Below are 57161 nucleotides of genomic sequence, written 5' to 3' on the forward strand. Positions count from 1 at the left end.
AGAAGATGTTGAAGAATATATCCGGTATTACAACCATGAAAGGTTGCATACTACGCTTGGTGATTTAACGCCAATCGACTATGAAAAATTACAAAGTCAGGTGTCCTATTGGGCTTGACCAGAATAACGTTCAGCTTCGCTACACATTATAACCCACTATTTTAGTCCGCTTAATGCGGCGTTATGCTTATAAAAGGAGTTAGTGTTGATTTCAGGTTATACAATCAGTTCTGAAACAAAGGATATGGATGTTGCAGTTATTCATGGTTATATCTCTAGATCTTATTGGGCAAAAAACATTCCCTTACCTACTATGAAAAAAGCCATACGGAACTCATTGTGTTTTGGTGTATTTACTGATTCAGGAAATCAAATAGCTTTTGCCCGCATGGTTACTGACTCAGCAACATTTGCCTATTTAGCCGATGTATTTGTTTTAGAAGAGCATCGCGGGAAGGGTATCAGCAAGTGGATAATGAAAAATATTATAGATCATCCAAACTTGCAAGGTATTCGTCGAATGGCACTTGCGACAAGTGACGCACATGGTCTTTATAAGGAGTTTGGTTTCAAAGCATTAAACTCCCCTGAATCATTCATGGAACTACATCAACCAGATGTGTACAAATAAGCATAACAAATAAGGATAGGTGTCGCGCAGCCGACACCTTATCTGGGTGTTGAACAAGCCCGAAGCTGCTTATTATTGTAAATTGGTCGATATATTTTTAGGTAGGTATTGGATCTTGCTTTTCTTTAGGCGAGTTTAACCCTGACAATATTAAAATAGAATACTATCAGCTAGTTAGATCCTATTTATGGTTTCTTTCTTTGATTGACTCTCCATTATTCTTATATTTTAACCTTTCAGCTAACTCGTTCGACTGATCCCAACGTATGACATTTCATGCTGACAGCAAGGACAAAGCCGAAAGGCTTTGCTCCGTAAGACACTTGATTCGGGAAATGATGAAGCTAAATTAGGTATAAATAATAACTGGATTTTCCATCGTAATATTCGGGCATTACCTCGTAAAAAACCATAATCCCTCACGCGTTTAATCCTTTCGGATGTTCAATAAGGCTAATCACAAACGCCAGCAAGCAGGCTGGACTCGCTACGCTCGCCTGTGTTGGCGGCATGATATTTATAAAGCTTAAAAATTAAATCCGTACTATATCCGTACTATATCCGTACAAGTTGCGCTTTGGTTGTTTAAATCTTATACTCAGGATGATTACGGAATTACTCCGTACGATTGGAGGAATTATGGCTACTGCAAGACTTGATATCCGTTTGGATGAAGAAATTAAAGCTAAGGCTGAGAAAGCTTCAGCTTTACTTGGTTTAAAAAGCTTAACGGAATACGTTGTTCGTCTAATGGACGAAGATTCAAATAAGGTAATTTCTGAGCATGAAAGCATCACTGTTGAAGCTAATGTATTTGATCAATTCATGATTGCTTGTGACGAAGCTAAGGCTCCGAATAACGCACTACTTGAAGCCGCGGCATTTACTAAAAGTGGTGAGTTTAAGTGAGTTATTCCAAGACTTTCAAAGAATTGGATAAATCACAACACGACAGAGCATCATTTGACTGCGGTGAAAAAGAGTTAAATGATTTTATTCAAACTCAAGCCGCTAAACACATGCAAGCAGGTATTAGCCGCACAATGGTTTTGCCTACTTCTGTGCCTCTACCAAATCAAAAATACCCAATATGTTCATTTTATAGTATTGCACCAAGTTCAATTAGTCGTGCTACGTTGCCACAAGCGATGGCTAAAAAATTGCCACGTTATCCAATTCCTGTTTTTCTTTTAGCTCAACTGGCAGTTCATAAAGAATTTCATGGAAGTGGGCTAGGTAAGGTTAGCTTAGTCAAAGCTCTCGAGTATCTTTGGGAAATTAACTCTCATATGAGAGCCTATGCCATTGTTGTTGATTGTTTAACTGAGCAAGCAGAGTCATTCTACGCAAAATATGGTTTCGAGGCTCTTTGTGAAATCCATGGTCGTGTAAGAATGTTCATTCCGATGAAAACAGTAGGTCAGTTATTCACTTAGACGTAAGAGTGAATATAACAAATAAGGATAGTGTCGCGCAGCCGACAGCTGATCTGGGGGATGTCATCCATTAATGCCGAACTTTGAATGCAATAAAAAAACGCTGACAAGAGATGTCAGCGTTTTAAATTAACAAATAACAAGCGTGTGGTTATTTTTCTTTAGCAAAAATTTCCACGAAGTCACGCTTAAGAATAGGATCACGACGTGCTTTTTTAAGCTGCTTGATCATATCTTTTACGCAGTTCTGCAATACTTTATCTAGTAATGACGCGCGGTATTCTTCTCTACCTGCATCATCCATGTCGGCAGGCATTTTCATGGTTTCAAATTCTTGCATTAGATCGATTGCAGAGAAGGTTTGACCTACTGAAATCAAGGCATGAAATTGCTCAAAATTATCTAAGATGTTCTGTGCGCTGGCAGGAAGATCGTCCCATACATCACGTACGGCTTCTTCAGATACATCGTGAATTGAGGTCACCATAGGGATGGCTTGTTCTGGTACTTGTTCGAATTCGATTAAGTGACGTAATTCTGGCGAGTAAGTGCTTAAATCTACGTTGTCTTCTACCGACTCTTCGATCACTTGGTCTTGTTGTTCTGACATAATAAAACCCCAATATTTTGCTACACATGACTATCTATGTGCTAATACCTTATTAATTTAAATGCTATCTAAACCTTTAGTCGCTGAAGCGGAAACTTCAATGACTTCGGGTCGGTGATGGCATTCGTTCACCCTAATTAATTTAGGTATGCCTTATTATGTATAAGGGCGTTAAGAAGAGCAACTGATCTCAAGATCTTGTGCCCACGAAGGTGGTAAATTGGCGTAATGATCATACTTTGGTTGTTCTTTGTACGGGTTTTTAAGCAATTCCATTAGTATTTTGACTTCGCGGTAATCTCCATCTTCGGCTTTATCGATGGCAATTTGAGCAAGGTGATTGCGTAGGATGTATTTTGGATTCGCCAGTCGCATCGATTGGCAGCGTTGTTCGGTGCTTGCTGGCTCTTGCTCGGCTCGCGTCAGGTACTTATCTAACCAGTATTTTGCCGCGTTTCTATCAATAAATAAATCCAATACCTGCTGTTGAGCATTTTTACTTATTTTAGATTGTTGAGTAGATTGATCTGGTAGATCGAGCATCGACAGTTGGCGGAAGAAGCGAGTGTAATCGACTTTGTTTTCGGCCATTAAAGCAAACAGTTGATTAAACAGTTCACCATCCTCAGGCTGCTTGTTGTTTAGGCCAGTTTTGGCGCGCATCAATTGGCTGTATTCATGATTGAGTTCGGGTTCATACTGAGCTAATGCAGCATCAAGATCGGCACGTTCAATAAAAGGCGACAGTGCATGGGCGAGGGCGGTCAAATTCCACAAACCAATATTGGGTTGATTGGCAAAAGAGTATCGCCCTTGATAATCGGAGTGGTTACAAATGTAGTTGGGTTGATAAGCGTCTAAAAATCCGAACGGTCCGAAATCAAATGTTTGGCCGAGGATCGACATGTTATCGGTGTTTAATACCCCATGAGCAAACCCAAAGGCATTCCATTTTGCGATAAGTTGAGCGGTGGAAAGCACCACTTGTTCAAACATGGCGAGGTAGGGCTTTTGTTGATGTTGCTGTTCAGGAAAATAGTGCTGAATACAATAATCGAGTAACTGTTTAAGCTGTTCATGCTGGCCGGTATAAAAGAAGTGTTCAAAGTGACCAAAGCGAACATGACTTTGCGCCACTCGAATACAAATAGCGCCAGTTTCGGTCTTTTCACGATAAACCGGTGTACGGCTATTGATCAAGCCTAATGCTCGGCTGGTCGGTATTCCTAAATGATGCAAAGCTTCAGAGCATAAATATTCGCGGATGCTAGAGCGTAATACCGCGCGGCCATCACCTTGTCGTGAATAGGGCGTTAAACCTGCGCCTTTAATATGAAGATCATAAAAATGTTGGTCTTTGCCTTTTATCTCTGCCACTAGTAATCCTCGTCCATCGCCTAGATCTGGGTTGTAATGCCCAAATTGATGCCCTGCATATTTCATTGCAATCGGGCGAAATTCTTGAGGGATAGTTTGACCAGAAAACTCTGCTAATAACTGCGCATTTTCTTCTTGAGGCAGAGAAAGTAAATCGGCTAAATCCGCATTCCAATCGACCCATTCCGGTTTATTCAGCGCCATTGGGTTAACGGCATGATAAAAACCATCGGTAAGTTGATGGAATGAATATTGTAATGTGGCAGATGACCAAGCAGACATAAGAAACCTCGTATAATGAGCACCCAAATTATCATAGCTATTACGCTTTAAATACCGATTAAAATGAGGGGTATAGCGAAAAGAGGTTACTTAGGTCTAAATTTGTGTTTAAAGGTTAATGGATGACAGCTAAATATTTGCAAGCAGTGATAACTTGTATAACATCTATATCTGAGCGAGGACCAGTACACAGTGTTTAAGGATCATGGATGACGCATTTAACGACAATTATTGCCGTTATAGTAATTAATCTCACGTTTATTGCATTAGCAAAAGCGAGTGAACTGGTGCATTCTCGTGCCGAGCAGACTTTTTCGACCGCGGTTATTTTAACTAATAGTGATGTGATCACTTTTGGTATCCAAGATTTTAATCCCAATGCGATTACCCCTTTTCAAGATGATAATCTGGGTGACGACCAATCTCTTGATCTTCGTAGCCGTGTTGCAGTCACCACTTTTCCTTATAGTTGGGAACTTGATGGTGCAACAGAGCGTTTTCATCATCAATTTTATGTTCGTGCCTCTTACGTTTACTTTGAAAATGAAACCAAACTGAATCAACGTCCTGATATTAAAGCCGATTTAGATATTAATAAGGTCTACAGCGGTTATGTCGGCTATAAGCTCACCTTTAATATTACCGAGAATTGGCGGGTATTGTACGGTCTTGGTAATCATTTTATGTATTATAAGAATAAGCATTCATACAACAGCAGTGAAAGTGAAAGTTTGAAGCCGATCCTAGATGGCGCGGCTTACAATACCTCCAGCCGAGCTTATGTAGCTGAGCCTAGCCTTGTATTTGATTATAAATTTCAACGTAAGTGGGGTTATTGGCGCTATACCACGGAAATGAATTATTTTTATGGTAAATCTTGGGACAAAGAAAAGCGTTATGAGGCAGGTAACCCAAATGGCTGGTATTGGATGAATGGTGTTAAAGCGAATTACAACCTGAGTAATTGGGCGGGTTATATTCCGTCGATGTACACCAGTTTCAAACGGGTTGATCTAGGGGGCGATCCGATTGCCTCATTGGGTACAGATAATTATTATGAGTTCTCATTGGGTTGGTTACTCACCCCTCCAATTTTACGTGATTGGGTCGATAACGTTGGGATTGGGATCAACATGAACTATGGCAGTGCATTGAAGGGCGGCAGTATCGTATTGTTCTTTAACCAAGATTAAGTCTAGAGTGAGTCATTTTTATGGATGATTCTTTTGATAGGTTTTGCCTATTGGTATTATCGTTATAATCCGGTCATTTAATATTAAAAAACGTATTACTATGGCGAGATTGTTTGCTAAAGGAGAAACGAGTGGGTTTTTTATCAAAGTTGTTTGGTAGTAAAAAGGAAACGAAAGTCGTTGAGGTTGAACCGATCGAGTTTAATGGTTTTTTAATCTACGCCGAGTCAATTTCTGAGGGCAGTCAATATCGAGTGGCGGGACGGATTGTTAAACACATCGATGGCGAGGTTAAAACACACCGCTTCATTCGTTCCGATGTGCTGTCATCACAAGATGATGCAAATCAATTGATGCTGAAAAAGGCAAAACTTTTTATCGAACAATCTGGTTCGTCCATGTTTTAAGTTATGAATTCGCATTATGATTAATTAAGGAACGATAGGTGTTGTTTTTGTATCCACATGATTTTAATGCATATCAGGTATGACCTGTTTTCTTGTCTATCTTGTTGTTTTTTTACTTCATAAAGGTGAGAATCAAGCTAACTTAGCGTTATAAGTCATAAAATTTAGTTTTTTTATTACATGATGTTTACGATTACTATCTAATGTTCATATTTACACAAGTTAGATAACCACTAATTTTATTGCCAATGTCCAAGGAATTACTATGCAGATTGGTGTACCGAGAGAAATACTTGCGGGTGAAACGCGAGTCGCTGCCACGCCGAAAACGGTCGAGCAGCTATTAAAACTAGGATTTACTGTCGCGGTAGAATCGAATGCTGGCGCACTTGCCAGTTTTGATGATACTGCATTTGAAGCGGCTGGAGCGTCTGTGGTTTCTGCGCAAGATGTGTGGAAGTCAGAGATCATTCTTAAAGTGAATGCGCCTCAAATCAATGCTGATACCGGCGTTGATGAGTTTGAATTGCTTCAAGACGGCGCGAGTTTGGTCAGCTTTATTTGGCCTGCTCAAAATGAAGAGTTGTTAGCAAAACTAGCCACTAAAAATATTAACGTGATGGCGATGGATTCGGTTCCTCGTATTTCTCGTGCTCAAGCGTTAGATGCCCTTAGTTCAATGGCAAACATTGCGGGTTACCGCGCAGTGGTAGAAGCGGCGCATGAGTTTGGCCGTTTCTTTACAGGGCAAATTACTGCGGCAGGTAAAGTGCCGCCAGCGAAAGTACTGGTTGCCGGTGCTGGTGTTGCAGGTCTTGCGGCTATTGGCGCTGCGGGCAGTTTAGGTGCGATTGTTCGCGCATTTGATGTTCGTCCTGAAGTAAAAGAACAAGTTCAATCAATGGGCGCTGATTTCTTAGAAGTTGATTTCAAAGAAGACACCAGTGCTGGTGATGGTTACGCAAAAGAAATGTCGGACGCTTTTAACAAGAAAGCAGAAGAGCTGTATGCTGCGCAAGCCAAAGATGTCGATATCATTATTACCACCGCATTGATCCCTGGTCGTCCTGCGCCAAAGCTTATCACCAAAGAGATGGTCGATAGCATGAAAGCGGGCAGCGTGATCGTTGATCTTGCCGCCGCAAATGGTGGTAACTGTGCTTACACTGAAGCGGATAAAGTGGTTAAAACACCAAATGGTGTCACCGTGATCGGTTATACCGATATGGTTGGCCGTCTTCCGACTCAATCTTCTCAGCTTTACGGTACCAACTTAGTTAACTTGCTAAAACTGCTTTGCAAAGAGAAAGATGGCAACATCAATATTGACTTTGAAGATGTGGTTTTACGTGGGGTTACGGTCGTTAAAGAAGGCGAAGTCACCTGGCCTGCGCCGCCAATTCAAGTGTCTGCGCAACCACAAGCTGCGCCTAAAGTACAAGCCGCTCCGGTTAAGAAAGAAGAAAAGCCAGTCTCACCAACCAAAAAATTTGGCGCGATGGTGATCGCGGCAGGTTTATTCGGTTGGATCGGAACTGTAGCGCCACCGGAGTTTTTATCTCACTTTACCGTGTTTGTTTTAGCCTGTGTTGTGGGTTATTACGTGGTGTGGAATGTATCGCATTCTTTGCATACTCCGCTAATGTCGGTCACCAATGCGATTTCTGGCATTATCGTCGTCGGCGCATTGTTACAAGTGGGGCAAGGTAATGGCATTGTGTCGTTTTTGTCATTCATCGCGATTTTAATTGCAAGCATAAACATTTTTGGTGGCTTTACCGTAACCAAACGTATGCTTGAAATGTTCCGTAAGAAGTAGGAGTAACTTATGTCTGCAGGATTAGTACAAGCGGCATACGTTGTTGCTGCCGTTCTATTTATTATGAGCTTGGCGGGTCTTTCTAAGCAAGATTCGGCTCGTTTTGGTAACTATTACGGTATCGCAGGTATGGCCATCGCTTTGATCGCCACTATTTTCGGCCCTCACTCGGCTGGTATCACTTGGATCATTTTAGCGATGATCATTGGTGGTGCTATCGGTATCTACTTAGCTCGCAAAGTAGAAATGACTGAAATGCCTGAATTAGTTGCAATTCTCCACAGTTTTGTGGGTATGGCAGCGGTGTTGGTGGGTTATAACAGCTATATCGATCACGGTGTATTAACGGGCGCATTGCTGAATATTCATTTAGTTGAAGTGTTCTTAGGTGTGTTCATTGGTGCGGTCACCTTTAGTGGCTCGATTGTCGCATTTTGTAAATTACGCGGTTTAGTATCAACATCGGCGTTAAATATTCCCCATAAGCATAAATGGAATTTATTGGCGATTGTTGTTTCTGTATTGCTGATGATTTACTTCGTTAATAACAATGGCAGCATGTTTGCTTTACTTGTTATGACGGCTATCGCGCTCGTGTTTGGTTTCCATTTGGTGTCGTCAATCGGCGGCGCGGATATGCCTGTTGTAGTTTCTATGCTTAACTCATACTCAGGTTGGGCAGCAGCAGCAGCAGGTTTCATGCTCGCGAATGATTTGTTAATTGTAACCGGTGCCTTGGTGGGGTCTTCTGGTGCGATTCTTTCATACATTATGTGTAAAGCAATGAACCGTTCTTTCATCAGCGTGATTGCAGGCGGGTTTGGTAATGCACCAACAACGGCATCAACCGGTGATGAAGAGCAAGGTGAGCACCGTGAAACCACGGCGGAAGAAGTAGCAGAAATGCTGAAAGATTCTAAGTCAGTCATCATTACCCCAGGGTATGGTATGGCGGTTGCTCAAGCTCAATATCCAGTACATGAAATTACTGAAAAATTGCGCGCGCAAGGTGTTGACGTTCGATTTGGTATTCACCCAGTCGCAGGGCGGTTACCTGGTCACATGAACGTATTACTGGCCGAAGCCAAAGTTCCTTATGACATCGTATTAGAAATGGATGAAATCAACGACGATTTTACCACCACTGATACCGTTCTTGTTATTGGTGCTAATGATACGGTTAACCCAGCAGCTCTTGAAGATCCAAACAGCCCAATTGCAGGTATGCCTGTATTGGAAGTTTGGAATGCGAAAAATGTGATTGTTTTTAAACGTTCAATGAACACAGGTTATGCTGGTGTTCAAAACCCATTGTTCTTTAAAGAAAATACTCAAATGTTGTTTGGTGATGCTAAAGCCAGTGTCGATGCAATTTCAAAAGCTCTTTAATCAATAAACTCATTGGATAAAGTAAAAAACCAGCTTTCGAGCTGGTTTTTTTTGATTAAAAGGTGGAAGCGAGCGATCTGGGTTCGCTTTCTATAAACCCTTGGTGTGACTGAAATATGAACGCATTAATTTGTCACAGTGTAACTTACAGGGTGATGGGATGATTTATAGCTCTACTATGCAGTAATGGAGTGTTAGTTAGGTCAAACTTTATAGTGATAAAGGTTAATTAATTATAAAAATGTATGGAAGTGCACAGTGTTTATTATTTTTGATGTAGAATGACTATCAGTAACTCACTATATCAATTAGGTAGCTTTTTGAATTTACGAAATTTTTTACTATTGGGGCTTTCTTGTCTAGCGTGGTCAGCTCAAGCTAACACGTTACCGGAACGTATTACTCAATTTAAAAAATCGTTTAACGACAATAAAGCGGTGGCGGTTTACGATATTCGAGTGATCCAAACTGATTACCCAACCAATTTACTCTCACCAGAGAGCATACTTCCTCAGACTGCTCAATACCCACTTAAAGATTTACAACAAGTTTATAAAATTGCCACTACCTGTAAGGGGAAGTACCCGTTAAGTCCATCGGTAACTCAACCTTTAGTCTTTTCTCGGGCAATGTGTAAAGGCACCGCATTACCACTTAAATGGTTTATCCGCTCCAACCTGATCCACCCCGGTGGAGGCACTTATGCTGCTCGTTATGTGAAAAAACACCCTGATAAATATCAACAATTATTGCCGTTTATGCATATCCAAGAGCGTCCCAAAGCGGCTAAGAATACATTATTAGGTCGATTGCAGCTCATGCCATACGATGCTGTCGCCGCCTTGATTTCGGGTTCCGAGACTATTTTGTCACAAAATGAAATTTGGTTACGTCGCGGCACCGAGTATTATCTTTTTCCTGCTAAGATGTGGCAAGAGCACCTTGAGCAATCAGAATTGGTGGTAAAACCTTTTTCACAAACCGAACACTGTTATGTTCGCAGCGGAAATGTATGTTGGGATAATAAAAATAACTCAGATACGTTATTTTACAGTATATTAGCTTTAGCTATCGTCAATATTATCCTAATCTGTAGTTGGGGTTATTCACGATGGTTAAGCAAACGTAAAGATCTTCGCAGCCGAATGTTGGTTTTGCAAATTTTAACTCATGAATTAAGAACACCGATCGCAAGTCTGTCACTGACGGTAGAAGGTTTTCGACGTGAATTTGAACATTTACCGGATACTGTTTACGATGAATTTAGACGTTTATGTGAAGACACTCGTCGTTTAAGGCAATTGGCTGAAGCGAGTAAAGATTATCTACAGTCGGATAACCAAACCCTAGCAACAGAATGGATACCCTCTGTGGGGGAATGGTTACAGTATCGTTATGAGGGATCAGAATTTGATATCGCCATTGAGTTGAACCAAGATCTAGCAGTGAAAATTAATATTTATTGGCTAGGAACCTGTGTTGACAATTTAGTTAGAAATGCTTGTAAATATGGCGTAGCACCGGTGTTATTAAAAGCGACGACACATTCAAATAAATTGGTTCTTGAAGTTATTGATCAAGGGCTATTAACAAAAAAAGATTGGGCGAAACTTCGCAAACCCTTTGTTAGTAAAAGTGGTTTGGGTCTTGGTTTAACTATCGTAGAATCGATGGTTGCTCGTATGGATGGCAAAATGAGCCTAAGTGGACCACCGACAACATTTAAATTGGAGATTCCCTGTGAAACAGACATTGCTACTCGTTGAAGATGATCGCAACCTTGCAGATGGACTATTAGTCAGTTTAGAACAGGCGGGTTATGAATGCTTACATGTAGAGCGTGCTGAAGATGTGGCAGCGTTATGGGACAAAGCCGATCTTGTTATTTTGGATCGACAATTACCCGATGGTGATTTGGTCACCTTTTTAGCCGAGTGGAAACAAATTAAAGATATACCGGTTATTCTTTTAACCGCGTTAGTCTCTGTAAAAGATAAAGTGTCGGGATTAGATTCGGGAGCCAATGATTATTTAACCAAACCTTTTGCAGAAGCCGAGTTGTTTGCTCGTATTCGAGCACAGTTAAGATCGCCCGATTCAGAAGATGACGGAAGCAAAGTTACCGTTGGCAATATCTTTATGGATAAAACCACGAGAGAGGTAAAAGAGGGTGATGAAGTTATTATCATGACTCGGACCGAATTTGATTTACTGGTGTTTTTAGCCGTCAATTTAGGCCGCGTTTTCACTCGAGACGAATTACTCGATCATGTTTGGGGTTATAATCACTTCCCAACCACTCGTACCGTTGATACCCATATTTTACAACTTCGTCAAAAAATACCGAGCATTAAAATAGAAACTTTGCGCGGTGTTGGTTATAAAATGAAAGAATAAAATGTTGAAAATTAACCCAAGTCTTTTGATCTTATGTATTAGCTTATTACCTAACCAAAGTTGGGCGGATAATGAGTGGTTTACACAACAAGATTCGATTACCAATGCTCATAAAGCATTGTTATCAGGAGACTTAAAGAAAAGCTTCGATGCGATGGTCGAAGCTTGGCAAAATGAACCAGAAGCTCATGTAACCAATCATTTAAATGGTTTGCTATGGAAAGGGCTAGAAAGCGATTGTGGCCGAGGCTTTGATACTTCCGGTTACCCAAGTTGGTTGAATAATGTTGTAATTGAGCGACAAGTCATTCAAAGTCCGGGCCGTTTAAATTATCGTTTAAATTATCGTTTAAATATTAGAGCATCAACCAATTCAAACGTAAGTGAAATCAGCTTCGTTAAATGGCCAGATCAAGCATTGCTGTCTAATGCTAAGCTCAGTAAAGACAATAGCGCGAGCACCGGTAAGCTAAACTATAGTGTTCAAATTGATCGCAATACTCAAATTGGAAATGGTTTATATAAAATTCGGATTAAAACACAATCAGGTAATAGCTGGGAGGATTGGATAGTATTAGGGCAACCTGATAGCGCCCAATCGATTAGATGGGTATCTAAAGACAGTTGGGCGATTGACAAAACCGCCTTACTTAATCGCTTTTGTCCACTACCTATTCTTGATATTAGTCTATATGGAAATATTGAAGGGCATTATAAAAAGGTGTGGTCGCAAGCCTTTGAAACGAAATACCCTGAAACTCTGCCTCAATCCACATTACCGAATAATCGTTATTTGCTTGATGTTTCAATGACACATAAACGATGGCAAGGCTTAATTTCAATTGAATATAAGCAAATCATCAATAAAGCTTATGATTTATCTAACTAAAAGAGAACACTATGTTTGATGATATACCTACGTTAACCCACCAAGAACAACAAGAAGCAGTCGAAGAGATCCAAAAATTAATGCAACAAGGAATGAGTACAGGGGAGGCAATCAAAATGATCGCAGCTAGAATACGAGCAGAAAAGAAAGGGGAGTGATCCTTTTTCTTTTTATTCTTGCGCACTATAACTAAATTGTAGCAATAAATAAAAAGAGGGCATTGTGCCCTCTTGATTAATATCGCGTTTCTTCAAATTCATCAAACCTTTGAAAAAGTTTATCTCGATAGGCCTTTCGTCTAGATTTACTTTTTTCAACGACTTCACCATCAAAGTCATCAAAATCGCGTTTTAGTTTCTTTCCTAAAGTACGGCTATCATTACTAAGCCATTTGTCCCAGTTACTCATAATTCTATCCAAAACGATTATTATCAAAAACACAATTTATTTTGAAGCCACTCTCAGACTATGAAAATATAACCAAACAGTAAAACAAATAATTTTTCAGGTGATGATTAAAAATATTAATCGTCTGTGGTGGTTCTAAGTTCAAATGGGACCGCTAATAATTGCTGTATGAAATCAATTTTTTCATGCCTATCGTTCCAACACAAATACAAAGATTGTTCCATAACAGGGGCGTCATCGACAATAAATAATTTATTCGCATCAACGGTTTTAGAAATAACCGGTTCCGGTAGATATGCCATGCCGCTATTGGCTAACAAGTAATTTAGCACTATTCGGCTCGATGATGCCCGTAAGACTGGGATTTTTTGTAATTCACTGATCCGTGCATGTTCAATAGAAAAGCGAGTCCCCCAATCTAAATAAGCCAAAGGTTGGGTGTTTAAAGACTCAAATGTTAAGCCTGGTTCGGTTGCCACTAACTTAAATTCAAAACTAGCCACTTGTTTTAAGCTGAATCCTTCGACTTTTGGCGGATCGCCTAATAGGGCAATATCAATACTTTTTTCGAGTAATGCTCGCACAATACCTTGTCGACTGATCGATTCGAGCCGAAAAGCGGCTTCAGGTAAGTTTCCATGTAAATCATTGACCCAATCGGAAATTCCACCAAGCTCCCATACACTCGATGACGCGCCAATGGCAATTTGTTCCATATAACTTTCAGACAACACCACATCTTGACGTGCTCGTCCCCAAGTTTGCAGGATAGATTCCGCATACGGTAACAATCTTTCTCCTGCCGGGGTGAGATGCACATTCCCTCGCTGACGAGAAAACAATGCACTGCCTAATTGACTTTCAAGTTGTCGGATCCGAAAGCTGACCGCCGATTGAGTTAAATACAAGCTTTCTGCCGCGCGTCCGAAATGGCGGGTTTTTCCAACTTCTAAAAAGGTGCGTAAGAGTTCAGTATCCATTGATGCCTCAAAATTTCAAAAAGTGAAAATCTTGTCTATATTGAGTATAAGAATACCTTAATTTGATAAAAAATTTTTATGTAAATGAACAAAAAATTTTGTTGTACAGAATGAGTTTAAACGCCTATTTTCGCTATAACAAAAGTAACCGATAGAGTGATAAATCATGAGAAATCTTGGTAAGTATTTTGATAATAAACATTTCGCACGCGGCTTTAGTCGCTCTGGTGAATTCACTATTAAAGAAGCACAAATCCTTGAAGATTTTGGCCGTACCATGCAGGGGTTGTTCGAGGGCTCTATTGAAGCTCAAGATGCCGATGAAGAATTATTTGCTTCCGCATTTCAACAAGGAGGGGAGGTGATAGACAGCGCTTATTCAAGTTGCTGGAAAAAGTACCTTAATAAAACTCAGCGTAAACGCAGTTACACCTTGTGCAGTACGGTAAAAAATAATTCTGATGCCTCTTCTTATGATGATGACAACGGTGATAGCGATGACTTTTTGCTCGATAACTAAACACTCTCATTAGCAATTAGCACCAAGGGTAATGACATTTCAAGATCAAACTGAAATGATAAAGATAAGATAGACATAAGTAATATCATCGACAGCCTGCCATTTTGGTGGGCTTTTTTTCGTCTATAAAAAACAAAACACACTTACACAGTGTAACCAACTGGATATTTACACCCTTGAGAATAATACCATAAAATACAAATAGTTAAAGAATGACTATTGGTTTTTTTATAAGAATAGTATTCAATGCTAGTTATTATCCACAACTTATGCACAATATGAAATTAAATAACCAAACTGTCGCCGTGTGTTGTAATAGCATTCGTTATGAAATTACGCATTTATTTCACCATTTTGAAGTTAAAAAGTTTTTCGAATCGTTTTTTGTAGGCATTCGTTTGTTCTTTATAAAACACACAAAAGATACAGTGTCACTTTTATGCTGGATAATTGCTCAAGATTTGTATCATGCTGTTTGTGTCGAGCATGACTGCCACAGTAATTGAGGTGTTAGAAAAGGGAGCTGAACAAGAGATAAAAAAACGGAGCACTCCATGAGAGTCCTCCGTTATCAGTATTTTTCAGTACTGTCGTTAAATGTTTAATTTTCTATTTAGATAGGGTTTTTATCGCGTTACTCAAACCATTCACATCAGCACCGTTGATAACATACGTGTTTTCAGTCGTTGCACCATTTGTTGGCATCACAACCAATGCCGGTGTGCCTTTGAAGCCTAACTGGGAGAACAACTGAATATTTTTCTGATACGTTTCTGTGGGAGTAAATTTCGATAAATCCATTCCTGCCGCTTTTGCTTGTTTATCAACAACTGCTTTCGTTAATTTACCTTCATTAAGCCCAGTAGCGTATACGCCATTATGGTATTCGCCATAAGCTTTTGAACCTTGTTGAGCAAAGACTTCTAATCCCATTTGGGCAGCGTATTTTGAAGGCTCCCAACGGTTACCAAAAATAGGGGTCTCTTTATAAATGAACTTCACGTTTGGATATTGCTTTTGCATCTGCTCAATCGCGGTTGAGATCTTAAAGCAGTAAATACATTGGTAATCAAAAAACTCGACCACATTTACCTTAGCCGTTTTTGGACCCGTGAATGGTGTGGTTGGATCATTTAATAACGCATCTTTATGGGCTAAGACTGCCGCTTTTTGTCCATTGGCTTGTTGCTCAAGTTGTTGCTGTTGAAGTTTTTGACTCGCTTTAATTAAAAACTCAGGATGGTCAACGAGGTATTGCGCGGCAATCTCACCAATTTTTGCTTGTTGTTCTGGTGTGAAATCAGCGGTATTTGCAGCGAATGCAGAAGTTGCACAAAAAGTTAACGCCAAAGGTAAGATGATTTTTTTCATAAATGTACCGATCCAAAAAAAGAGAATGTAAAGCGAGTATCCAAAAACGGATATATACCCAAGCTAACGTTGACATTTGGGTATAAGTTAGTAAGAGCATAACAACAATGATTAGTTCCATGTGTCAGAGAATTAATTTCATTCAAGCCATGATAACATAAGCAATATTGCCTATGATTTATAACGTAAATACAGTGTATCATAATTAATGCATCTTAGTGCGTATTATGTGTATTATGTTAAATAACATTTAGTTCATGTTCACGCATTGTTCTTATCAGACAGAATTTAAAGCGCTAGAAAGATGAAACCGACAACAAGTTTGATCCCATCGCCGGTCTACGCATTTTACTAAAGCAAACACGTCGAAAGATCTTAAAAGTATCAGGCGATGGTGCTTACTATACAATTAAACCAGCAATCAATTGCTGGTTTTGGTATTAATGTCTGTTTTGTGTCGGCAAGATTACTTACAATCCGCAACGTCTTCTTTAGACATTAAGCTAACCACTTTGTATTCAGATTTTAAGTTACGATATACTACTGCAACATAAGCAGTATCATCTTCAGTTGTAAAGTTTATTTTATAATTCATACCTGCAACCACTTGCTCAGTTGCGCTTTGAATTTCTTTCAGGCTATGACTTCCATCAATACTTGCGACAGCTGTCGTTGCTGCTTCAGTGACTTGAGGCGTGATCGATACTTTTTGCCAGCCACCAGGTTTCGATGTCAACACTTCACATTTAGTGGCAGCTTGAGTGTCTTGTGGTGCTGGAGTTGAACTACAAGCCATAAGTGAAAGAGCTCCTACGCTAACAATCAATAGTTTTTTATACATAAATTTATCTCTCATTTATAATTCTAGATGATTAAAATAACTCTCTGATTATAGCGGTTATTTCATTACTTTTTATAGTGGTAATGTTAATTAAATGATTAAATTATCCGTTAGAGTCACAATATGCCGGTATCATTTGTTGCCAGATCGCAATTTTAATTAGATCGGAGAGTTAACATGACAGGTCAAGCGGTTTGTATCAACCACCTGAAATTTTTACTGTGTGACCTTTTTTCTCTAAATGGGCTTTGATTTTGTCGCGGTTATCACCTTGAATTTCAACCGTGCCCTCTTTGACACTGCCGCCACAACCACACACTTTTTTCAATTCTGCAGCAATAAGTTTTAATTCAGTATCGTTGAGATCAAGACCTGTCACAATACAAACCCCTTTTCCTTTACGTCCTTTGGTTTGACGTTGGATTCGAACCACACCATCACCTTTTGGTCTTTGTTCGACTTTTTCTTCGGGTTTGATACGACCAAGATCGGTGGAATAAACGAGTGACATAGTGAACCTTCTTATTTGAGTCTTGTAATACTAAAAATAGATTAGCTTAATCATAATAGTATTTGGGATTGGTTCAAGTCTTTGCTATGATTAATCAAGTTATAGTGCACTAAAGGCGGCTTTTATGAGAAAAAACATTCCTATTAGTAATAATGCCGAGCAATTAAAGCAGAGCCAACTTAACTTTGCTTTGCCGATAGATTATGAACAATTAGATGCCTTAACCCATAAGCAGTATTCGCATAACTCTTTGCTTTCTATGCTTAATGATTGGAATCGCTTTAGTCATTTTTGCCGCACAAAACATGTAAGTCCTCTGCCCGCCTCTATCACTGCGATTCGGTTATTTTTGGAAAAGGAAAGTCAGCAGAGAAAATACGCCACACTGCGTCGTTATAGCTTAACCATAGGTCTGATCCATAGGTTGCATGCCCTTAGTGATCCTACTAATCACCGTCAAATCCACTTTACTCTTGCCCAATTGCGACAGATAAAAAAAGGCGATGCGACTCAAGCAACTGCTTTTACTCGTCAACATTTATCGCAATTGACTCAGAAACTAGAACATTCTGATTCAATCAAAGATCTACGCGATCTCATTATTTATCATTTAATGTTTGAATGTGCTTTAAAACGTGGTCAATTACGTGCAGTGGAACTCGAACACTTAATAGTATCGGGCTATCCAACCATTCAATTAATGGTTAATGATCATCAATATTCATTAACTCCAGCGTTAACTCAGTTATTGCACAAATGGTTATCTTTTATCCCGAGCCACCACACTTATCTGTTGAGTCGTATTGATAAATATGAAAATTTAGGCGACACCCAACTCGATGATTCTTCTATTTACCGTGTATTTCGACGCGCTAGTGAACTATTGCGTTTACCCAAGCATTTGCAATTTTCAGGACAATCAAGCCGAATTGGTGCCACTAAAGACTTGTACGCCCAAGGCTATAACTTAAAACAAATCCAAGATTTTGGCCGATGGATGAGCCCTGTGATGCCGGCGCAATATTTAGAAAAGTATCAGCTCTCGGATAGCGAACAAATGAAATTTAGACAAATAAAAAGCTGGGATTAAAAGACTATGCCTTCAGTCCCAGCTTTTTTATAAATGAGCATAATCAAAGTCTAATGAGTATAATGCCCTCTGTAACTTAACGTTCCGATACAGCCGTATTACTTAATCGCACCACGAACCGCTTGCTCTAAGAATGCAGAAAAAACATGGCCGTTATGTTCCATTAACTTAGGAAACATTGAAATTGGCGTCATCCCCGGAAAAGTATTAACTTCATTTAGGTAAATTTCATCATCTTCGGTTAAGAAAAAATCAATCCGAGATAAATCTTTTAACTGCATGTGGGTAAACACTTTACGTGAATACTGATCGATATCGGCTAATTGCTTATCACTCAAGCCTTGTGCTTCAAGTGTGGTGGTTGAATGACTGCCAGCGCTGTATTTTTCATCATAGGTGTAGAACACACCGTCTGGTGCAATCACTTCACCCGGCTTAGTAATAATCAACTCACCTTGATATTGATAAGCGGCAACTTCAAGTTCACGAGGTTTAACCGATTTCTCTATCAATACTTGCTCGGAATATTGAAATGCATCTTGAATCGTTGAGGTGAGCTCATTACGATTTGTGACATTGTAACAACCAACAGATGATCCTTGTCTTGCGGCTTTTACAAATACATTCCCCCACAGATCAAAGGCTTGCTCAGCAATCATAATGGATTGTTGAGAATTCTCGGTTAAATATCGATAAGGCGTATTCGGCACCTTAAGCGCGTCATACCAAAGCTTTGAGGTGATTTTATTGAAACTGTTTGAGCTTGCTTCTGCACCACAACCTAGGTATGGGATGTTTGCTAGATCAAGCAAAGACTGAATATCACCCGTTTCTCCTGGAAAACCATGAATACAAGGGACAACATAATCGATCACAACAGAGGCGAAATCATCTCCTTTTAGCGCACCATGCATGATATCAAGTTCAACCAATAAGGTACTCGAACTTACCTCATCAAATAATTGCCAGCCGTTATTTTTAGTTAACTCAACTTTAATAACTCGAAAATCAGTGATTAACTTCAGCTGTTGCTCTAAATATTGAGCAGAGACCAGTGATACCTCATGTTCAGAAGAACCACCACCACATAAAAGTAGGATATTTTTCATTTTTAATACTGTTGTTAAAAGAGCCGAATTTCACTTTTTTTAGGTGAAAAAGTCGCCACTTTGTTTAATTATCGACACACAAAAAAGGAGCCCATATTGAACTCCTTGATTAACCTGCTTTATTTAACGATATAGGGTAATTTTTTGAGCTCAGGGTATTTTGATGTTTTGATTGCTTTTACGCTTTTAACAAATGGCTTTAGGTTTTGCATATCAATTGATAGTCGTAAAATAGCATCTTTTGCATCTTGCGCGGTTGCATAATTGCCCAACAATAATGTGTACCATTGTTTACCATTAACAGTTTTGCTATTTTCCCATTTAGGCTGATTTGACGGTAGGTTTCTCGCCACGGCAACCAAACTGTGCTCGCTACTTAATGCCGCGATTTGCACTAAGTAGTTATCTTCACCCGGTTGAGTCGCACTACTTAATAGATTATCTGGGTAGAAAACACGAACGGTAGATTCACTACTTTTTTTCTCTTCAGCTTTATTATCTATTACCTCTTTTGATTGTGGACTCAATTTTACCACTTTTTTGTTGGTGTCGGTGTTAGATTCTGTCGCTGACGCTGCCGATGTTTCTTTATCGGAAGCAGCAATTGCAGGTTCTATCATCGATGGTTCAGCATTGACATCCTGCTCCATTGGCGCGGCACTGCTTTCGGTAATAGGTTGTGCGACTTCGTCAGTTTTATAGGTTTCTTGATAAGATTCAGTTGAAACATCTGAATCATAATCGCTAGACGAACAAGCTGCTAATAACAGCGCAGAAAGGGAGATTATTACTACTTTCTTCATGAGAGGCCATATATCCATTAAAAACTTACTTTAATCATGCCCATAGATCTATTGAATATCAAGGTCTAAACCAACAGAAATCTAAAAATTATCAATATTCTGACGTTGCTAGAAATATCTTCCATCAAACCGGTTATAAAGCCAATTATTTGCATCAAATTAGTCTATTAATAGCGATAGATCACAGTCACGTATTTGTAGGTTAATGCTTGAGCTTATTTTGATTATGATGGTATTTAGAACCTTAGCACTACTTCTGTTTCTACCCTCAGAAATTAGTGTGGTAACGTCATGTTAATGGGTACATTTTATTGCTGTCATACGGTGGTTAATCATGTTGAACCTGAACAAATTACTAAAACCAACCTCTATCGCCGTTGTTGGCGCATCAATTCGCCCTTTTCGTGCCGGCTCTATTGTAATGAACAATTTATTACAAGGTGGGTTTCACGGCGCGATAATGCCGGTGACTCCTCGCTATAAGTCGGTTTGTGGTGTGTTAGCTTATTCAGATATCGATGACTTGCCTCTAACGCCCGATTTAGCCATTGTCTGTACCAACGCAAAGCATAATAAACATATTTTTCAGAAATTAGCCTACAAAGGTGTTGGCGCGGTGATTGTCATTTCCGCGGATATGTATCAGAACTTTGAGAGCGAACAAACATTAGATCAAGAATGTTTAACCATTGCCCATCAAGCCAATATGCGTATTTTAGGATCAAACAGCTTAGGCGTGATCTTGCCATGGTTAAACCTCAATGCGTCACTTTCTCCGGTTACTGCTTCTAAAGGCAGTATTGCGTTTATTTCTCAGTCAGCGGCTGTTTGCACCACCATTCTTGACTGGGCTAACGATAAAAACATTGGATTCTCTGCTTTTATCTCGCTGGGTAATGCCATTGATATTGATTATGCCGAGCTGTTAGATACTTTATCGGTCGACAGTAAAACATCCGCAATTTTGCTGTATGTCGATTCTATTAAAGATGCCCGCAGTTTTATGTCGGCTGCTCGAAGCGCCTCGCGTAATCGCCGTATTTTGGTCTTAAAAAGTGGTCGCAGTTATGCCGGACAACAGGCGGTGCTTGCCCATACTCGCGGTGAGCAAACTTTAGATATCATTTATGATTCTGCGATAAAACGTTCTGGGATGTTACGGGTAAACAATACCCATGAATTATTTGCGGCGTTAGAAACCTTAACCCACTCGGTTCCACTCAGAGGCGAACGATTAGCGATTGTCACTAATGGTGGTGGCCCTGCGATCATGGCGGTCGATGCATTGATTGACCGAGGCGGAAAACTGGCTCAGTTAACCGATCAAACCCTAGAAAAATTAACTGCATTGTTACCCACGAGTTGGTCTCATAGCAACCCGATCGATCTGGTCGGTGATGCCGATGCTCAACGTTATGTTGATACCATTACCTGCCTATTTGATAGTGATGAGATCGATGCCATCTTGATCATGCACAGCCCTTCGGCTATTTCACATCCGACTCAAACTGCCAATGCGGTGATTGATGCGATTAAAAACCACAAAAAGAGCAAACAATTTAATATCCTCACCAATTGGTCTGGCGAAGAAACCGCTAAAGAGGCGCGTAACTTATTCACCCAAGCAGGCATTCCTACCTATCGTACCCCAGAAGGTGCGGTGGGCGCTTATATGCATTTGGTCGAATACCGACGTAACCAAAAGCAATTGATGGAAACGCCACTGTCAGTAGAGTTACGAAAACCGACACAATTAGCTCAAGCAAAGCAATGGATTGCCCAGCAAGTTGAGCAACAGCATACGTATTTTGATTCCCATCATATAACGGCTTTAATGCACAACTACAGTATCAACGTGCTTCCCACATGGCTTGCCGCCGATCCAAGTGAAGCGGTACATATTAGTGAGAACTTAGGTTACCCTGTCACTGTTAAAGTGCGTTCACCAGATATAAAGCATAAATCTGAAATACAAGGGGTTATGCTGAATTTGCGTAATGCCACCGAAGTATCCAATGCAGCACAAGCGATTTTAGATCGCGCCAAACTGGCCTATCCGTCAGCATTAATTCAAGGTTTAACCATTCAATCTATGGTGAGTCATGCGGGCTCGCAAGAATTACGCATCAAAATTGATAGTGATCCTGTTTTCGGTCCGGTGATAAAATTAGGTCAAGGGGGCTCAGAATGGGATGAAACGCATGATGCTTCTGTCGCCTTACTGCCACTGAATATGGCGCTGGCCCGCTACCTCATTATTCGTGCGATGCGTGTCGGTAAACTGCGTCTTGAGCAACTTCCCAACCCTATAGATACGGTGGCCCTATGTCGTTTGCTAGTGCGTTTATCGCAAATGGTGATTGATTGCCCTGAGATCATCAGTTTAGATCTCCATCCATTACTCGCGGCTGGAGATGAGTTTACCGTGATTGATGCCAGATTAGAGCTCCAAGCTAAAGATGGCGCTGCTCGTCAACGTTTAGCGATTAAACCTTATCCGGTTGAGCATGAACAAACGTTAAGGTTAAAAAACAGTGAATCGTGTTTATTGCGCCCTATTTTGCCGGAAGATGAAGATCAATTGGCGCAGTTCATTACCCAAGTATCGCGTGAAGATCTGTATAAACGCTTTTTTTCCGATGTTGGAAAATTCAACCATGAAGCCTTAGCCAATCTGACTCAAATAGATTATGACCGTGAAATGGCTTTTGTCGCCACACAATATGATAGCAACGGCCAAGAGTTTATTATCGGGGTCGCCAGAGTGGTCGCAGACCCCCATAACTATGATGCTGAATTCTCAATTTTGGTTCGATCTGATCTAAAAGGCATTGGCCTTGGGCGGATATTACTTGAAAAGCTAATCAACTATAGTCGCAGCAAAGGCACGCATAGAATGGTGGGGATGACTATGCCTTCCAATAAAGGCATGATTGGGCTATCTCGTAAGCTGAATTTTCATACCACGATTCATTTTGAAGATAACGTGGTGGATATGCTACTCGAACTTCAACAAGGCCATTCCTAGCGGCTAATCCATTAATTAACTAGGGGTTCTTCGCCCTTGTAGACCTTGCGTACTTTTGAATTCAAATTTGAAATGCGCAAAGTCCTGCTTTTTTTATATATTCGAGCTCCATTTTTATATCTTCTGCCGCCATGATTTATTTAAAAAAAAGTCATTATGCCTCATATTCATTGTGATCTATCTCACAAATTTAAAACCTAAAAATATTAACAACACCGCTACCTCAACATAACTAATTGATAGCAATTCATTGATTTAATGAATCTAAATGGTTACTTTCATAGAGTAGACGCAAATAAAACGCACCATTAATGCAAATGCAAATGATAGTCACTATCATTCTTATTATATAGAATCCGTTCGAACTTATTTATTAACATAGTAACGGATAACTATATGTCTACCTTCAATTTTAAACCTAACCTATTGGCTACTGCGATTGCTTTCTCATTTTCCTCACCATTAATAGCGGCAGAAAAAAGTGCCTTAAACGAAGTTGTGGTGTCTGCCACCCGTACCGAGCAAAATATTAACGATGTTTCCGCTTCTGTCGAAACCGTTTCAAATAACGAGATCGATGACACTATGGCCAGCGATCCTAAACAAGCACTGCAATACACACCAGGTGTGGATGCACAAGGCAGTGGTCGCTTTGGGATCTCAGGTTATAACATCCGTGGTATGGAAGACAGTCGCGTCAAGGTTATGGTCGATGGTGTCCAACAACCCACCTCGTACAACCCAGGGTCTAATGAGCAACGTTTCTATCCCAATGATATCGAAATCGATACCTTATCGGCCATCGAAATTAACAAAGGTCCCTCTTCAACCTTATATGGTTCCGATGCCTTAGGTGGTGTAGTGCTATTTAAAACCAAAGACCCTTCTGATGTATTGATCAACGATGGCAACGAAAATCGATTTGGGATTAAATCGAGCTACACTTCAGCCGATGAAACCTTTAAAAACACTTTAACTTGGGCAATGCGTCAAGGTAAGTTCGAAACCTTATTGATGGTCACTTATGCCGATGGGTATGAAACAGAAACCTACGGTGATGGCGCCGATATTTCAGGACCTGATCGTGGCGCGGCCGATCCCGCCGATAAAAACATTGGTAATGTGTTAGGTAAAGCTTATTACCAAATTAATGATGCTCACCGAATTGGCTTAACGGTTGAATACTACCAACGTCAATATGATGAAGATGAATTGTCTTATGACGGCTACTCAATGACTATACCTAGCATGCCGATGCCATTGATCACTTATAATGATAGTTATAATCAAGATACCAGCGAACGTCTTCGGGTTGGACTCTCGCACGATTGGAGCATGAATACCCTACTAGCCGATCAACTGGCTTGGTCAATCAACTATCAAATGTCGGATTCCTTATCGAAAAATCACGATACCACCACAGGTATGATGGGGACTGGAAAGCGCATGCGTAAGCGTGATGCCAGTGATGATAGCATTCAATTTGATGCCCAATTTGATAAATTAATCGAAGCAAATCATGGGTTCCATCAGCTCACTTATGGTGCTAACTTTATGCACAATAAGTTTAAAATTGATAATAGCGACCATAAATATGATCTCGCCACCGTCGGCCCTGGCAACACTGGTATGCCGGATGCTACCTTAGTTAAATGGGGCGCGTTTATTCAAGACCAAGCCTTTTTACTCGATGAACGTGTCATTCTAACGGCAGGTTTGCGTTACGATTCTTTTAAAACCTCACCTAAGACTGACGACGGTTTTACCACTGAATATCCTGAAAATAAAAGTGACTCGTTTACCGGAAAAATAGGCACTGTTTATCATTTTAGTGATCACTTCAGTAGCTTTGCGCAAATTAGCCAAGGTTTTAAAGCACCGACGGTTTACGATCTTTATTACTTTTATAATCAAGGTGCTATCGTCGATGCCAATCCCGATCTTCAGCCCGAAAAAAGCTTATCTTATGAGCTAGGAGTCCGTGGACAAAATCAATCCGCGCGTTTTGAATTAGTTGGCTTCTACAATGATTACAGTGACTTCATCACTGACCAATATTTAGGTAAAGTCGGCAATAAAGATCATTACAGTAAAAGTAATATCGCCAATGCTGAAATCTATGGGGTCGAATTTTCATCGACTATTTTACTTGATCAAGCTTTTAACGCTCCGCAAGGTATCTACAGTAAATTTTCGGTGGCTTACGCCGAAGGTCGAGACAAAGACAGTGGCGATCACCTAGATTCTGTTGCCCCACTCACCGGTAATGTTGGCGTTGGCTATTACAGTGTCAATCATACTTTTGGTGGTTTAGTTAATATCACAATGGCGGCGAGTAAAAATGATTGGTCACAAGATGATAATTTTGTGGCGGCAGGTTATAGCTTAGTCGATTTAACCACCTATTATCGTCCTATCCAGGACTTAACCTTACGTGCAGGATTATTTAATGCTTTGGATAAAAAATATTGGTTATATTCTGATCTGAACGGTAAAAAATCGGGCGAAAATCAAGACTTTTATACTCAATCAGGTCGTAACTGGGGCGTTAGCTTAGATTATCAATTTTAGGCTCTTTTAATCAATCGATGATGAAGCCAATATTATTGCCAATGAAACTGCCACTTTTGGTATTTTCATTGGCTTTTATTGTATGAAGAGTGTTTTTTTACGCAATAAAAAAGCCAGCCTAGGCTGACTTTAAAAAGTAGAAATCTAAATTTTTTAATTAAAAAGGTATTGATTTCTATGCTAAATAACGAACTATCTTTATGATTTATCTTTCATTTCATGTCGAACCATTACAACACTAGCAAGAATAAACATGATAATAAGACCTAATGACATTAGGAACCCCCAAGTTAATAAAAAGTAATATAATTATTATAGTCAGTGCATTTTAATTCATCACCTCGTAATAACAAGTTACAGTTTGATTTTTGAGAGAAAGCTAACAGTTTGTGTTCAATAAAAAACCATCATTGCTGTTCATAAGATATTTTGATCTTGATGAACCACTCTGATGGTTTTTAATAACTGCAATTTTTGTTATTTATTAATCTACCGTTGCATGCATCTTAATGCACAGTTGAGAACGTCTTAGACTTCAGGATAACCATTTGGGTTATTCGATTGCCAACGCCATGTATCTTGCGTCATATCATCTAAGGTGCGAGTTGCTTGCCATTTTAAATCGGCTTTAGCTTTAGCCGGATCGGCCCAACACTCTGCAATATCACCAGGACGACGTTCAACCAGTTTATAAGGAACCGGTTTACCCGACGCTTTTTCAAACGCTGCCACCATTTCTAATACACTGTTGCCGTTACCCGTCCCTAAGTTATAGATATGCAAACCTGCTTTTTTACCAACATGGTTAAGCGCAGCTAAGTGGCCATCAGAAAGATCCATAACATGAATATAATCACGAACACCAGTTCCATCAACGGTTGGGTAATCACTGCCAAACACCGATAAAAACTCACGGCGGCCGACCGCAACTTGAGAAACAAATGGCATTAAATTATTCGGGATCCCTTGAGGATCTTCACCTAATCGTCCTGACGGGTGCGAACCTACTGGGTTAAAGTAACGTAATAAAGTAATGCTCCAATCTGGATTAACTTTTTGGAAATCCGTCAGGCACTCTTCAATAATTAACTTGCTACGGCCGTAAGGATTGGTCGCACTAGTAGGAAAGCTTTCTAAAATAGGCACAGAAGCAGGATCGCCATATACAGTAGCAGACGAGCTAAACACTAATGATTTAACGCCTGCATCACGCATGGCAGCGGTTAATACATAAGAGCCATTAACGTTGGTATCATAATATTCAAGTGGCATTGCGACCGACTCACCCACCGCTTTTAAACCTGCAAAGTGAATAACCGATTCAATATCATATTGGCTAAACACTTTATCTAAATCAGCTTTGTTACGCACATCACCTTCAACAAAGATTGGACGTTGGCCCGACACTTCTTCAATGCGATCAAGTACGCTAGATTTGCTGTTATAAAGATTATCAAAAATGATTGGCGTCATACCGGCTTCGATCATTTGAATGCAGGTGTGACTGCCGATATATCCCATTCCGCCCGTAACTAATACCAACATAACCACCTCAATATTAAAGAAATTGATTCGATTTTAGCCTATTTAATGCTAAGCACAACCGAATATCATTAAGTTTAACATTAAGTGTTTATTAATAACGTCAGCATAATGACAAGAGCCCATTTCATTCTTCGCTCGAGGTGCGTAACAATACATCCAGTTGATCAACCACATCTGACCAATCGGCATCTTCGGCTTTCGCTTCTTTTAAAAATGCCGCTTGGGAATCATTCCAAAAATCAGCGTGATGTAATTTGGCTCCACCTGATAAGTGAATACGATGCTGTCGAATAAAGCCTTTTATTTCTTCTTCGTTGCTAGCAAGACCGAGTTGATCGAACAGTGAGCTTAGACTGTGATTATGCATCTCCATTTAATGCTCCTTTGTCATCAAAAATAACTAATTTATTGAAGTAACTTCGCTATAAGTATAGTTGATAGTCAATTTCTCGCCTGCTCCTTGTCCTCGTCGATCTCCGCTTACATCTAATCTCTATCCGCACTGAATCGCTAACTTCGTTTAAAGATTTTAGTGGTAAGCACCATGCCAAAAATCATAGCGGCAACAAAGGCGAGTATGCCAATGTTAAATCCTGACAATGATGAAATAGCAGGTCCAGGGCACACTCCGGCGATCCCCCAACCAATACCAAAAAGAGCCGCACCAGCAATCAGTTTTTTGTCGATTTTTTTATTGGTTGGAATACACAGTTTTGTATTATCTAACGCTTGTTGACGTGGTTTTATCACCCAGTGATACATTGGGGTAAACACAAGTAATGCCCCGCCCATCACAAAGGCTAAACTCGGATCCCAATTGCCCGCTACATCCAAAAAGCCAATCACTTTGGCGGGATCTGCCATACCTGAGATCACCATGCCCATACCAAATAATAGGCCCGCAATCAGTGGCATCATTTTATTAAAGTTCATCATATTAATTACCTGAATTGTGGCCTATAGAAGATGAATACGAACGAAAACAGTGACTGCCGCTACCAGCATAAATACGCAAGTGGCAACGATGGATCGAATTGAAAACCGTCCCATGCCACAAATACCATGCCCGCTGGTACAGCCATTGCCTAATTTAGTCCCGATGCCAACCACAAACCCTGCCACCAGCATTAACAATAAACTGGTAACGTATTGCTGTGGAATACCTGAAAACCCAGCACTCGATGAAAAAGCATTGGCGATCGCTCCTCCCCCAATTAAGCCAAGCACAAATAACACCCGCCATAATTTATCCACCTGCTGGCGATTAAACAACCCACCAACAATGCCACTTATTCCGGCGACCTTGCCATTAAACAACATCAATAATGTCGCCGAGACGCCTAATAACAGCCCACCAGCTAAAGAAAACCACGGGATTTGCATATATTATTACTCTCTTTTTGCAATTTCTCACCAGTATATTAGTATTTTATATATTAGCAATATCTAATTTATTATATATACTTTTCTTTCATTAAAAACTAACGACTGAGGTAACGATGAAAATTATCATTATTGGTGGAGTAGCTGGAGGTGCATCAGCGGCAGCAAGGGCGCGCAGATTAAGTGAAGACGCTGAAATCATTATGTTTGAGCGCGGTCCTCATGTTTCCTTCGCAAACTGCGGTCTCCCTTATCATATCGGTGGCGATATTACTGATCGAAATAAGCTGTTATTACAGACACCAGATAGTTTTTTAGCCCGTTTTAATGTTGATGTCCGGGTAATGAATGAAGTTGTAGCGATTAATAAAGAAGATAAAAGCGTTACGGTCACTAATCTTTTACAAGGTAGCCAATACACAGAGTCGTACGATTTTTTACTATTAAGCCCTGGCGCTTCCCCTATTGTTCCACCGATTAATGGTATTGATAATCCATTAACGCATTCTTTACGGAATATTCCAGATATGGACGCCATACTTACAAGTCTCAAACAATATCAGCCACAACATGCAACCGTGGTTGGTGGTGGTTTTATTGGTCTTGAAATGATGGAAGCCTTCCATCAGCTTGGGATTAAAACGACCTTGATCGAAATGGCGGATCAAGTGATGACACCTGTAGATCGTGAAATGGCGGGTTTCGTTCACGAAGAAATCAGAGCTAAAAACATTGATTTACGATTAGGCGTTGCGCTGCAGTCTATACAACACCAGTCGAAGGATAACCTATTAACACTATCATTAAGTAATGGTGAGGAACTACAAACGGGGTTACTCATTTTGGCTATTGGTGTTAAGCCTGAAATCACTCTCGCCAAACAAGCCGGTTTAGAGGTTGGAGAACTTGGTGGCATCAAAACCAATGTAATGATGCAAACTAGCGATCCAAGTATTTATGCGGTAGGTGACGCTATTGAGGAAATGGATTTTGTCTCCGGAAAAGCAACTTTAGTGCCTCTTGCTGGTCCAGCAAACCGCCAAGGAAGAATGGCAGCAGATAATATGTTTGGCCGAGCACAAAGCTATCAAGGAACTCAAGGGACTGCGATTTGTAAAGTATTCGATCTCGCCGTCGCCTCGACAGGAAAAAATGAAAAGCAATTACAGCAAATGAAGACACCGTATCAAAAAGTGTATGTGCATACCGCAAGTCATGCTAGTTATTACCCTGGAGCAGAAACAGTATCTTTAAAGCTTATCTATAACCCAAATAATGGCAAAATTCTTGGTGCACAAGCCATCGGAAAAGATGGTATTGATAAACGAATTGATATCATAGCAGTAGCACAACGGGCAGGTATAACAATTGAACAGTTACAACATATTGAACTCACTTACGCACCCCCTTATGGCAGTGCCAAAGATGTTCTAAACCAAGCTGCGTTTGTTGCTAATAACATTATAAATGGTGATGCTGCACCTATCCATTATGATGAAATTAACAATTTAAATGATGATCAGATATTGCTTGATGTTCGCAACCCTGGCGAGAGAGAAAACAATAACCATATCATTGGGGATATCAATATTCCGCTTGATCAATTACGTCAACGGATAAGTGAACTACCAAAAGACAAGGAAATCATTGTTTACTGCCAAGTTGGGTTACGCGGTAATGTTGCGTATCGTCAACTCGTCAACAATGGCTTTAAAGCCAAAAATCTTATCGGGGGTTATCGTACCTACCTAGCGGCTAACGCTTAATACAATTAATATTTACCCATAGATTCATATATAAAACCCCGTACCACTCAATTGAAGCGATGCGGGGTTTTATCTTATGAGAATAGCCTCATCACTTATTCACTATAAGTACGACAATGCTCAATCGCTTTCTCTAACAGTTCTAATGCGGTTTGGTCACAAGGAGGAAGCTCGGCCGTTTGCGCTTCTAATGGTGTCACTCGCTCACCCCATTTAATTAAACCCGCTCCCCAGGTTAAGCCTGCGCCAAATGCAGCCACTAAGATGTTTTGGTTTGGTTTAATAAAGCCTTGCTCTACTGCTTCACACAAGGCAATAGGAACGGTTGCCGCTGAGGTGTTGCCGTATTTTTGAATATTCACAAACGCTTTTTCTTGTGGAATACCCGCAAAGTCGCATAAGGTTTGAATGATGCGAATATTGGCTTGGTGCGGAATGACACTATCAATATCTTCTTTGCTTAAACCAGAGCGTTCAATCACTGATTGAGTAGCCGCGCTCATGCCTTTTACTGCCCGTTTAAAGATATCACGTCCAACGAAGTCAAAATCCCAGTTACCATTTTGCTCATCAAAACGTTCCATAGCAGTACCAAATTTTGGCACGGCTAAAATATCACGACCTTCAGCATCACAACCCAATGAGGCTTGTTGTAAGCCCACCGCTTGTTGCTGTTCACGACGAGAAAGCACCACCGCACCAGCGCCATCACCAAATAAAACGGCGGTATCACGCTTCATCCAGTTAAGGTAAAAACTTAAATGTTCTGCGCCAATAATAATGGCATGACGGTAGTTACCCGCTTGGATTAAACGAGTACCGGTTTCTAAGCCATACAAAAATCCGGTACAAGCGGCATTTAAATCAAACGCGGCCGCGGCAGGAATGCCAAGATTTTGTTGCACTTTAGAGGCTATATTAGGGATCAGTGTATCTGGTGAGCAGGTCGCAACAATTATACAATCCACATCACTGGCGCTAATACCCGCCGCCTGCATGGCATTTTTCGCGGCTACAGTGGCGAGATCTGAGGTTTCAACATGACTAATTCTTCTACTTTGGATCCCCGTGCGAGATTGGATCCATTCATCTGATGTTTCTAGAAAAGTACTCAGATCATCATTTGTTAACGTCGCAGGTGGAAGGCACTTGCCCCAGCCTGTAATTTCAGCGTAAACGTTCGCCATAAAAACATCCTAATATTTGATTATGTATGCCCAAGTATGGAATGGGTATCGCTATTTTTTAATTGAATATAACTCGATTATACGATAGTTATTAACAAACCGATACGTTCATACTTCACAGTCCATAAGGGAATATCATGACCACATTTACTTCGCCTTGCCCACATTGCCAAAGCAACAACAAACTGCCACTTGAGCGGGTGTCGGATAACGCCACTTGCGGCCGTTGTAAACAGCCTTTATTTGATGGTAAACCGATCACCGCCAGTTCAAGTAATATCGAGGCTTTACTTCAATCAAAGCAACCTATCGTGATTGATTTTTGGGCCCCTTGGTGCAATCCATGTGTCGGCTTTGCTCCCGTGTTTGAACAAACTGCTCAAGCCTTCGAAGGACAAGTACGCTTTGTAAAAGTGGATACTGAAGCACAACAAAATATTGCCGCTTCCTACCAAATACGCAGCATCCCCACCATAATGGTGTTTAAAGGCGGAAAAAGAGTCGATTCAATTAATGGCGCACTTCCTCCTGCTCAATTTAAACAGTGGTTAGAGCAAGCGTTGCAAAAATAGCAGTTCAACCGATAGCGTTATGCAATATTCAGGTATTTATGGGTTTGGATCGACAAACGCCAATTGCGCTCAATACACACTTGCATACACAGTTCGGTCGCTCGCGGTTTTTGACTGATCGGTTGTAATGCAATGCCCGATTTAGCTTGGCAATTGGTCGCCGTTAATAACGCATCAAGTTGATCGATATCTTTTTGGGTTGCCACCGGATGCTTGATCTCATTCGCTCGTTGCATTGCGCTAGTTAATACGGGTAATTTTCCTTTCATGGCAACTTTAGGTGACACTGTCACCCAGGTATTATCAGAGCAGATAATTTCAGAGGTGCCACTGGTTTCAATTTGGCACTGACACCCCATCTTCTCAAACGCTTGAGTTAAAGGAAGTAAGTTATAAAGGCAAGGCTCACCACCAGTGATCACGATATGTTTGGCTGTAAAACCAAGCGATTGATATTGCGAAATTATTTCATCAACGGACGCTAAGCACCATGTCGGACTATCCACTTGCTTAATGATGATATCGCTAAAACTCACTTGATCTTGCGCTAACGCCTGCCAAGTTTGTTTGGTATCACACCACGCACAACCAACAGGGCAAACTTGCAAACGAATAAAGACTGAAGGTACGCCGGTAAAATGACCTTCACCTTGAATCGTTTGAAATATTTCATTCATTTTATACACAATTATTCACCCACGTAAATACAACCTGCGGTACAGGTTTCTTTAATTTCAACTTTGCTGAGTTGAGGTAACGCGGGTTTGACTTGTAACCAAATCCATTTAGCTAAGACTTCGCTGGTTGGATTTTCAAGCCCTTCAATATCATTTAAATAATAATGATCTAAACGCTCATAAATTGGCGCAAATATTTGTTTGATATCACCAAAATCAATCACCCAACCTGTGGTCGCATCCACTTCGCCTTTGACATATAAACGCACAAAAAATGAATGACCATGTAAACGGCCGCACTTATGCCCTGCTGGTACATTGGGTAGATGGTGCGCGGCTTCAAAAATAAAGTCTTTATAAATTTCACAAGTCATAATGTTACCGTTCAGTTGAATAGATGGAATTATCAATACTCAAAGTCTTTACTGCTTATTATTACTGTTAGCAAAGTGAGTATGAACTTTGTGCCTGAATATATAGATACTCCCCTCATAAATAAAGATATATGCTCGATTCATGCATTTATTGCTCATTTTTAGCACAATAAAGCAATTGATAGCGCCTAAATTTCATTAGCAGGGGGTTGGGTTTATTGCTATGATGCGCCCCAATCAATACCATCGGCTGACTCGAGGGTAGACATTTACTGGAGAGAAGCATGAATCGTAAGAAGAAAATCAATTCGATCTTAAAAAAACGTATTAAGAAGATGAACTCAAAACTTCACACCTCGAATAAACCTAAATACGTATCAAAAGCCGATCGTGAAAAGTTAGTACTGGAAGCGCAGCAGCAAAACGATCAACAAGTCGATGCTCAGCAACAAAGCGAACAAGAACAAATCGAACAAGAGTAACAAGCAGGTTTATCGTCGCGGTTAATTTCGCGGCAATAAAACCCTAATACCCGCTCTACAACTCCGTCTTTTAGGCCTATTTCTACTCTAAAGTAGTAGCGTATTTCGGGTAAAATTTAACTCACATCAAAGAAAGTGCAGATGCTGATTTTATCACCAGATCTGCATCCTCAAACTTCTTATAATGGCATCACAAACTCAAGTGGTGCGATTATGACTTTTATCGAATCTTTTACGTTAATGCTGGCCTTGGTGTACAGCGTTAGCTTGCTCTACACCAGTGGTAAAAAATTAGGTGCGGCGATAGCCACTATCGTTGTACTCACGGCGGCGCTAAGCACTCTTTATTGGCCATTATTTGTCGCATTGCTGATGGCTGTTATGGTGATCACTGGCGTACACAAAATTCGTCCTGAGTTTGCCCAAGCTAACCAACGGCCCGATATTCTGCGCAATGCTTGCCAACATGCAATGGCACTGTCATTCTTCTTTGTTGCCATTCAATATGCCGTTCATACCGCATTATTAACCGCGCAAATTTCTCCGAGTTTTTTACGCCCTGATGTCACCGATGCGTTCTTGCCAATTGCCGCCGCCATTCAGCTTAAAGCGATTGTTACTTTAGGATTTTGGGATCAAACCCACCCTGCTGGCGCGGTGATGTTATTTACGGTATTAATTACTGGTATTGTCTGCAAACGCGCCTTTTGTGGCTGGATATGCCCATTGGGATTGGCGGGCGAATATATTTATAAGCTTCGTTTAAAAATGATCAAAAAAGCCTATTTACCACCCGCCTGGATAGATTGGCCATTGCGGATGATGAAATACTTATTATTGGCCTTTTTTGCGTTTATTTCTTTAGGCATGCACCCAGCTAATATTCCCTATTACCTCAATGGCAACTATCACAAGATTGCCGATATCAAAACCGCATGGGTATTTGTCGCACCAGGTACGATTACCTTGGTGGTATTTGCAGTGATTTTATTAATGGCAGCATGGCGTAAACGCGCTTTTTGTCGGTATTTTTGCCCTTACGGTGCGCTATTAGGCTTAATCAGTTTTGCCAGCCCATTTAAAATTCGTCGTCAAAAGAATCACTGTTTAAATGAACGTGGTGATATGAATTGCGATAAATGTACTCGAGCTTGCCCGTCCAATATTATTATTCATACTGCAACTCAAATTCGCACCGATGAATGCCAAGCTTGTATGCGTTGTGTTTCCGCTTGCCCTAAAAAAGAAGCCTTAGTGTTTAAAACTCGTAACGGTTGGCAATTATCCAGCAAGCACTTAATGATAGTGGTACTGGTGATCATGTTTGGGATCCCATTACTGGCTTTTGCCGGCGGTTATTGGCACAGTCAAACCAGTAATGACATTCGGATGCAGCTTATTCAGGTTATGGACTACATCCGTTATTAATACTTATTGTCGTCACTCTCTGATCTTCTTGTGACTGCAACGGGTAGCGTTAAGCTCTATTGACATACTGAAGCCTTAAAGCAACAAATCAGCTTGGATCGGAAAATATTCATCGGCGGCTTCGATTAAAGAATTCGCCGTCAGTCCCGGCACGCCATACACTTCAACTTTTTTACCGTAACGCTGCTGAATACGTTTTGCCAATAAATCAAAGTCGCCATCGCCTGATGCGATCACAATTACATCGGAGATTTCAGCCAGTTCAATGGCATCGAGTGCAATACCCACATCCCAGTCGCCTTTGGCTGAGCCATCTTGACGTTGGATAAACGGCTTTAACTTCACCTCAAATCCAATGCCACGCAAAATATTATGAAATTGCTTTTGTTTATCATCACTGCGCGCGATTGCATAGGCATTAGCATGTACTAAGGTGCGATCTTTCATGACTTTGGCCCAAAAAGCATTGTAGTCAAAGTGACGATGGTAAATATCACGCGTGGTGTAATAAATATTTTGTACATCTACTAAAATCGAAACAGTTTGCATATAAATCCAAATTTGAATAGTAACTATAAAACATCAGGTTGAGCGTGCTTATTAATCCACTGCAAGTATTCCGCATACCCAGTTTCAATTGGCAGCATCACTACTTGTGGTACTTGGTAGGTATTCACGCTCAGTATTAAGTGTTCGACCGCTTTGTACTGGGTCTTAACCATTTTGATGATCAAAAGTGATTCTTGATCTTGATTGATCTCGCCATGCCATTGGTAATAACTGGAAATAGGTAACACTTGCACACAAGCCGCCAATTGTTTTTCGAGCAATTGCTCAATCAATAACTGCCGCACTTCATCATCGTTGGTGGTGGTTAATACCACCGCGCAAGGTTGTAGACGACCTTGGTCACTTTTGTGAATATCACTCTCGGTAATAACACTCATCGGCTATCTCCTTCATTCTCATGTTTTTCTGGCTTAGATTAGGCTATTGGCTTGGCTATTCAGGCTTAACCCACACCTGACTAAAGTCAAACCAACCTAATGCGTTGCAAGTGGCGTTTTGTAACGAACCACAATGATCTTGCCCCACTCCTAACCAGCAATGAAACATCGGGATCAATTGCTTACTCTGCACTAACTCTTTAGCCAATGCTTTGGCCGGAAACGAAACATTATTATCCCCACGCCAATCACTGATTAATTGTTGCCATCGTTGAAATAACTCCGGTTTACTCATCTTCTGTATATCACTATAGCCGAGTAACCAACCCATCAAGGCATCTTTTCGATTATTCGCCAGCCCCATAGGTTTAAGCCAAATGTCGATTTCTTGAGGATTTTCAACCTCTACATCGTATTTTACTGTACGGATCGCAATGCCATCTTTTTTAAGTAGTGATTTGATTGCTGCCACCACATGAGGAAACAAAGGGTGCATCGCATGATAAGCCACGGTAATAACGGGCTTGGTGGTATCTGGATCAAATGGCAGTTCAATATCAGCATGATAGGTACCACTATGATGCCAACCGGGTTTTAAACCATGCGCATGCAAAAGACCCAGTTCAATCACTTTTTGATCGGGGATTTCACGCAATAAACTAAAAGAATTCAAACGACTGGCAAAATACTCTGCCCATAATGGATCTTTTGCCAGACCGGTGATTTGGTTAAGCAGTAAATAAGTGCAACCAGGATCAAGTTCAACATCAATAAATTGCCCTTCTTTGGGCTTCATTGGGTTGGTCAAACTCGGATACACCATCGACGAGTGAGTTTCATCAATAACCCATACTTCAACCCGTTCAATTAATGGACGAAAACCAAAGTACTGATCATGAGCTTCTAAAACCAAACGCATATTATCATTACGCGTCACTCGGTAAGGCCCAGTGCCATTAGGAATTAAATCGAAATTATCTGATCGCTCTGAACTGCTCGGCAAGATCTTAGCCAGAGTCTCAGTTAACAATAGTGGCAAATGGTGGTCGGCTTCACTGAGTAAAATATCCAGCGTGTTGGTTGCCGATGAGGAAGCAGATTCGATATGTTTGAATAATAACATCGAACTCATTTGTTCAATGCTTTCAATGATATCTTTGATCTGTAGACGATCGCCATTATGAAAACGAATACCGGAGCGAAGATAAAAACGCCAATGAGTCGGGCTGAGCATTTCCCAATGATGGGCAAGATCAGATTGAACTTGTTCATGTTCGTCTAACTGAGTTAATCCACTGAATACTTGGTGAATAATATGTTGCTCGGAGCGACGAGTCGGTTTAACCGGATTTAAGTTGGCCAGTTGACGATAATAAGGCAAGCGCACTACTTGCTGCCCTTCTAAATGACTGACACCTAGGTAACTTTGAAATATTTGAGTTAAACGTGCCGGATCGTTATCCAGCACCGATAATGCATGCTCGATTTTACCTTCTTCTAAATAACGCTTGGCAAGATTTTCACTGACATCGTATTTATTGCGTTTAAAAATCAATTGAGATTGTTTGCCACGTCCAGCTGCTGGGATCCATTCCACCCAACCTTCTTCCGCCAGTTTATTTAATACAATACGAGTGTTACGGCGGGTACAGCATAAAATGTCCGTCAGTTCTTCGAGTTGAATGGAAGCATCTTCACCTTGAAAATGCTCAAATAAACGTTCAAATTGAATGCGTAAACGAGGACTGCTCATAAAGAGGAAACTCAACTATCTTGGGTGATAACAATATTTCCTAGATTAGCACGCAAAACTGGGAATTTCTTTGATTAAATCTAAAAAAATTGGGGGGTGGATTTCCTCTTTTAAGCCTAACCAAGCGGGCTATCTGAGTGAGTATCTGCGTTTAAGTGCCAGCGTTATTGTTATCGTTTAACCGGAACGCCAATAAAATCCGCTACTTGTTGCAGCTGTACATCGTTATCTAATGCGACTGACCACTGGCATTGCATGTCATAGGCGGTGATCACATTCGCGCCACGCCCGATTAAAGTTAACGCATCGATTTGAGCCTGCAAAGTTACCTGCCCGCCAGCGTTTAATCGCACCACCACTTCATGCATATTGGCGATAACTTTACCGTGAGTAAATTCTATGATCATTTGCGTTGTTTCACCGCCATAGTAATACGACTGGTGCACAATAAGCGTTGTTCTTCATCCACAATTTCAATCTGCCACACTTGAGTCGACACGCCAATATGAATAGGTTTAGTCGTGCCCGTCACCACTCCACGACGCTTAGCGCGAATATGATTAGCGTTAATATCAAGCCCAACACAATACGTATTATCATCAACACACATATTAGCCGCTAACGAGCCTAATGTTTCTGCCAGTACCACCGAAGCGCCACCATGTAACATGCCTAGTGGTTGATGGGTAGTATGATCAACTGGCATAGTGGCAGAAATGCTGTCTTCCGTTAACTCGCTATACACAATGTTTAAATGCTCCATGATGGTATTTTTAGACGTCGCATTCAGTATTTCAAGAGTAACGGGTTTCTTCCAAATCATGTGCATTCCTTGTGGTATATCTGTTGTTGGTCTGAAACTCTGTGCTCCAATTGCACAAAACAAACTATTTGGCTTAAGATATTATCATCTAAGGTGAACTGCAAGGTGACCACTTAAATACTGATAGTTCAAACAATACTATTTCAACAGAGTTTTACAGACTCATACCCACTAACTGCCCCAAAATGCGGTTAAAATGGCTCAAATTATAAGAACATTCACAAAATACAAAACATATCCAATCTATTGATAATTTGTATGGGTTTGATAACCAAAAAGGTGTATGATTTCCGAACAACAATATTCCCCTCGATGGGAACGTAAAACACCTTTGCTTGCAAAAAAGGGAAAAGGGTCAGTTCACTGCGAACTGACCCTTTTCTCATCTTAAAACCGTCTATTATTAAGATCGTAATAGAGTTTAGCTACTCACCACTTTTTATGCCCTTGTTCTAAATGCACTACATCGACTAGGTCATCGCTCGAGACTTGGAATGCTTGTCCGAAGCCTTTTACAAATAGGCCTTGCTGCGGGCTTAAACAAAACAGTTTAAAATCCTCTAATTGGCTAAGGCTGGTGATGATCTCACCAAATCTCTGTTCCATTTGTTCAATCACACCTTGCCATTGCGCTGTATCACGCTCAACAACACTGGCTTTTGCATCAAAACTTAAACGTTTACGAGCAAACAATTGTTTGGCGGACTCTTCATCTTCGATCAACATCAATGAAACATTCGGCTGATCTAATAAATTACGCGCATGACGAGCTATCTCAGAAATTAACACAAAGTAACCTTGCTTATTTGACACAAATGGCGCGTAACTCACGTTCGGTTGCCCGTTTTTATCAATAGTCGCCAGTTGAATGGTCTTACGCTCATCGCGAAATTCTTGGATCTCTGGGCCGAGTCGATTCTGCAACCTTTGTTGTTTTACTTCATTTTCCATAATTTCTTCCCTTAGCTAGTATTAGAGTGACTATCTTGCTTTATTGCTGTTTACTCGATAACGATAGACTGAATCTTTATATAATAATTTCCAATGGTTAAGTCGTTTAGGGTGTAAGCTTAACCACCAACTGTTTGAATTTTTCAACTTGTTCTGGCAACAAGGCTCGTTTGTTATCCCGCCCTAAGTACACTTTAAAAATACTGTCTCCTTGCAAATCAAAAAAGCCAAAGTAATAGCTTTCTTTACCGCGAAATAGTTTAGAGACTAAAGCGACTTTAGACATTTTGGATAAATTTAAGTGACCTTGTAACTCGCACTCGCGCCCCATTAAGTTATAATATCCGTGGGCGACTTTCCCTTTTGGAAACGGTGCTTTTACTTCAAAAATCGATCCGCCCGAATGCACAATGCTGGTCATATTCCCCCAACCGACCAAGTGCTCTAACAGGCTTTGGGCGTGCTTCCCATCGACAACGACCGCCATTTCACTTGGTAATGCGACCACCACCTCAAGCTCTGAAATCTTCAGTTGTTGTGCGATAGCGGCTGGCAATAAACTCGGATCGCTGTCAATCATACTCATCACTGCGCTATTCATTTGTTGTCTCTCTTCCATTAAGACCTTCTCTTATTTGTTATCACAATGTTGCTGATCGTGTTGATGAGATGCATCTTAATTTCACCCAAATAATAATGCAAATGATAATTGATATTATTCGCATCTTGATTAATAATCACCTCGATCATTTATTTAACATTCTCTACCAGTAAGGACACTTTGTGAATTTCAATCGGTATACAGTAGCGGCAAGCATTGCGATTGGTGCGCACATCTTGATGTTCACTCAATTCGATCAGCAAAAAGCCTTTGCGATGCCAGCAGGCAGCACCAGCACTAAAGTTTCGGTCAATTTGGTGGCAATGGCTTCTCCTGCCGATCCAATGCCGAGTATGACGCCTAAAAAGCCAAACTCTGCTCTTAAAAAGTCGAGTATCAATGCTAAAGACCCAGTAAAAACGCACAGCACCCGCTCTACAAGCAAACAAAACCCGCAAGCAACTAAAAAATCCGCGAATAAGACCGTCGCGGCATCAGCATCGGCTTCACACCGAGCTAAAACTAAAGCAAGCAATAACACATCGGTTAAAAACTCCGCGCCTGTAAATAAAAAAATCACGCCCATAAAAAAATCGCCACCCAAAGCGACGGCCATAAGTAAACCGGCGCCTTCAGTCACGGCCAATCAAGCAGTAAGCACTCAATCAGCGGCTAAAAAAGGCGTTAGCGAACAACCTATTTTAATTGATCAACCCGATTTTATGTCGCCACCAACTAAGCCTCGCTATCCTCGCCTTGCTCAACGCAAAGGGATAGAAGGCACCGCGACTTATGAAATTTGGTTAGATAAAAATGGCCACCAGATCAAGCAAACCTTGCTGTCGTCATCTGGTGCAAATCTGTTAGATAAAGCCGCTTTGGATGCGATAAAGAAATGGAAGTTTACCCCACAAAAAGTCAACGGTATTGCTATGGCACACCGCGTTCAGATCCCTATTCGTTTTAAATTGGATTAATGATGGAATTTATTCTCAACGCCCAGCAACAATTTGGTCTTATGGCTTTGCCTTTGGTGATTTGCTCACTCATCACACTCATTATCATTATTGAGCGATGCCTGCATGTGATACTCAATTTCCATATTGGCCGCAAACAAGTTGGCATCCAATTGACGACTATTGAGCCTAGCGATCCTGACAGCGTCAAAACATTAGCCGCGCAATTATCTGCCAAGCGGGCGCTACTTTTTCAAGGCACTGGCTTGTTACTGCGCCAGCAACACAGCCAAAAAGCATTACGTGAAGATATTGCTCAAATGTGGTTACAAGAAAGACGCAGTCAGCTTAATAGTGGTCTTAAACTGCTAACCTTAATTGGCGTGATCAGCCCATTAATTGGCCTATTGGGTACGGTTTTAGGGTTAATTGATATGTTCAAAGGCGTCGCGGCAAGCACCGGCAATATAACCCCCAATGATCTTGCCGATGGTTTAGGCTTGGCAATGCGCACCACGGCTGCCGGTTTAATTGTCGCGCTACCGGCAATTTCTGCCGCGCAACTGTTCACGCTTTGGTCTGATCGAGTGATCTTTCGCTTAGAGCACGGATTGAATCAGGTCAATTTATGGATTGAAGGAGTGGATTATTCTGGTTTGGGTTTCGTTTCTAAACGTGCACAAAGCAAACGAGCATCACAAACAACTACACCGTGGGTGAACGATTTATGATCCGTTCACAACCGACCAAGAACACTCAAGCTTTAGCGCCAGATCTGACACCATTGTTAGACATTATCTTTATTGTGATGGTGTTTTTATTGCTCACCGCCTCAGTCAAATTAAGTTCGTTAGAAGTGCAATTACCCGATAGTGAGGCGTCTGCGACTCAAGCGGTCGATAGCCAGTCGATCACCTTAAATATTCTCACAACAGAACCATTTTGGGCAATCGATGGACAAGCAATGGCAGACTGGCCGCAGTTTCAAGCCTCTTTGATTGAACATGTTAAACAAGCCCCCGAAAGACCGATTGTGATCGCGGCAGATAAAAGCGCCGAGATCCAACATATTGTGAAATTATTCGCGTTTTTACATCAGCACAATATTGCTGCCACTCAAATTCTCATGGAAGATCCAAAATTATGAATTTACGCACCTCTCATTATTTATCAAAACGACTGAGTCGTAACATCGCTTTGATTGCTATTTTAAGTTTATTACCGCAAACCGCCGCATTTGCTAATCAGCGAATCATTAGTGCTGGTGGCGCGGTAACTGAAATAATTCAGGCACTCGGAGCCAGTGATCAATTGGTGGCTATTGATCTCACCAGTATTCAACCAACTCAAACTAAGTTGCCGGTTGTCGGCTATCACCGCCAATTATCGAGTGAAGGGATACTGGCCTTAAACCCAAGCCGCATTATTGGCTCGGATGAAATGGGTCCTGCATCAACCTTACAGACTTTGCAACAAGCCGGCGTTGAAGTGGATGTGGTTAATAGCCACAGCGACATTAACGGTTTACTCACTCGGATCAATCAAATTGCACAGCTAACCAATACTCAAGCCAAAGCGCAGCAATTAGAACAACAAGTTCAGCAACAAGTCTCTCTATTACAACAAAAAAACGCCCAGCAACGTGAACAACACAAGAATAGTCCGGCGAAAAAAGTTTTGTTCCTATTGATCCATCAGGGTCGCGCGGCCAATGTGGCAGGCAATCACACTACACCCAACACCATTATTACACTGGCAGGCGCACTCAACCCTGCAGCGCAAACTTTAGAGTCTTATAAACCGATCTCGAGCGAAGCCATGATTAAAATGCAACCAGATGTCATTTTAGTCAGTGGGCGTAGTTTTGATAAATTAGGTGGCGCGGAGGCCATCTTACAAAAAATGCCATTACTTGCCGCCACACCAGCCGGTCAATCGAAAAGCATTTTCACCATTGATGGCCATGCTTTAGTTGGCGGACTTGGTTTAAAAAGCCTGTCTGAAGCTCAGCGTATTCAATCACTTATTTATCCATAAGGACATGACATGTTACGCCATATTCCCATTCGTATTTTGTTTGCTGCCTTTTTATTCTTACTGTGCAGCATGATCGTGATGTCGATTTCAGTTGGTCCGATGAATATTTCCTTTAGCCACGCTCTACAAAGCAGCATTGAGCGCCTATTTCCAACCGCTATCATGCCAACAATTAACCAATTGCCGGTTCATGTTGAGCTAATCATTCAGCAGGTTCGTTTGCCTCGTACTTTATTGTGTCTATTTATTGGCGCGATCCTTGGGCTTTGTGGCGCTGTGATGCAGGGGCTATTTCGTAATCCATTAGCTGAGCCTAGCATTATTGGGGTATCCTCTGGCGCGGCACTCGGCGCGGCGTTTGCGATTGTTTGTTTTGCGGGCTTAAAGCAAGATTATCCGCTGTTTATGGATCTTGCCGCCGTACCGGTATTTGCTTTTTTAGGTGGCGCATTAACCACCATCATGATTTACAAACTTGGAACCAGTCAATTTGGTACGTCTGTCACGGTAATGTTACTGGCAGGGGTGGCGATCAGCGCACTTTCTGGCGCGGCGATTGGTTATCTCAATTTTATTGCCGATGATCAAATGCTACGCGATTTATCTTTATGGTCGATGGGATCTCTTGCTGGCGCGACTTGGGCCGGTATAGGGTTGGCCGGCGTGACATTACTCGGTTTACTGATATTTTTTATGCGCCAAGCGATGCCATTAAATGCGTTATTACTTGGTGAGGCTGAGGCCACTCATCTTGGCGTTCCGATACAATCTCTCAAACGTAAATTAATTTTACTGACCGCCGCAGGAGTTGGGGTTACCGTCAGTTTAAGTGGCATGATTGGCTTTATTGGCCTTGTGATCCCGCACTTGGGCCGCATGCTAATTGGCCCCGATCATCGCGCATTATTGCCATTTTCTGCCATTTTAGGTGCATTACTACTGACTCTGGCCGATATGTTTGCCCGTGTTGCTGTGACCCCTGCTGAATTACCCGTTGGTATTGTGACCGCGATTGTAGGTGCGCCTTTCTTTTTATATCTTTTGTTTTCTCAAAAAGGACGGATCGCATAATGTCTACAATTTCCTCCCCACTGCCAGTTGCGATTAAGGCGCGGCATATCCAGTTAAAATTTGGTGCAAAATCAATCCTAAATGACATCAACTTGGATATTTATCGTGGTCAAGTCACCGCATTATTAGGGCCAAATGGCACAGGGAAAAGCAGTTTATTAAAGATTTTAAGTGGCGAACAAGCCCTGTCCAACCCAATAAATCGTCATGCAGGTAAAACGCCGAGTTTGCATTACTTTGGTAGAGCGCAAAAAGATTGGCAGAAATCGCAGTTAGCGAAGCAACTTGGCATGTTGCCGCAACACAGCACCCTCACCTTTCCATTTCTGGCTAAAGAAGTGGTCGAACTCGGAGGGATCCCTCTAGGCCTCAATAACCACGATTTAAAACACACCACAACCAAGATGATGCAACAAGTCGGTATACCTGAATTAAGTGAGCGTTCCTACCCCTCGCTATCGGGAGGTGAAAAGCAACGAGTCCATCTAGCTCGAGTATTAACCCAACTCAGTCACGCGCAACATAACTGTATTTTTATGTTGGATGAACCCACGTCGGCCTTAGATCTCGCCCACCAGCACAATACCTTAGCTTTAGCTAAATCGATGGCAAGTAAAGGCGCAGCCGTGATTGTCGTGTTGCATGATCTTAATCTTACCGCTCAATATGCCGATCGGATCTTGTTATTAAATCAAGGCGATATTGTCGCCGATGGCGCGCCTTGGCACACTTTAACCCCTGACAATATTTTGCAAGTGTATGGCTATCAAACTTTAGTACAAGCGCATCCTCACTATGATTTTCCGGTAGTACACCCCGTTTAAATTTGATCTAAGTTTATGGTTGAACAGCTTATTTCAATTATCATCGGGCTAAGTTGTTTTAGTTACTTATTCAACCATCAACTTTTTTTTAATCTTTATCATAGTTTTTTACTAGTGTTGCCAAAAAATGAAGAGTAAAATAATCGCATTAGTCACTTAAAAGGCAAAATATAATGAGCAATGAAAGACAAGAACTCGAATTAGTATCTGGTGAAAACGAAGTTTGTGAAGCATGTGGTTGCAGTGCAGAAATGGGCTTTATCATCAAAGAAGGTGATGATGTGGCTGATGTTCATATCCAAGGACCAAACAAAGAGACCTTATTGGCTCACTTTGCCCCTTACCTTGCATTAGCAAAAGAAGTGAATGCCGATTTCCAACATGAAATTGAAGCAATGGCGGATGACGCAACGACCTTAACCGCTCGTATTAAATTTGAATGCAGCGCTGAAAAATTAATTTTCGAACTCAAAAGTCGCTCATTAAACCGTTAATCGCGGTTTAAAATAATCATCGATTTTTGAAATAAAAAAAGCAACCACTTCACAGTTGGTTGCTTTTTTATTGTCTTTAATTTTTTGTTTATTTCTCGTTTTTACTGCTTCTTCGCGACTGGATTGGCGTACATCGCAACCAGCTTTTCTTGCGCACCTTCAGGTAATTGACGCAGTTTTTCTGCCAATGTCGCTTTGGTTTCTTCGGTGATCGAATCACTTTTTTTCCCAGCGGCAAGCAAGTTAATCGGGTACAAACGGTATAAATCATGTATCTGACGATCAATTTCTTGCGCTAATGCATCTGGTGTTTCAAAGTTACCAGTGACAACGTCACCAAAGCTAACATTGACACGCCCTTTCTTTCCAATGATACCTTTAACAATACTTTCAATATCTTCAAATTCTGTTTTTTGATAATGACCATGTGTTTCGAGTTGGTATAACTCATTGGCTTTGGCGACATCCAGTGGATCGTTTTCATACGAAATAGACACCGGCACAATTTTCAATGACTTGATGTAATCCGCAAATGGGATTTTTTGACGACGGCCTTCTACATGAAACATCTTTAAAATCGCCGGCTCGGTCATATCATTGCCATCTTTGGCACGCCCTTCACGCTGCGCGATCCAAATCGAATTATTGGTTTCAAGTGAATGCTTAATGTAACCCGACAATTGACCCAGTGTTTTCATCATTTCACGCGGACCTTTAGCGGAACGTTTTACAATGAAGCTTTTGTTTAACTTCATCATTTCGGTCGCACAAGGCATTTTTAATAAGTTATCACCAATCGCAATTCTCACGGTTTGATGGCCGTTATTAAACAGTCCCAAATTAACTAACGCAGGATCCATCGCTATATCACGGTGATTGGAGACAAATAAATACGCTTGTTTCGGATCTAAGTTTTCCAGCCCCGTATAAGTGATGCCATTGGCTGTTTTATCTAATGTCGAGCCCATGAAGTTTTCGATTTCGATTTGAATATCATTAACCGTTTTCAGTTTGGACCATTTCAGTTTGAGATAAAACTTCAAGATCGGGGACACCAGCTTTTTAAACCAAGCCGATTTTTCGGAAAAACGATATTTGATGATGGCATTGATAAACTCATCATCATTGATCAGCCGATCTAATGCGGCAGGGATTTCATCATCGTTGTAAGGACGGATTTCTTTATACGGATCGTTTTCAATACTCATTATTTACTGCTGTTATGAATAGAACATAATTTGTACGCTTGAAAAATCGCTTTAATTTTTTAGCGAGTTCAACCATACAAAGCTTAAAACTGGACAGGTAAAATACCTGAAATAGCGCCAATAGTGAATAACAACATCGTCCAGAATGACCATATTGAGCCTTTTTATGTTTAAATTCTGATATTTTAGCCACAAAAATTGGCATCGGGATCAAGAAAACGCTAGTCTTAGCCCATCTTACTCGTACGCCGAACTTAACACATGAATTATCTTATTTCCCATACCAGTACTCAACATCCTTTTCTGACCACCACTGCGCGAAAAAAGACCAGCAAACATAAACTGATCTCTGTTGAACAAGGCCAGATTGCGGTGCGGTTAGGCAAAGAGGAATACTTGTTTACTGCCGGACAATTGTTGTGGCTGCCGATTGAGTGCTTAGTGGCAATAAGTTATCTACCCAATAGCCGGATCACTGAAATCGACATTTCGATCCGCTCACAACACGCCTATCCACATCAAGCCGGTTTATTCAATCCAACCGAGTTATTGACTGCATTGGTCAACAAGTTTCGCACCCTACGCTTTGAGGCGAATAATCCATCGTTGCAAGCTTTGTATACCGTGTTTATTCAAGAATTAGTCGCAAGTTGTCATAAAAAAGAACATGCGCCTAAGCTTGCTAATAATCACCCAACCGTAAGTCAAAGCCTAAACGACAAATCAGAAGATAAAGCATTGCAGCTAGCACTCAAGGTACGAGAAGCGTTTAAAATGCAAAAATCAGGTCAAGCACGCGCCAATATTATTACCACTTTATTCAATGGTAACGAGGTTCAAGCCGATCAACTTTGCCAATTAGTTGCCGATCAACTTTTATAACTGCTTATTGTTGAATATAGAGTTTTTTTTGCTGAATATAACGCTGAACCGATGGCGTGGTGAACTCTGCAATGGTTTGATTATTGATACAGCGTTGGCGAATATCGCTACTGCGGATCGCTAATTTTTCAGGACACGCCAATACCGACCAACGTTGCACAATCTCATCCGCTTTATAAAACTTGGAAAAATTCATCAAGTTATCAGGACCGAGGACAAAAGTTAGTACCGCGTCTGGATAACGTTGTTGCAGAGCGCCAAGCACATCAAAGGTGGTAACACTCCGGTTATCCTCTACCCCATCAGGTTGATAGAGCGCCTCCTCAATACGTGACAATTGCACTTTTTCTTGCCCGATGTCATCGATAAACCCTTCAATCATGCGACAGCGGACATCAAAGTCCAGCATCGATTTACCCCACGCATGCGCAATACTTGGCACTAATAACACACGATCAAAATGCATTAATGAATCGATCACCGATTTATGCCCCAAACTCGGTGGATTAAATGCGCTGCCAAACACTGCTATGGTGGTCATATTGGATCTCTGTAAACAACTAAGATGATATTTAATGCATGAGTTTAACACCGAAAAGGCTTGATTCGAACTAGATTTGAACTAGTAACCTTCCCCCTTTTAAGTATATGATTAAAACGTCTTACATCTGTGGCTATAAGGAATCATCATGGAGCAACACATTCGTCAAGAAATGCGCGTTCAGCCTTCTATCGATGCGCAATTTGAAATCTCACGTCGGATTGCATTTATCAAAAATCGTCTGCAATCATCAGGTTGCAAATCTTTAATTTTGGGTATCAGCGGTGGCGTTGATTCCACCACTTGCGGTCGATTAGCGCAATTAGCAATTAATGAACTCAACCAGCAATCATCCTCCAACGACTACCAATTTATTGCAGTACGTCTGCCGTATGGCGAACAAAAAGATGAAGATGAAGCGCAATTAGCTCTGTCGTTTATTCAGCCAAGCCATTCTATTTCAGTAAATATTAAACCAAGTGTCGATGGCATGAACAGTGCGACTCATCAAGCCCTTGAGCATACTAATTTACTACCAACAAGCGCAGAAAAACTCGACTTTGTAAAAGGCAATGTCAAAGCGCGTGCTCGCATGGTTGCCCAATATGAAGTGGCAGGATATGTTGGCGGTTTAGTCTTAGGCACCGATCATTCGGCAGAAAATATCACCGGTTTTTATACTAAGTTTGGTGACGGCGCTTGCGATCTTGCGCCATTGTTTGGTTTAAACAAACGCCAAGTTCGTCAACTGGCGGCTGAATTAGGCGCACCAGAAACGTTAGTGCAAAAAGTTCCGACAGCTGATTTAGAAGAGCTCGATCCTCAAAAAGCCGATGAAGCGGCATTAGGGCTGACTTATGATCAAATAGATGATTTCTTAGAAGGCAAACCAGTATCTAAGCAAGCATCCGATCGCTTGGTGAGCATTTATACCAAGACTCAACATAAGCGCCAACCTATCCCCACGATTTATGATGACGAATAACACTAATCATTCTTTTGATTAACGCGATGATGATTAACGTGATGATATAAAATAAAAAAGGCTGCCGAGTTTAATTACAATCGGCAGCCTTTATTTTATTCAAATTGTCACGGTTCTTTTTGGCTCTATCTCGTATTACTGCTTGATGCCTTCAACATATAGGTCAAGATCAACATAAGTCGCCCCTGCCATTTCTTTGATCCCAAAATCTTTTAATTCTAAACGGGTTGTACCTTTAAATCCGGCGCGCTCTTTACCCCATGGGTCTTCACCACCGCCGATAAATTGTGCATCAATTGTCACTGGCATTTTCTTGCCATGTAAGTCTAATGTACCGTCTATGACTAATTTCCCATCGCCTTTATCGGTTACTTTGGTGCTTGAAAACGTTGCTTTGCTAAACTTACTCGCATTTAAGAAATCATCACTACGAATGTGCTTATCACGATCAGCATGATTAGAATCTACACTGGTGGTATCGACCACAACATTCACTTTTGACGCAGTAACATTACTCGGATCGTAGGAAAACGTACCATCAAAAGTATTAAAACGACCTTGAGTAAAGCTGTAACCTAAGTGGCTGACACGAAAGTTCACCGAAGCATGCGCCCCTTTGGTATCAATTGCATAATCTGCCGCTATCGCGCTCACGGGTAAAACCATAGAGGCGCACAGACCTGCAGTTGTTAACCATTTTTTCATCTTGATCATTTTATGACTCCTGTCATTTTTCGTAGAGTATCGTCTTTATTAATAAAATGATGCTTTAATGCAGCGGCGGCATGAACCACAGCTAAAGCAATCAGTACACAAGCAAAATAATAGTGTAACAAACCGGATATATCCGATTGATCTTCAAACAGCAGTCCAAGTGACGGCACTGTCATCCAATCAAAAATATCAATACCTCTGCCATCTGATGTCGAAATTAAATAGCCTAAAATAAAAATACTGAACATTAAGAGGTACATTAACCCATGGGCGATGTTCGCGGCTGTCTTTTCAAATTTTGTGCCTTCGATTACAGGAGAAGGTGTTAATAGCTTCCACACCAACCTAAACAAAGTAAAACCTGCCAGTAGTAAACCGACCGATTTATGCCAATGCGGCGCATCTTGATACCAACTGCTGTAGTAATCGAGCTCGACCATCCATAATCCAGAGGCGAATAAACCGATGATCACAACGGCGGCAGCCCAATGATTTATTTTTGTAAGCCAATGGTAATTTTTTACTTCTTTGTTCATCTTGCGACCACATTGAATAAATATTTCGGATAATGAGTAATAATACATTCACCGCTAAATTGTTAACAACCATCACTTACCTTGTTAATAACTTTATCATAACGCTTAACCCAAACAAGTACCTGTAAATTTATGTAACATTTAACCTAAAGTATAAAGAATGCAAATTCACCAACAAGTAATTGAAATTAAATTTGAAAACGACAGGTCTTAATTTATAACTCATTGGTATTGCGATGAACATGTAATTAAAACGTTATCAAAAGGAAGTTTATTATGTTGATAAAAAATCCGCTTTCATGGCAGTTAAAAGAAAACCAAGCCACGCCCGAGACTATTTATAAACAACGCCGAGATATTGTTAAAAAACTGGGTCTTGCAGCGGCGATCACTCCTTTTACATCTAACGCGCAAGCCAGTCTATTTGATGTTTTCTCTGCTAAGAAAGATCCGGTTGCAGTCATCGATCCTCGACAAGATCTCGTCGGTCGTCCATCATCCCTTTCAACTTCTGATCTTGAACTGACACCTGAGCCCAAAGTATTAACCTACAATAATTTTTATGAATTTGGTTCTAGCAAGGGGCAACCCGCGGAATTAGCCAAAGGCTTTGAAACTCGACCATGGACCATCGAAATTACCGGTGAAGTCGCCAAAAGTGTCACGTTAGATATAGATGATGTGATGAAAAACATGACGATTGAAGAACGAATTTATCGCCATCGCTGTGTTGAAGCATGGTCAATGAATGTGCCTTGGCTTGGGTTTACTCTCGCCAGTTTGCTTAAGTTAGTACAACCCACCAGCAAAGCGAAATATGTCGCTTTTGAAACCCTTTATGATCCTAAAAAAATGCCAGGGCAAGCTTCGTACTCTCTTGGTGGTGGTATCGATTATCCGTACGTTGAAGGCTTAACCATTGAAGAGGCTATGAATCCTTTAACCTTAATGACGGTCGGCTTATACGGTAAAACCTTAGCACCACAAAATGGCGCACCATTACGCTTAATCGTGCCGTGGAAATATGGTTTTAAAGGCATTAAGTCGATTGTGAAAATTCATTTACTTGAACAACAACCCCCTACCACTTGGAATTTATTGGCCGCTGAGGAATATGGTTTTTATGCCAACGTCAACCCGAATGTTGATCATCCAAGGTGGAGTCAAGCTAGCGAACGTTTTATTGGCGAAGGCAGTTTATTTAGCTCACGCAGACAAAAAACCTTAATGTTTAATGGTTATGGTGAGCAAGTGGCATCACTGTATAAAAACCTCGATTTGACCAAGAATTATTAATCCTAAACCATTCGATGGCAGACCTCTATGACGTTACTTCCTAAACATACAATATGGTTAAAAGTGCTCATTCATACTGGGCATATCTTTGCATTTTTATGGCTCTATTTTGCTGTTGTGAATGGTTATTTAGGCGCTGATCCTGTAGAGCCTATTATTCACTTTACTGGTAAAGCCGCGATCAATAGTTTATTACTCACGCTACTGATCACACCTGTTGCGCAGAAATTCAAACTAGGTGCATTGATTCGGGTACGTCGCTTACTTGGCGTGTATTGTTTTGTGTGGGCGTTATTGCACCTATCAAGTTTTGCATGGTTTGATTTAGCCTTAGAATGGCAATTAATCGGCAATGAAATTATTAAACGTCCGTATCTTGTTGTGGGTGCTAGTGTTTGGATCATTTTACTTTTACTCACTTTAACCTCAACCCAATCGATCCAAAAAAGACTAGGAAAAAAATGGCAGCAATTGCATAACTGGGTATACCTTGCCGCAATACTGGCCCCTATTCATTATTATTGGTCAGTAAAATCTGGCATTATTGAGCCGATGATCTATCTCGTGCTCAGCCTAGTGTTACTGTACTTACGTCAACAAAAAATTAAGCGCTGGCTTAACATTAAAACTCATAAATAACATATCACCCAACTCTCTACAAAATTGAGTTGGAGAAATGGGCAGCATGAGGTAATGGCAAGCACAAAATACTCACTGCTACTGTTAAGCAAAGTCATCAAAATGTCAGCAAATACAGAAGTTTGATTTAAATTAAGATATCGCTGATTAAATAGGCACTTTGAATGTTAGTTTCTAGATACAAATCGCATTTTCTGGTAAATTACCGACCTCGATATAACCATACTTTGAGCTCGAATCCATGCCAAATGATTTTAAAATGCGCTTCTTCAAGGATGATGCCGGCAATCATTTCGCGAAATATAAGAACTTAATTCTTAGCAGTGTATTTCAACCAATTTTCAATTCTAATGACACCATCATTGGCGTTGAGGTGTTGATCCTTATGAAGGATGAAAACGGTATTCGTGTTTGCCCAGGTTTTTATTTCTCAGATCAAAATCCGGTCAATATTGATAAAATGGCGATTGATTTAATTAGCCGCATCCTCCATGTCAATAATTTTGCCAATTCACAATATCAAGATTTGCAATTATTTCTAAACCTATTGCCAAATTCAGCACAAAAAATTAATAGTCAGTGCCAGCAAGAAGTTCGCTTTATTAATCAACTGAAGCAGTTAAATGTCAGTTCATCTCAAATTGTATTAGAACTACTCGAAATGCGTTGTGATGATGTCAGAGAGCTCAGAGCATCGGTGAAAAAAATCAACGAGCATGGATTTCATGTTGCAATCGATGATTATGGTCAAGAGTATTCCAATCAAGATCGCGTTAATCTTATTAGTCCACACATTGTAAAAATTGATCGTGGTCTACTGACTGAGTTTATGCAAGGCTCTAAAGAAAAATTACTCGATGCATTAAAAGTAGCCCGTAATTGTGGCGCTAAGACCGTGATTGAAGGCATTGAGTGCCAAGAGCAACTCGATAGCATGCGTTCTCTTAATATCGATATGTATCAAGGCTATTTCCTTGCAATGCCAGAACCTATGATCCCTGTTGCGGCATGATCGAGTTCTCCTCTAGGATTAACCAGTAATCTCAAATACAAAAAAGAGTTCCGTTATTAAACATAACGGAACTCTTTTTTATTTCAGCTGATTTTATGAAAGTAAAACGACTAAGTTCTGTATAGCACTTTGACCACATGCCAACCAAATTTGGTTTTTACTAGATGCGGCGTTAATACTTCTGCCGAAAAGCACACTTTATCAAACGCAGGTACCATCGCACCTTTTGGAAACTCACCCAGATCACCACCTTTCTTACCCGATGGACAAGTAGAGTATTTTTTTGCTAAAGCTTGAAACTTAGCGCCTTTTTTAAGTTGGGCAATAATATCTTGTGCTTGAGATTCATGCTTAACTAAAATATGTAGTGCTGCTGCAGTTCTTGCCATTGGAAGGCCTCGATAATTAATAATGTAATAAGTTGGATAAAATAAAACAGCGCTGAGGTGAGTCAGCGCTGCTTAAAATTGGGTGATCGATTTTAAATTCGAATGATTAAAAGTACAAGCGTACAACCGAAATAACCACGCAACCTGGGCGACGGATACCATCGATTTCGACTTTGATTTCACGCTCGATCTCTAACCCACGTTTAATCGGGGTAACTTTTAATAATTTACTGCGAGCTCGTACTTGGTTACCCGACTTTACAGGGTAAGGAAAACGAACTTCATTTAACCCGATATTAACCGTCATTTTAGCGGTCGGAAATGGTGGATTTTTTTCATCGACACTATCGGTTAAACGAGACAGCAAAGACAAAGTTAAAAAACCGTGTGCAATGGTGGTTTTAAATGGTGATTCTTCTGCTGCGCGATCGGGATTCGTATGGATCCACTGCATATCTTCAGTCACTTGGCCAAAAGCATTGATCCGCTCTTGATCCACCGTTAACCAGTCACCAACATGAAGCTCTTCACCCACTTTACCTCGTAATTCGACATAAAGCGCTTCCGCTTCTGCAGACAGTTCAATGACAGGTGAAGTCGGTGCGATTTCTTCGTTAACCGCTGGTGCTTGGTGTTCTTTCAACCAAGGAAAAATTTGTTGAGAATTCGCTCTATTAATAAAATCAGTCCAGTAGGCTCTTAATACTGGTGACATCAATTCCTTTAAGTCAAACTGATGTTTCGCTAGCGAGTCTGTTTTGTGTTTTATAATATCAACGACTTTCATAATGAGTCTTTGCCCTTTATCAACTATTACAACTCGTACCAGTTGCTCAATTATGTTTAATTTTGAAGTACTTCCCAAAGCGGTGCAAATACTTTCGAGCGTACACCCGTATCCTTAAAAACAAAAAATCATATATAACATGATGTTATGCTTTTTCTTGGTTTTTAAAAAATCCACTCTTTGACATCGAATTGACATAGAATTGACATAAAACAATGATTCACTAATAAATTTATGACTTGGAATTATAGTATAAATTACCAATCCGTCATAAAAGCCAATACTTCTCTAATTCCATCAACTTAGACGCAAACGTTTAACATTTTCTTGAATCTTTCCTTGAATAGCAGGTAATAAAAAAGGCTCACTAATGCTGGTAAGCCTTCGTTATAGATGGTGCTCTCGAACTGACATGATACTGCACAGAGCGAACCACTGACTGGATTTTAAATTCCCATTTTGTTAAATCATAGCCAATAAAAAAGGCTCACCAATACTGGTAAGCCTTCGTTATAGATGGTGCCCCGGGCCGGACTTGAACCGGCACAGCGCGAACGCCGAGGGATTTTAAATCCCTTGTGTCTACCAATTCCACCACCAGGGCACGCAATTCTTATTGCGATGCGCCTAACTGCAAAGTTAAGACACCATCTTGATACCGCCTTCGCCATATCATTCAATTTATTTTCTCAAGAAGCTTTTATTTGCTTTCCCTTGGGAACGAGATGTACTTTACTTGATTACAAAAATGAGTCAATAAGAAATTTTACTTTTTTGATTCAACCGATTAAAAAGCATACCGAGCCGATCGAATTACCAACAAAGTGTATACTAAACCATCAGGCCTGCCGCAATTAAATTTTATTTTTGCTTCACAAACCTCTGCCCTACCGTTGGCACATACGCCCAATGATGGTCAAAAATATTCATTAACTCGGGATTTGCGTACTTGGATAAACTAATCGCATGAAAACGGTTTTTATTACGTTTAAGTGCATCCACATGGGCGATAATCTCTTTCGATTGCTTAGGCGCAATAAAATCAGACAGTATCACTAAATCGGCATTGTTATATCTTGCCCCTTCCATTTGGGTTAATGCCGCGGTAATAGCGGGAGCTAAGTCCGTGCCACCATGAAAAGTATAAGATAAAAAGTCGCTTGCCTCTCGTAGGCCGTCTGGACGCGTTAATTCATAGGTCACGTAATCGGTAGAAAACAAGACAACGAAACAGTCGCGTTCTTCCGCTAACGCAATTTGCATTAAAGCGAAGGCTATCGCTTTGACACATTGCTCGGGAAAACCGGCCATCGAACCGGAAGCATCGACACAAATAATAAACGGTCCGGTATCTTCGTCTGCTTTACTTGGCAATGGTTGCTGCGCGGCTACTTTTCGTACTTTGCGAGCTTTGCCTTGCATCTTATAGTTCATTAAGCGCTTATCAATAAGATGCTTATAGAAAACTACTTCCAGCTCGGGATAAGCTAGAAATAAGGTCTCATTGGGTAGCAGTTTATTAAGATCGTCGCTCTCATGAATGCCCACAATATCGTCAGTCGCATGCTGTGATACTTCTTCTTGATATATGATTTGTTGGGCATATTGCTTTGGCTGTTCGGGATCGAGGCTTTCTTTCGCCATTCGACCTAAACTTTGTGCAATATCTTGTAATTTAGGGTGTTTCTTTAAGAAATCCGCTTGCTCTTTCATCACCGACCAATCGGCTTTAGATAAGGTTGCCGACGACATATCCCACAAGCGCCCTGCAACAGAGTCATTATTGATATCTGGATCGACTTTATCCATATTTTGCAAAGTATCGATACGTTGATATAAATCTTCCAATTGATCAGCTTTTTCTTGTTCTAATGCCGCCTGTTGCGCTTGTTTTACTTCCCCAAGGATATTTTGATACCACTGGTGACAAAAATAATGCGGCAACATCGGGTTAATCTTGGCGTTAGACTCGGATAATAAACGTTGCGCTTTAGGGTAAAATGACGAAATAGGCTCTAGTTGCAGCAGCAAATCATCGCTACGCTCTACAAATTCAGTTTCTTGCCAGCGGATCACTTGTTGATAGAGTGCCAATTCGGTTTGCAAGTTTTGCGACGGTGCCACATTGATTACGGTTTTAGAGACTTTCTTTTTCCATTTATCCAGTTGATTGCGCACTAAGGTCGCAACATTTTTATTCTCTTCAATCAATGGCATAAGTTGTGATCGAGCCATTAAATCGTGCAATGCTGACTCAATCACTTCCGCGTCAGCTAAAATGGTGGCGATATCAAGCGCGTCAATACCTAGCATAATTTAGCCCTGCCTTTTGGCTGCTCGAAATTTTTACAGCTCAAGTACATCATAAATAATCTCATTCAAACGCTTCATCTAAACGAGTCACTTTATTTAAAGCTTGTTCACTCAATTGTGCCACCGACTCAATCGCTCCGCTAAGATCTTGCAAACTCGATTCAATCATCAATGGAATGTTTTTATCTAAGAAACTGTGTGGTAACGAAGCGTGGAAGGCATTTTTTGACTGGCGCACACTAAAATCGGCTTCTTTTAATGCCTTGGTCACTTGTTCTGCCAATTGATGCCAAGCATTAAGTTTGTCTTTATTAAAACCTTGAGTG

63 protein-coding genes, 1 tRNA gene and 1 pseudogene (1 of these 65 running past the window's edge) are annotated in these 57161 nt (G+C 40.8%); 32 read left to right on the forward strand and 33 right to left on the reverse strand.

What is annotated here, in order from left to right; translation table 11 throughout:
• The coding region (locus tag HC723_RS09025; RefSeq protein ID WP_190338159.1) for an IS3 family transposase at positions 1-118 on the forward strand (118 nt) is incomplete at its 5' end.
• Positions 119-208: 90 nt separating this feature from the next.
• Entirely contained in the window at positions 209-631 is a 423-nt protein-coding gene (locus HC723_RS09030; RefSeq protein ID WP_342365705.1) for a GNAT family N-acetyltransferase, read from the forward strand.
• Positions 632-871: 240 nt separating this feature from the next.
• On the opposite strand, the pseudogene HC723_RS17885 reads toward HC723_RS09030, so the two are convergent.
• Positions 872-1074: pseudogene (locus tag HC723_RS17885) on the reverse strand (IS91 family transposase); the annotation flags it as partial.
• 196 nt (positions 1075-1270) lie between these two features.
• On the opposite strand from HC723_RS17885, the gene HC723_RS09035 reads away from it, so the two are divergent.
• A complete protein-coding gene (locus tag HC723_RS09035; protein ID WP_190338836.1) occupies positions 1271-1540 on the forward strand; it encodes a type II toxin-antitoxin system TacA family antitoxin in 270 nt (89 codons plus the stop codon).
• Complete coding sequence (locus HC723_RS09040) at positions 1537-2067, forward strand: GNAT family N-acetyltransferase (protein ID WP_190338837.1); 531 nt, start codon at positions 1537-1539, stop codon at positions 2065-2067. The genes HC723_RS09035 and HC723_RS09040 overlap by 4 nt, the downstream gene beginning before the upstream one ends.
• 151 nt (positions 2068-2218) lie before the next feature.
• Here the strand turns inward: HC723_RS09040 and HC723_RS09045 are convergent, their stop codons facing one another.
• The gene (locus HC723_RS09045) at positions 2219-2677 is read right to left on the reverse strand and encodes a DUF3069 domain-containing protein (RefSeq protein WP_153448605.1); all 459 of its coding nucleotides are present in this window, start codon (positions 2675-2677) and stop codon (positions 2219-2221) included.
• Positions 2678-2848: 171 nt separating this feature from the next.
• Positions 2849-4336 (reverse strand): protein adenylyltransferase SelO, encoded by a 1488-nt coding sequence (locus tag HC723_RS09050; RefSeq protein WP_190338838.1) that lies wholly within the window; start codon positions 4334-4336, stop codon positions 2849-2851.
• A gap of 209 nt (positions 4337-4545) precedes the next feature.
• Here HC723_RS09050 and HC723_RS09055 point away from each other — a divergent pair, with 209 nt between their 5' ends.
• The 8 genes from HC723_RS09055 (at position 4546) to HC723_RS09090 (ending at position 12588) form a co-directional block, all read left to right on the forward strand.
• Positions 4546-5529 carry a Solitary outer membrane autotransporter beta-barrel domain gene (locus HC723_RS09055; protein ID WP_190338839.1) on the forward strand — a complete coding sequence of 328 codons (984 nt, stop codon included), beginning with the start codon at positions 4546-4548 and terminating at the stop codon, positions 5527-5529.
• A 131-nt stretch (positions 5530-5660) separates the two neighbouring features.
• Positions 5661-5936: an HlyU family transcriptional regulator gene (locus tag HC723_RS09060; RefSeq protein ID WP_153448602.1), complete on the forward strand. Its 276-nt coding sequence runs from the start codon at positions 5661-5663 to the stop codon at positions 5934-5936.
• Between the two features lie 265 nt (positions 5937-6201).
• On the forward strand, positions 6202-7755 hold the full coding sequence (pntA, locus tag HC723_RS09065) for a Re/Si-specific NAD(P)(+) transhydrogenase subunit alpha (protein ID WP_190338840.1): 1554 nt from the start codon (positions 6202-6204) through the stop codon (positions 7753-7755).
• 9 nt (positions 7756-7764) lie between these two features.
• Positions 7765-9144 carry a Re/Si-specific NAD(P)(+) transhydrogenase subunit beta gene (gene pntB / locus HC723_RS09070; protein ID WP_190338841.1) on the forward strand — a complete coding sequence of 460 codons (1380 nt, stop codon included), beginning with the start codon at positions 7765-7767 and terminating at the stop codon, positions 9142-9144.
• Positions 9145-9425: 281 nt separating this feature from the next.
• Positions 9426-10910 (forward strand): sensor histidine kinase VxrA, encoded by a 1485-nt coding sequence (gene vxrA / locus HC723_RS09075; protein ID WP_190338842.1) that lies wholly within the window; start codon positions 9426-9428, stop codon positions 10908-10910.
• Positions 10885-11541, forward strand: a complete 657-nt coding sequence (vxrB, locus tag HC723_RS09080) for a response regulator transcription factor VxrB (RefSeq protein WP_190338843.1) — start codon at positions 10885-10887, stop codon at positions 11539-11541. The genes vxrA and vxrB overlap by 26 nt, the downstream gene beginning before the upstream one ends.
• Position 11542: 1 nt before the next feature.
• Positions 11543-12430, forward strand: coding sequence for a DUF2861 family protein (locus tag HC723_RS09085; protein WP_190338844.1), 888 nt, complete (start codon positions 11543-11545; stop codon positions 12428-12430).
• Between the two features lie 11 nt (positions 12431-12441).
• Entirely contained in the window at positions 12442-12588 is a 147-nt protein-coding gene (locus HC723_RS09090) for a YoaH family protein (protein ID WP_190338845.1), read from the forward strand.
• Positions 12589-12664: 76 nt separating this feature from the next.
• Here the strand turns inward: HC723_RS09090 and HC723_RS09095 are convergent, their stop codons facing one another.
• Complete coding sequence (locus tag HC723_RS09095; RefSeq protein WP_190338846.1) at positions 12665-12838, reverse strand: hypothetical protein; 174 nt, start codon at positions 12836-12838, stop codon at positions 12665-12667.
• A 116-nt stretch (positions 12839-12954) separates the two neighbouring features.
• The gene (gene hdfR / locus HC723_RS09100) at positions 12955-13818 is read right to left on the reverse strand and encodes an HTH-type transcriptional regulator HdfR (protein WP_190338847.1); all 864 of its coding nucleotides are present in this window, start codon (positions 13816-13818) and stop codon (positions 12955-12957) included.
• A 166-nt stretch (positions 13819-13984) separates the two neighbouring features.
• On the opposite strand from hdfR, the gene maoP reads away from it, so the two are divergent.
• Positions 13985-14338 carry a DUF413 domain-containing protein gene (maoP, locus tag HC723_RS09105; protein ID WP_190338848.1) on the forward strand — a complete coding sequence of 118 codons (354 nt, stop codon included), beginning with the start codon at positions 13985-13987 and terminating at the stop codon, positions 14336-14338.
• A 609-nt stretch (positions 14339-14947) separates the two neighbouring features.
• Here the strand turns inward: maoP and HC723_RS09110 are convergent.
• From HC723_RS09110 to yciH, 3 genes are all read right to left on the reverse strand, one after another.
• Positions 14948-15709, reverse strand: a complete 762-nt coding sequence (locus HC723_RS09110) for a DsbA family protein (protein ID WP_153448592.1) — start codon at positions 15707-15709, stop codon at positions 14948-14950.
• A gap of 466 nt (positions 15710-16175) precedes the next feature.
• Positions 16176-16550 carry a cystatin domain-containing protein gene (locus HC723_RS09115; protein WP_178306518.1) on the reverse strand — a complete coding sequence of 125 codons (375 nt, stop codon included), beginning with the start codon at positions 16548-16550 and terminating at the stop codon, positions 16176-16178.
• Positions 16551-16749: 199 nt separating this feature from the next.
• Positions 16750-17061, reverse strand: coding sequence for a stress response translation initiation inhibitor YciH (gene yciH / locus HC723_RS09120; protein ID WP_190338849.1), 312 nt, complete (start codon positions 17059-17061; stop codon positions 16750-16752).
• Between the two features lie 124 nt (positions 17062-17185).
• Between yciH and HC723_RS09125 the strand changes: the two genes are divergently transcribed.
• Positions 17186-18151 (forward strand): tyrosine-type recombinase/integrase, encoded by a 966-nt coding sequence (locus HC723_RS09125; RefSeq protein ID WP_153448589.1) that lies wholly within the window; start codon positions 17186-17188, stop codon positions 18149-18151.
• A gap of 98 nt (positions 18152-18249) precedes the next feature.
• On the opposite strand, the gene HC723_RS09130 is transcribed toward HC723_RS09125, so the two are convergent.
• Entirely contained in the window at positions 18250-19260 is a 1011-nt protein-coding gene (locus HC723_RS09130) for a D-alanine--D-alanine ligase (RefSeq protein ID WP_153448588.1), read from the reverse strand.
• Positions 19261-19379: 119 nt separating this feature from the next.
• Positions 19380-20063 carry an SPOR domain-containing protein gene (locus HC723_RS09135; protein ID WP_190338850.1) on the reverse strand — a complete coding sequence of 228 codons (684 nt, stop codon included), beginning with the start codon at positions 20061-20063 and terminating at the stop codon, positions 19380-19382.
• A 334-nt stretch (positions 20064-20397) separates the two neighbouring features.
• On the opposite strand from HC723_RS09135, the gene HC723_RS09140 reads away from it, so the two are divergent.
• A complete protein-coding gene (locus tag HC723_RS09140; RefSeq protein ID WP_190338851.1) occupies positions 20398-23091 on the forward strand; it encodes a bifunctional acetate--CoA ligase family protein/GNAT family N-acetyltransferase in 2694 nt (897 codons plus the stop codon).
• A gap of 396 nt (positions 23092-23487) precedes the next feature.
• The gene (locus HC723_RS09145; protein WP_190338852.1) at positions 23488-25662 is read left to right on the forward strand and encodes a TonB-dependent hemoglobin/transferrin/lactoferrin family receptor; all 2175 of its coding nucleotides are present in this window, start codon (positions 23488-23490) and stop codon (positions 25660-25662) included.
• Between the two features lie 528 nt (positions 25663-26190).
• Here HC723_RS09145 and galE read toward each other — a convergent pair.
• From galE to HC723_RS09165, 4 genes are all read right to left on the reverse strand, one after another.
• Positions 26191-27207 (reverse strand): UDP-glucose 4-epimerase GalE, encoded by a 1017-nt coding sequence (galE, locus tag HC723_RS09150; protein ID WP_153448584.1) that lies wholly within the window; start codon positions 27205-27207, stop codon positions 26191-26193.
• A 124-nt stretch (positions 27208-27331) separates the two neighbouring features.
• Positions 27332-27580 (reverse strand): DUF2789 domain-containing protein, encoded by a 249-nt coding sequence (locus HC723_RS09155; RefSeq protein ID WP_153448583.1) that lies wholly within the window; start codon positions 27578-27580, stop codon positions 27332-27334.
• Positions 27581-27717: 137 nt separating this feature from the next.
• A complete protein-coding gene (locus tag HC723_RS09160) occupies positions 27718-28140 on the reverse strand; it encodes a DUF6691 family protein (protein WP_407701710.1) in 423 nt (140 codons plus the stop codon).
• A 24-nt stretch (positions 28141-28164) separates the two neighbouring features.
• Entirely contained in the window at positions 28165-28590 is a 426-nt protein-coding gene (locus HC723_RS09165) for a YeeE/YedE family protein (protein ID WP_153448581.1), read from the reverse strand.
• Between the two features lie 116 nt (positions 28591-28706).
• On the opposite strand from HC723_RS09165, the gene HC723_RS09170 reads away from it, so the two are divergent.
• Positions 28707-30356 carry an FAD-dependent oxidoreductase gene (locus HC723_RS09170; RefSeq protein ID WP_190338853.1) on the forward strand — a complete coding sequence of 550 codons (1650 nt, stop codon included), beginning with the start codon at positions 28707-28709 and terminating at the stop codon, positions 30354-30356.
• Positions 30357-30451: 95 nt separating this feature from the next.
• Here the strand turns inward: HC723_RS09170 and HC723_RS09175 are convergent, their stop codons facing one another.
• Entirely contained in the window at positions 30452-31543 is a 1092-nt protein-coding gene (locus HC723_RS09175; protein WP_190338854.1) for a ketoacyl-ACP synthase III, read from the reverse strand.
• A gap of 137 nt (positions 31544-31680) precedes the next feature.
• On the opposite strand from HC723_RS09175, the gene trxC reads away from it, so the two are divergent.
• Positions 31681-32115: a thioredoxin TrxC gene (trxC, locus tag HC723_RS09180; RefSeq protein WP_190338855.1), complete on the forward strand. Its 435-nt coding sequence runs from the start codon at positions 31681-31683 to the stop codon at positions 32113-32115.
• A gap of 17 nt (positions 32116-32132) precedes the next feature.
• On the opposite strand, the gene queE is transcribed toward trxC, so the two are convergent.
• Together queE and queD are read right to left on the reverse strand one after the other, a co-directional pair.
• Positions 32133-32801 carry a 7-carboxy-7-deazaguanine synthase QueE gene (gene queE / locus HC723_RS09185; RefSeq protein WP_342365703.1) on the reverse strand — a complete coding sequence of 223 codons (669 nt, stop codon included), beginning with the start codon at positions 32799-32801 and terminating at the stop codon, positions 32133-32135.
• 2 nt (positions 32802-32803) lie between these two features.
• A complete protein-coding gene (gene queD / locus HC723_RS09190) occupies positions 32804-33166 on the reverse strand; it encodes a 6-carboxytetrahydropterin synthase QueD (protein ID WP_190338857.1) in 363 nt (120 codons plus the stop codon).
• 284 nt (positions 33167-33450) lie between these two features.
• On the opposite strand from queD, the gene HC723_RS09195 reads away from it, so the two are divergent.
• Positions 33451-33648, forward strand: a complete 198-nt coding sequence (locus HC723_RS09195) for a DUF2986 domain-containing protein (RefSeq protein ID WP_190338858.1) — start codon at positions 33451-33453, stop codon at positions 33646-33648.
• Positions 33649-33861: 213 nt separating this feature from the next.
• A complete protein-coding gene (locus HC723_RS09200) occupies positions 33862-35076 on the forward strand; it encodes a 4Fe-4S binding protein (RefSeq protein WP_190338883.1) in 1215 nt (404 codons plus the stop codon).
• Positions 35077-35151: 75 nt separating this feature from the next.
• Here the strand turns inward: HC723_RS09200 and HC723_RS09205 are convergent, their stop codons facing one another.
• The 7 genes from HC723_RS09205 to hutX all read right to left on the reverse strand — a co-directional run bounded on the left by HC723_RS09205 (position 35152) and on the right by hutX (position 40169).
• Positions 35152-35625: a LabA-like NYN domain-containing protein gene (locus HC723_RS09205; RefSeq protein ID WP_178306516.1), complete on the reverse strand. Its 474-nt coding sequence runs from the start codon at positions 35623-35625 to the stop codon at positions 35152-35154.
• 23 nt (positions 35626-35648) lie between these two features.
• On the reverse strand, positions 35649-36023 hold the full coding sequence (gene cutA, locus HC723_RS09210) for a divalent-cation tolerance protein CutA (protein WP_190338859.1): 375 nt from the start codon (positions 36021-36023) through the stop codon (positions 35649-35651).
• 55 nt (positions 36024-36078) lie between these two features.
• The gene (locus HC723_RS09215; protein ID WP_190338860.1) at positions 36079-37776 is read right to left on the reverse strand and encodes an SgrR family transcriptional regulator; all 1698 of its coding nucleotides are present in this window, start codon (positions 37774-37776) and stop codon (positions 36079-36081) included.
• A gap of 170 nt (positions 37777-37946) precedes the next feature.
• Positions 37947-38183: a DUF3389 family protein gene (locus HC723_RS09220; protein ID WP_153448571.1), complete on the reverse strand. Its 237-nt coding sequence runs from the start codon at positions 38181-38183 to the stop codon at positions 37947-37949.
• Positions 38180-38599 (reverse strand): hotdog fold thioesterase, encoded by a 420-nt coding sequence (locus HC723_RS09225; RefSeq protein ID WP_190338861.1) that lies wholly within the window; start codon positions 38597-38599, stop codon positions 38180-38182. Before HC723_RS09225 ends, HC723_RS09220 begins: the two co-directional genes overlap by 4 nt.
• Positions 38600-39028: 429 nt before the next feature.
• The gene (gene hutZ / locus HC723_RS09230) at positions 39029-39550 is read right to left on the reverse strand and encodes a heme utilization protein HutZ (protein WP_153448569.1); all 522 of its coding nucleotides are present in this window, start codon (positions 39548-39550) and stop codon (positions 39029-39031) included.
• A 106-nt stretch (positions 39551-39656) separates the two neighbouring features.
• Positions 39657-40169: a heme utilization cystosolic carrier protein HutX gene (gene hutX, locus HC723_RS09235; protein ID WP_238925442.1), complete on the reverse strand. Its 513-nt coding sequence runs from the start codon at positions 40167-40169 to the stop codon at positions 39657-39659.
• Positions 40170-40333: 164 nt separating this feature from the next.
• On the opposite strand from hutX, the gene HC723_RS17800 reads away from it, so the two are divergent.
• The 7 genes from HC723_RS17800 to HC723_RS09270 all read left to right on the forward strand — a co-directional run bounded on the left by HC723_RS17800 (position 40334) and on the right by HC723_RS09270 (position 45533).
• Positions 40334-41128 (forward strand): TonB family protein, encoded by a 795-nt coding sequence (locus HC723_RS17800; RefSeq protein ID WP_190338862.1) that lies wholly within the window; start codon positions 40334-40336, stop codon positions 41126-41128.
• A 2-nt stretch (positions 41129-41130) separates the two neighbouring features.
• The gene (locus HC723_RS09245; protein WP_190338885.1) at positions 41131-41838 is read left to right on the forward strand and encodes a MotA/TolQ/ExbB proton channel family protein; all 708 of its coding nucleotides are present in this window, start codon (positions 41131-41133) and stop codon (positions 41836-41838) included.
• Positions 41835-42254: an ExbD/TolR family protein gene (locus HC723_RS09250; RefSeq protein WP_190338863.1), complete on the forward strand. Its 420-nt coding sequence runs from the start codon at positions 41835-41837 to the stop codon at positions 42252-42254. Before HC723_RS09245 ends, HC723_RS09250 begins: the two co-directional genes overlap by 4 nt.
• Positions 42251-43144, forward strand: coding sequence for a heme/hemin ABC transporter substrate-binding protein (locus tag HC723_RS09255; protein WP_190338864.1), 894 nt, complete (start codon positions 42251-42253; stop codon positions 43142-43144). Before HC723_RS09250 ends, HC723_RS09255 begins: the two co-directional genes overlap by 4 nt.
• A gap of 99 nt (positions 43145-43243) precedes the next feature.
• Positions 43244-44215, forward strand: a complete 972-nt coding sequence (locus tag HC723_RS09260; RefSeq protein ID WP_446751400.1) for a FecCD family ABC transporter permease — start codon at positions 43244-43246, stop codon at positions 44213-44215.
• Positions 44215-45039 carry a heme ABC transporter ATP-binding protein gene (locus tag HC723_RS09265; protein WP_190338866.1) on the forward strand — a complete coding sequence of 275 codons (825 nt, stop codon included), beginning with the start codon at positions 44215-44217 and terminating at the stop codon, positions 45037-45039. Before HC723_RS09260 ends, HC723_RS09265 begins: the two co-directional genes overlap by 1 nt.
• Before the next feature lie 173 nt (positions 45040-45212).
• Positions 45213-45533, forward strand: a complete 321-nt coding sequence (locus HC723_RS09270) for a YfcZ/YiiS family protein (RefSeq protein WP_153448567.1) — start codon at positions 45213-45215, stop codon at positions 45531-45533.
• Between the two features lie 101 nt (positions 45534-45634).
• On the opposite strand, the gene HC723_RS09275 is transcribed toward HC723_RS09270, so the two are convergent.
• The gene (locus HC723_RS09275; protein WP_190338867.1) at positions 45635-46741 is read right to left on the reverse strand and encodes a 1-acyl-sn-glycerol-3-phosphate acyltransferase; all 1107 of its coding nucleotides are present in this window, start codon (positions 46739-46741) and stop codon (positions 45635-45637) included.
• A gap of 261 nt (positions 46742-47002) precedes the next feature.
• Here HC723_RS09275 and HC723_RS09280 point away from each other — a divergent pair, with 261 nt between their 5' ends.
• A complete protein-coding gene (locus HC723_RS09280) occupies positions 47003-47623 on the forward strand; it encodes a hypothetical protein (protein WP_190338868.1) in 621 nt (206 codons plus the stop codon).
• A gap of 4 nt (positions 47624-47627) precedes the next feature.
• Here the strand turns inward: HC723_RS09280 and HC723_RS09285 are convergent, their stop codons facing one another.
• Positions 47628-48164, reverse strand: coding sequence for a nicotinate-nicotinamide nucleotide adenylyltransferase (locus HC723_RS09285; protein ID WP_190338869.1), 537 nt, complete (start codon positions 48162-48164; stop codon positions 47628-47630).
• Between the two features lie 148 nt (positions 48165-48312).
• Between HC723_RS09285 and nadE the strand changes: the two genes are divergently transcribed.
• A complete protein-coding gene (nadE, locus tag HC723_RS09290; protein WP_190338870.1) occupies positions 48313-49149 on the forward strand; it encodes an ammonia-dependent NAD(+) synthetase in 837 nt (278 codons plus the stop codon).
• A gap of 135 nt (positions 49150-49284) precedes the next feature.
• Here the strand turns inward: nadE and HC723_RS09295 are convergent, their stop codons facing one another.
• Positions 49285-49854: a YceI family protein gene (locus HC723_RS09295; RefSeq protein WP_153449009.1), complete on the reverse strand. Its 570-nt coding sequence runs from the start codon at positions 49852-49854 to the stop codon at positions 49285-49287.
• A 5-nt stretch (positions 49855-49859) separates the two neighbouring features.
• Positions 49860-50399: a cytochrome b gene (locus HC723_RS09300; protein ID WP_190338871.1), complete on the reverse strand. Its 540-nt coding sequence runs from the start codon at positions 50397-50399 to the stop codon at positions 49860-49862.
• 276 nt (positions 50400-50675) lie between these two features.
• Here HC723_RS09300 and msrP point away from each other — a divergent pair, with 276 nt between their 5' ends.
• The 3 genes from msrP (at position 50676) to HC723_RS09315 (ending at position 53346) form a co-directional block, all read left to right on the forward strand.
• On the forward strand, positions 50676-51695 hold the full coding sequence (gene msrP / locus HC723_RS09305; protein ID WP_190338872.1) for a protein-methionine-sulfoxide reductase catalytic subunit MsrP: 1020 nt from the start codon (positions 50676-50678) through the stop codon (positions 51693-51695).
• Between the two features lie 27 nt (positions 51696-51722).
• The gene (msrQ, locus tag HC723_RS09310) at positions 51723-52334 is read left to right on the forward strand and encodes a protein-methionine-sulfoxide reductase heme-binding subunit MsrQ (RefSeq protein WP_190338873.1); all 612 of its coding nucleotides are present in this window, start codon (positions 51723-51725) and stop codon (positions 52332-52334) included.
• Positions 52335-52593: 259 nt separating this feature from the next.
• Positions 52594-53346 (forward strand): EAL domain-containing protein, encoded by a 753-nt coding sequence (locus HC723_RS09315; RefSeq protein WP_190338874.1) that lies wholly within the window; start codon positions 52594-52596, stop codon positions 53344-53346.
• 110 nt (positions 53347-53456) lie between these two features.
• Here HC723_RS09315 and ppiC read toward each other — a convergent pair whose 3' ends face one another.
• From ppiC to HC723_RS09340, 5 genes are all read right to left on the reverse strand, one after another.
• Positions 53457-53735 (reverse strand): peptidylprolyl isomerase PpiC, encoded by a 279-nt coding sequence (gene ppiC, locus HC723_RS09320; RefSeq protein WP_153448558.1) that lies wholly within the window; start codon positions 53733-53735, stop codon positions 53457-53459.
• Between the two features lie 106 nt (positions 53736-53841).
• Positions 53842-54522, reverse strand: coding sequence for a MaoC family dehydratase (locus HC723_RS09325; RefSeq protein WP_190338875.1), 681 nt, complete (start codon positions 54520-54522; stop codon positions 53842-53844).
• A gap of 517 nt (positions 54523-55039) precedes the next feature.
• A tRNA-Leu gene (locus HC723_RS09330) sits at positions 55040-55126 on the reverse strand.
• A gap of 257 nt (positions 55127-55383) precedes the next feature.
• Entirely contained in the window at positions 55384-56835 is a 1452-nt protein-coding gene (gene viaA, locus HC723_RS09335) for an ATPase RavA stimulator ViaA (protein ID WP_190338876.1), read from the reverse strand.
• A 61-nt stretch (positions 56836-56896) separates the two neighbouring features.
• Positions 56897-57161, reverse strand: the end of a protein-coding gene (locus tag HC723_RS09340; protein WP_190338877.1) for an ATPase RavA domain-containing protein. 1436 nt of this gene lie beyond the right edge of the window; the window shows 265 of its 1701 coding nt (coding positions 1437-1701); the start codon falls outside the window, past its right edge; it ends in the stop codon at positions 56897-56899.

Source organism: Vibrio sp. S11_S32, from assembly GCF_014694465.1.
Lineage (GTDB): Bacteria > Pseudomonadota > Gammaproteobacteria > Enterobacterales > Vibrionaceae > Vibrio > Vibrio algicola.

What these genes read in the sequence shown, in the direction of transcription:
- HC723_RS09035 (WP_190338836.1), top strand. Translation starts at nt 1,271, where the DNA reads ATGGCTACTGCAAGACTTGATATCCGTTTGGATGAAGAAATTAAAGCT.
- HC723_RS09045 (WP_153448605.1), bottom strand. Translation starts at nt 2,677, where the DNA reads ATGTCAGAACAACAAGACCAAGTGATCGAAGAGTCGGTAGAAGACAAC.
- HC723_RS09050 (WP_190338838.1), bottom strand. Translation starts at nt 4,336, where the DNA reads ATGTCTGCTTGGTCATCTGCCACATTACAATATTCATTCCATCAACTT.
- HC723_RS09055 (WP_190338839.1), top strand. Translation starts at nt 4,546, where the DNA reads ATGACGCATTTAACGACAATTATTGCCGTTATAGTAATTAATCTCACG.
- pntA (WP_190338840.1), top strand. Translation starts at nt 6,202, where the DNA reads ATGCAGATTGGTGTACCGAGAGAAATACTTGCGGGTGAAACGCGAGTC.
- pntB (WP_190338841.1), top strand. Translation starts at nt 7,765, where the DNA reads ATGTCTGCAGGATTAGTACAAGCGGCATACGTTGTTGCTGCCGTTCTA.
- vxrA (WP_190338842.1), top strand. Translation starts at nt 9,426, where the DNA reads ATGACTATCAGTAACTCACTATATCAATTAGGTAGCTTTTTGAATTTA.
- HC723_RS09085 (WP_190338844.1), top strand. Translation starts at nt 11,543, where the DNA reads ATGTTGAAAATTAACCCAAGTCTTTTGATCTTATGTATTAGCTTATTA.
- HC723_RS09090 (WP_190338845.1), top strand. Translation starts at nt 12,442, where the DNA reads ATGTTTGATGATATACCTACGTTAACCCACCAAGAACAACAAGAAGCA.
- HC723_RS09095 (WP_190338846.1), bottom strand. Translation starts at nt 12,838, where the DNA reads ATGAGTAACTGGGACAAATGGCTTAGTAATGATAGCCGTACTTTAGGA.
- hdfR (WP_190338847.1), bottom strand. Translation starts at nt 13,818, where the DNA reads ATGGATACTGAACTCTTACGCACCTTTTTAGAAGTTGGAAAAACCCGC.
- maoP (WP_190338848.1), top strand. Translation starts at nt 13,985, where the DNA reads ATGAGAAATCTTGGTAAGTATTTTGATAATAAACATTTCGCACGCGGC.
- HC723_RS09110 (WP_153448592.1), bottom strand. Translation starts at nt 15,709, where the DNA reads ATGAAAAAAATCATCTTACCTTTGGCGTTAACTTTTTGTGCAACTTCT.
- HC723_RS09115 (WP_178306518.1), bottom strand. Translation starts at nt 16,550, where the DNA reads ATGTATAAAAAACTATTGATTGTTAGCGTAGGAGCTCTTTCACTTATG.
- yciH (WP_190338849.1), bottom strand. Translation starts at nt 17,061, where the DNA reads ATGTCACTCGTTTATTCCACCGATCTTGGTCGTATCAAACCCGAAGAA.
- HC723_RS09125 (WP_153448589.1), top strand. Translation starts at nt 17,186, where the DNA reads ATGAGAAAAAACATTCCTATTAGTAATAATGCCGAGCAATTAAAGCAG.
- HC723_RS09130 (WP_153448588.1), bottom strand. Translation starts at nt 19,260, where the DNA reads ATGAAAAATATCCTACTTTTATGTGGTGGTGGTTCTTCTGAACATGAG.
- HC723_RS09135 (WP_190338850.1), bottom strand. Translation starts at nt 20,063, where the DNA reads ATGAAGAAAGTAGTAATAATCTCCCTTTCTGCGCTGTTATTAGCAGCT.
- HC723_RS09140 (WP_190338851.1), top strand. Translation starts at nt 20,398, where the DNA reads ATGTTGAACCTGAACAAATTACTAAAACCAACCTCTATCGCCGTTGTT.
- HC723_RS09145 (WP_190338852.1), top strand. Translation starts at nt 23,488, where the DNA reads ATGTCTACCTTCAATTTTAAACCTAACCTATTGGCTACTGCGATTGCT.
- galE (WP_153448584.1), bottom strand. Translation starts at nt 27,207, where the DNA reads ATGTTGGTATTAGTTACGGGCGGAATGGGATATATCGGCAGTCACACC.
- HC723_RS09155 (WP_153448583.1), bottom strand. Translation starts at nt 27,580, where the DNA reads ATGGAGATGCATAATCACAGTCTAAGCTCACTGTTCGATCAACTCGGT.
- HC723_RS09160 (WP_407701710.1), bottom strand. Translation starts at nt 28,140, where the DNA reads ATGAACTTTAATAAAATGATGCCACTGATTGCGGGCCTATTATTTGGT.
- HC723_RS09165 (WP_153448581.1), bottom strand. Translation starts at nt 28,590, where the DNA reads ATGCAAATCCCGTGGTTTTCTTTAGCTGGTGGGCTGTTATTAGGCGTC.
- HC723_RS09170 (WP_190338853.1), top strand. Translation starts at nt 28,707, where the DNA reads ATGAAAATTATCATTATTGGTGGAGTAGCTGGAGGTGCATCAGCGGCA.
- HC723_RS09175 (WP_190338854.1), bottom strand. Translation starts at nt 31,543, where the DNA reads ATGGCGAACGTTTACGCTGAAATTACAGGCTGGGGCAAGTGCCTTCCA.
- trxC (WP_190338855.1), top strand. Translation starts at nt 31,681, where the DNA reads ATGACCACATTTACTTCGCCTTGCCCACATTGCCAAAGCAACAACAAA.
- queD (WP_190338857.1), bottom strand. Translation starts at nt 33,166, where the DNA reads ATGACTTGTGAAATTTATAAAGACTTTATTTTTGAAGCCGCGCACCAT.
- HC723_RS09195 (WP_190338858.1), top strand. Translation starts at nt 33,451, where the DNA reads ATGAATCGTAAGAAGAAAATCAATTCGATCTTAAAAAAACGTATTAAG.
- HC723_RS09200 (WP_190338883.1), top strand. Translation starts at nt 33,862, where the DNA reads ATGACTTTTATCGAATCTTTTACGTTAATGCTGGCCTTGGTGTACAGC.
- HC723_RS09205 (WP_178306516.1), bottom strand. Translation starts at nt 35,625, where the DNA reads ATGCAAACTGTTTCGATTTTAGTAGATGTACAAAATATTTATTACACC.
- cutA (WP_190338859.1), bottom strand. Translation starts at nt 36,023, where the DNA reads ATGAGTGTTATTACCGAGAGTGATATTCACAAAAGTGACCAAGGTCGT.
- HC723_RS09215 (WP_190338860.1), bottom strand. Translation starts at nt 37,776, where the DNA reads ATGAGCAGTCCTCGTTTACGCATTCAATTTGAACGTTTATTTGAGCAT.
- HC723_RS09220 (WP_153448571.1), bottom strand. Translation starts at nt 38,183, where the DNA reads ATGATCATAGAATTTACTCACGGTAAAGTTATCGCCAATATGCATGAA.
- HC723_RS09225 (WP_190338861.1), bottom strand. Translation starts at nt 38,599, where the DNA reads ATGATTTGGAAGAAACCCGTTACTCTTGAAATACTGAATGCGACGTCT.
- hutZ (WP_153448569.1), bottom strand. Translation starts at nt 39,550, where the DNA reads ATGGAAAATGAAGTAAAACAACAAAGGTTGCAGAATCGACTCGGCCCA.
- hutX (WP_238925442.1), bottom strand. Translation starts at nt 40,169, where the DNA reads ATGGAAGAGAGACAACAAATGAATAGCGCAGTGATGAGTATGATTGAC.
- HC723_RS09245 (WP_190338885.1), top strand. Translation starts at nt 41,131, where the DNA reads ATGGAATTTATTCTCAACGCCCAGCAACAATTTGGTCTTATGGCTTTG.
- HC723_RS09250 (WP_190338863.1), top strand. Translation starts at nt 41,835, where the DNA reads ATGATCCGTTCACAACCGACCAAGAACACTCAAGCTTTAGCGCCAGAT.
- HC723_RS09255 (WP_190338864.1), top strand. Translation starts at nt 42,251, where the DNA reads ATGAATTTACGCACCTCTCATTATTTATCAAAACGACTGAGTCGTAAC.
- HC723_RS09260 (WP_446751400.1), top strand. Translation starts at nt 43,244, where the DNA reads ATGAATATTTCCTTTAGCCACGCTCTACAAAGCAGCATTGAGCGCCTA.
- HC723_RS09265 (WP_190338866.1), top strand. Translation starts at nt 44,215, where the DNA reads ATGTCTACAATTTCCTCCCCACTGCCAGTTGCGATTAAGGCGCGGCAT.
- HC723_RS09270 (WP_153448567.1), top strand. Translation starts at nt 45,213, where the DNA reads ATGAGCAATGAAAGACAAGAACTCGAATTAGTATCTGGTGAAAACGAA.
- HC723_RS09275 (WP_190338867.1), bottom strand. Translation starts at nt 46,741, where the DNA reads ATGAGTATTGAAAACGATCCGTATAAAGAAATCCGTCCTTACAACGAT.
- HC723_RS09280 (WP_190338868.1), top strand. Translation starts at nt 47,003, where the DNA reads ATGAATTATCTTATTTCCCATACCAGTACTCAACATCCTTTTCTGACC.
- HC723_RS09285 (WP_190338869.1), bottom strand. Translation starts at nt 48,164, where the DNA reads ATGACCACCATAGCAGTGTTTGGCAGCGCATTTAATCCACCGAGTTTG.
- nadE (WP_190338870.1), top strand. Translation starts at nt 48,313, where the DNA reads ATGGAGCAACACATTCGTCAAGAAATGCGCGTTCAGCCTTCTATCGAT.
- HC723_RS09295 (WP_153449009.1), bottom strand. Translation starts at nt 49,854, where the DNA reads ATGAAAAAATGGTTAACAACTGCAGGTCTGTGCGCCTCTATGGTTTTA.
- HC723_RS09300 (WP_190338871.1), bottom strand. Translation starts at nt 50,399, where the DNA reads ATGAACAAAGAAGTAAAAAATTACCATTGGCTTACAAAAATAAATCAT.
- msrP (WP_190338872.1), top strand. Translation starts at nt 50,676, where the DNA reads ATGTTGATAAAAAATCCGCTTTCATGGCAGTTAAAAGAAAACCAAGCC.
- msrQ (WP_190338873.1), top strand. Translation starts at nt 51,723, where the DNA reads ATGACGTTACTTCCTAAACATACAATATGGTTAAAAGTGCTCATTCAT.
- HC723_RS09315 (WP_190338874.1), top strand. Translation starts at nt 52,594, where the DNA reads ATGCGCTTCTTCAAGGATGATGCCGGCAATCATTTCGCGAAATATAAG.
- ppiC (WP_153448558.1), bottom strand. Translation starts at nt 53,735, where the DNA reads ATGGCAAGAACTGCAGCAGCACTACATATTTTAGTTAAGCATGAATCT.
- HC723_RS09325 (WP_190338875.1), bottom strand. Translation starts at nt 54,522, where the DNA reads ATGAAAGTCGTTGATATTATAAAACACAAAACAGACTCGCTAGCGAAA.
- viaA (WP_190338876.1), bottom strand. Translation starts at nt 56,835, where the DNA reads ATGCTAGGTATTGACGCGCTTGATATCGCCACCATTTTAGCTGACGCG.